The sequence below is a fragment of the Cytobacillus spartinae genome, assembly GCF_042865285.1.
GTDB lineage: Bacteria > Bacillota > Bacilli > Bacillales > Cytobacillaceae > Robertmurraya_A > Robertmurraya_A spartinae.
In genome coordinates this window covers 173,014-230,684 of sequence record NZ_JBIACK010000005.1, presented here as the reverse complement: position 1 = coordinate 230,684, position 57,671 = coordinate 173,014, and the positions used below count along the sequence as shown (strand labels likewise).

Sequence of the window (57,671 nt, the reverse complement as noted above, 5' to 3'; positions counted from 1 at the left end):
CCAGATTTTTCTCGTACCGACAAAGGCAATCCCGTACATAACGCCCCCTAGTCCATTACTGATAACAGATAGTAATGTGGCATGGTCGTTCGTTGCGTGCATCCAGCCGAACACTACGGAAGTTAGAACTACGGCTAACCATGGCCTTTTAAGAAACTTTATTAATACACTGAGTAGAATAATTCGGTATATTAACTCCTCGTATCCTGCCGCAAACCATGTGAGACCTGTGTAGAAAGCAAATGTTTTTAAATCAAAACCAATACTCTCTACTTCGATTAAGCCAGATACTAGGCTGATTATAAATATTCCAACCATTGCAAATCCAGTAATAGCTAGCCCAACTCCAATATCTCCTCTTGTATTTCGGTCGGGAGTAAATGGGGAGAGTAGGCCTTTTAGGTTCATTTTTCTCATGAAAGGTCTCCAACTATATTTAATTTTTTTCTCTATTTCCCATTATACATTGAACCTTAAATACAATGGAAATTTTAAACAGTACTTTTGACTTACTCAAAACAAAATAGTAGTTAAACCTGCCTACATAGTGTAAAATAAATAGTACAAAAGTTATACAAAAACATGACAAATAAGGAGGGGTTTATATGTTTTTAGCTATAGAAGATGAAAAAACAGCCCAAGACATCTTAAACCAGTACATAAACGTCGTATCGGTCATTTCTTCGATGCTACCCAATATCGCTGTTGGAATCACCAATACGGAGGAGTGGCTTGTTTACTATCCTAGTCGAAAAATTGACCTTGGCGTTAAACGAGGCACAAAAATTAATCCTCAAGAACCACTAGCAGATTGTATTAAGAATAACAAGGTCATTAAACAAGAAGTGCCACCTGAATTTTTTGGTTTTCCGTTTACAGGATTAGCAAATCCCATCATGCTTGATGGAAAAGTGATAGGGGCGATTGCCATTCAGCTACAAGAACAAAATGAGCGTGAACTAAGAAGAATATCTGACCAAATCGTTACCTCAATCATTCATACAAATGATAACGTTAACAAAGTTGAAAAAGGTGCAGAAGGATTGTCTGATATCAGCAATCAGCTTTTACGGCAGTCCATTCATGCTGCTGAAGAAATGAAGAAGACGGATGAGGTCACAAAACTCATTAAAAAAATTGCGGACCAAACGAACCTATTAGGGTTAAATGCTTCTATAGAAGCGGCTAGAGCAGGTGATATGGGTAGAGGATTTAATATTGTAGCGAAAGAGATTCGAAAACTATCGAGTGAGACAGTTGCCTCTACTGAAAAAATCCGTGAGACGATGACGAATCTACAAGCATCCATGAAGGAAATGGCCGCTTCCATTGAAAAGGTCGTAGCTGTCGGTAAAGATCAAGAGGCTTCCACCCAACAGATCGCTACATTCGTTGATGAAATTGAAAAAATGAGTAAAGAATTAAACAAGTACGCTGCTGAACTATAAGAAGCAAATATACTGATACTAATAGACGAATAGGTTCTTTAGATGAACCGTAACCCACTCTACTTTTTTAAAAAGAGAGCTTTCTCATGTGTTCAGGTAAAATACAGTAAGCCGTTAACCTTTGAGGAAACGGCTTATTTATTGTTAACCTTTTTCACTATATACGATCTCTTTAATCGTTCCTATTATTGACCCTTACCCCCTAGGTGGTTCTCCCTGCAAAACATTGGGTAGGTTCTACTTTCCGTTTTTTATATTAGGATGGCTTACCAGTTTCACCGCTGTACGGAAATAATCCGTTCCAGAATAAATCCATTATTTTTAAGGCAGTTTCTTCAATTGTTGGAAACAGTCGTGTTTGATCTGGGTTACGATAATTGCCGACCTTAAGTAAAGACATATAACTATGGACAGCAAATTTAGCATTGATTTCTGGAATCTCTTTATTATTCATTGCGTCCGTAAATGCATTTTCTAATGCATCAAACATTTTTGATTCAGCATGTTGCATGGCCTGAAGTTGTTTTTCACTCAATGAGCTCTTAGCTTCTCGCAAAAAGCCATCTAAGTCTATATCAAAAGTTGCTCTTAAATGAGCCTCTGTCACACGATGAAGCCGTTCACGTAAAGGCTCAGGTTCTAGAAGCATTTGCAACATGTATTCGCGTATTTGAGTCATAAGATGAGTCATCGCTTCTGTAAATAAAGCAGCTTTGCTTTCAAAATAATAGTAGATTGTTGCTTTTGTCACATTACATCTTTTGGCTACATCATCTAAAGAGACATTTTTAAATCCTTCGCTTAAAAATAACTGTATGGCAGCATGAAGGATGACTTCATTTGTAGGTTTACTTTTTTCACTTAAGCGAGGCCTTCCGAGTGAGCGTTTTTTCTTCTCTTTCAAGCTTGTCCTCTCCTTATGTTTGAATCGTATTTATTATAGCACAGAAATAAACATTGATAATTAACTGACCAGTATATATAATTTAAGAACAAATGGATAATCTCTCTAGGAGGAGAAACATATGAATTTTTTTAAGTTGGGTAAGGTTGTTGCTGGCTCTAGAAGTCGTTGGTTGACTTTGATTGTATGGGTATCTATTGTAGGTTTGTTATCCATTATGTGGCCACAAGTTAATAATGAAGAGACAAATTCTAGTCAACTACTTCCAGATTCAGCGATGTCTGTGGAGGCTGAGAGGATCTCCGAAGAACAGTTTCCAAATGAAAACGGAGTACCCTTATTAGTGGTATGGTACCGTGATGGTGGGTTAAAGACAGAAGATTATAGTTACATACAAGCTTTCTTTCAGGATTTAAAAGAAAATCCTCTTCCTTCTCAATCCATGGTTCCTGACTTTGGTAATGCTCCGCCACAAGCATTACTGAAGATAGCATCCGAAGATGGCGAAGCACTCTCTACACCGATTTTTTACAAAACCGAGGCTTCGGTTGATGAATTACAAGAATCCCTGGATGTGTTAAATAAGAAGATCACTACTCTTGTCGGGGAAGATTTGTTTTCTAAAGAACTGTCAGAGGATGGTTTGCATGTTCGGTTTACAGGACCAGTCGCTATTCAAACAGACGCAACAGCATTGTTCAGCCAAGCAGATGTGACCTTATTAATCGCAACGGTCTTATTGGTCTTATTTTTATTAGTCATTCTTTATCGTTCAATCATCTTAGCATTAGTACCTTTAATCGGTGTAGGATTTGCATATGGAATCATTAGCCCGTTGCTAGGATTTTTAGCAAGTAAAGGATGGATTGTGGTTGATGCTCAGGCTATCTCTATTATGACCGTCTTGCTTTTCGGAGCTGGAACCGATTACTGTCTTTTTCTAGTGTCAAGGTATCGCGACGAACTGCAACTTGAAGCGAATAAATACAAAGCCCTTCACTTAGCAATTTCCAATTCCGGTGGGGCCATTCTCATGAGTGCTTTAACCACAGCACTGGGTCTCTTTACTCTAGGGTTAGCACACTATGCTTCTTATGATCGATTTGCTGTTCCGTTTAGCGTGGCTATTATTATTATGGGAATTGCCGTTTTAACCTTGTTACCAGCCCTTCTAGCCATGCTTGGTCGAGTAGCATTTTTCCCATTTATTCCAAGAACGGAGTCCATGTACAAAGAGCTTGAATTAAAAAGAGGGAAACCCGTTCGAAGACCTAACTATCGCAGTGCTTTTAGCAGAGCAGCAGGCCGTGTTGTGACACATAAACCGTGGACGATTATATCAATCACTGTCGTATTTCTTTGTGTGCTAGCCGTCTTCGTTCCTAAAATTGAATATACGTATGGGGTGTTTGAATCGTTCCCAGAGGATATGCCGTCCCGAGAAGGAAATACTTTATTATCTGAGCACTACCCTGTTGGAGAAATTGCGCCTGTACAATTGCTTGTGGATACAGACGGACAAGACGTTTCCGTTCAGGAACTTCTTACTTCATTACCTTATGTAGAAAGTGTAAGTGATCCAGTATCTGGGGAATTAAATAAAGATATTATGGAATATAGGATTGTATTTTCAATAAATCCTTTCTCAGATGAAGCAATTTCTGCTATTCCTGAGTTAAAAGAGCAAGTAGTAACTGTATTAACTCAAACAGGTATCGCTCAAGCAGAAGAACAAGTTTGGTTAGGTGGAGAAACCGCGACGTTATATGATACTGAACAGATTACTAGTCGTGATCAAAATGTGATTATTCCTGTTGTGTTGGCCATTATTGCTTTACTACTAGTCGTCTATTTGCGATCGATTCCAGCAATGCTCTATTTATTATTTACTGTCGGACTATCATTCTTATCCGCACTTGGTCTAGGCTGGCTTGTCATTCATTACATCTATGGTGCAGAAGCCATGCAAGGCCTAATCCCTCTTTACGCATTTGTTTTCCTTGTTGCTCTCGGAGGGGATTATAACTTGTTTATGATTTCGAGCATTTGGAAAAACCGAAGGAAGATGCCTTTAAAACAGGCCATCGCAGAAGGAGTTGAAGAAACAAGTAGTGTGATTACATCTGCAGGTCTTATTCTTGCAGGAACGTTCGCCGTATTAGCTGTACTCCCTCTTCAAGTGCTAGTTCAATTTGGAACAGTGACAGCTATTGGAATTGTGCTAGACACCTTTATTGTAAGACCACTTCTTGTACCTGCGATTACAACGGTGCTTGGAAAGTACTCTTTCTGGCCAGGGGAGCTTTGGAAAAAAACAGATATAGAGAAGGAAGAGGCTTAATCTCTGAAATGAAGGGTAAGGGAAATGTTCGCGAAGAGAACATTTCCCTTTTTTATATCAATCACTTACGAGCTAGTTTTACCGGTTTTAGTAACTGATTAATACTGTTTCTATTAATGTTTCATACGCACAACATCATTTACCTAGGAATATGATAAGTTGATGAACTTTCCAAATGAGGGGTGCAGTATGAATAAACATCATAATACTCTTTATATTGTTCAACCCGGTGATTATTTACATTCCATAGCCAGGAAGTTTAACACCACTATAGAACGTATTGCTCTTATGAATAAGCTTGACAGCCAAGTGTTATATATCGGTCAAACACTTTTAATCCCGAATCAACCAAGCGTGGGAGAAGCAAGACAACTTCAATATAAGCCTGTAACAGCCTATACTGCAACACGCCCTATTAATGTAAATGGTGTTAACATTAATGCTGGATTGTATCCTGTACTAAATTTCAAGCCTGAAGGAGCTACTTATCCTTTTATTTATGTGCCCATCGCTGAGTTTAGTAGAGTTGGGGCAAATGTTGTGTGGGACCCCGTAAATCAAGTAATTAACGTTACGTCTGATTATGATGAATTGAAAAGTAGAGTGGAATCCCTCACGGCCGAAAACCAATACTTAAAGACCCTAATCAACAACACTCAGTTGGCTGAACAAGGGAATACAGCTGGCAATATTATGAACACTGGTTTCTTGGGAAAAGAGAATGAGTGGATATATTTTAATAAGCGTCAAGGTCAAGAAGTATACGGAGCTTTAATGAAAAAGCAAACAGATTTAACGATGGAGACACTGCTAGCAAGCTATGAAGATCCATCTTATATAAATATATTAAATGGATGGGTTTATTTTAGAAGTGGCTGGAATAATGGAAGGATTTTCAAAATAAGAACGGACGGAACAGAACTGACACAAATAAATGATGATAGTTCAACGAATATTTTGGTAAGAGGTGACTGGGTATACTACGTAAACCAGTCGGATGGTGCAAAAATATATAAGATTCGAGTAAATGGCACTGAAAGAACAAAGCTAAATGAAGATCAATCTTCTACCATTAACCTTATCGGCAATTATATTTATTATCAAAATGTATCTAATCAGCAAAAGCCATATCGGGTAAACATTGATGGAACAGAAAGAACGAAATTAAACGATACAGGTGTATATAGCATGCTCATTCAAGGGGATTGGATATACTTTAGAAATCCAGCCGATGAAAGTCGAATTTACAGGATGAAAATCGACGGATCTTCTATAATGAGATTGAGTGATGTTCCTGCTTCTAATTTAAATGTATCAAATGGTTGGATTTACTATACTACGGTTAGTGTACCTGGTGGTGATCTCTATAAAATGAGGCTTGATGGATCAGAGAAGACCTATTTGAATGAAGAGTTTGTAACGAATATCATTATTTTTGAAGACTGGATTTACTACACTAGAACCGAAAAAATGATTTATCGAATAAAAACAGATGGGACACAAAAGCAAACGTTATATTAATTTATCATGAAAAGAAGGATCCAGGGATCCTTCTTTTGTACGTCTTCAGTCCTGTTGTCCTTCCTCTCGGTACGGGGCATTTAATAACTAAATGCAACATAACCTAATAGATCAATAAGCATAGATGCAAAAGCTAGCAAATTTCCCTCTTAAAATAAAAAACGATCCCATTAACACCGGTTAATTCCCATCCTTCTTTACCCAGAGAGTTCAACTTTTCAGTCATGGCTGTATTGAAATCATTTCCGTCCTTCAATTGAATTTGTATGCTTTCCACTTTGTATTCAAATTGCTTCATTAAATAACCTCCTCGTATTTTTTTATAGCCAACTATTAATCATACGAGTCATTTTAAAAATAGTTTCTTTTGAGCATCCTACTCCTTAGTTCCATAATCCTTTTAAAGAATTACAGCCGTTTAATCGAATTTATAGTAAATTATTCGATTACATACTTCATAACCTTCCATTTTATTAGGCTATAATATGGTTTTTTTTGAGCAAACTAACACAAAGGAGCTAAGATATGGACATCGTAAATCAAGTTACTCATCTACAATTACTAAATCAGTTTTGGCTTATTTTAATATTTCTGATTCCGATGGTGTTAGTTTCCCGCACAGTTGTAGCAGGTACAAGGTTTTCACCTATTCTAATTATCGTTATTTTTGGGTTAACGATGGGCTACCTACTTGTATTAAGCGGCGTTGCGTCTCCTGGCCTTCCGGAATTCGCATTTGTTGGTTTAATGGCTAATACTACCATAATTGCACTAACAGCAACCTTCTTTGTAGGAGGACAAGAATTAAGAAAAATCCTCGGAAACAAAGAATTGACTGAGGATGAGTTTGTGATTCCTTCAAGTGAAGAAACAATCCTCGGTACATCAAGAACACAATTAATTTTTATCATTCGTTCTTTCTTTATTTTATTTGGGATTGAAGGACTGACTCGAATTATATTGAATACAGGTTCTTCAACCATCCCAGCAAACTACTACCCCCTCATTGCCTATATTGGGATAATCGGTGCAATCATTTTTATTGACAATAAAGCGACTATTAAAGATAAGCGCGTCTACTTACAAAAAGGTGTAGTGGAGATGCTTTTACTCGTTGCAGTATTATTCCTGTCCTATCATATTTCTGTATGGATTAGTTCCATCATCTCACTGCCACAAATCTTTTTTGCGATGATGATTGCAGCAGGATTAGGAGCCCTTTTCTTTGAGTGGACATTTGGTCCAACTGTACGAGCTTTATTATTTGCCGGTATTCCAATTGTTCTAGCAGGTAACTTTATGGTTGGTGGATCTCGTATTGGGGAGGCATTTTCTATCGAGGGAATGAATTCGGTTATTTTCTATGGATTTTTTGGACAACTATTTTGGATGTTTGGTGGCATTGCATTACTAATGTTTTTTGCAAAAACAGCAAATACAAGAAATCTTGCACCTGGGATGGCTGGGTCGTTATCACACTCTGGTTTAACAGGGGCATGTACAGCAGGAGACTTTGGAAAAATTGCTGCTAATCGTGCACCCATTATGATCAATATCCCCTTCTTTGGACATATTTTTGTATTTTCTATTCTTGCCATTAGTGCTGACCGAGGAAGCTTATGGATCTTGCCTTCATTACTATTAGGTGCTTTAGGAGTCGCATTGACCATCTGGTCTCTTCGTAATCTGCGAAAAGCCAATGGTAATGATAAAAAAGAAGTAAATGCGCTCATTCAATTTTCATTTGGCTGGCAAATTTACGCTGTTTTCGGAGGTTTAGTGTTGTTAAGTTTAAGTGATATGCCTTTTAATTATTCAGCTATGGCTCAATCTAGTGCTATATCTCACTTCGGATTATTTGCCGCCATTCAAGGTGGCATGTTTGGTACAAATGCAGCCTTATTGATCCCATTTATTTTCTCCATGCCATTTTTAGTTCACCCTGTTGTGTTCTATATGTTTGGGAAAGCCATGGAGAACGGTGGCGAGATGCCAGTGAAACCCGTTTATTCCCTTGCAGGCATTGGGGTTATAGGTGTGGCAGCCTCTCTATTCTTTCTATAAAAGAAACAAGGGGGACAGGTTCTCTGTCCCTGCATTTTTATTCACCGAATTCAATAACCGAATAATCAGTGCCCTTAGGTAAAGTTTTTATCACTAATGATAACTTAGAATATCTTTGATCGTTTGAGATCAGAACCATACTATCTCCGTCATAATTAATCCAAAAAACGCTTTGATCCTCGTTAAGCATAATAATAGGTGTTTCTATATATTCATTTTTTCCCCATATATTCTAAAACTTTCTTTCACCCGTTCTGAATACATCTTCTTCAAGAGATACACAAGCAAAGTTATTCATACTTCCATTCGCATATGCATAGGGAAAAATCACATTAAATTGGTCCATATTTTCAACCTTTACCTTAATGAAAAAGTCATTCTCTCCCCACTTAAACTCCGTATATTCAATGGAATTCAACTTACACTCATCTTCAATTTCTTTTTGATGAAAATCGAAGCATTCAAAAAAGAGAATATGGGAAATTGATCTAGTTCTCTCATCCAAGCTGATACAAACGCTTCTACATCCTTTTCATCTTTTCGTTCTACAAAAGAGACATCATAGAGATAAGATATCTCACCATCAATGGCAAATGGAAAATAACCACCGCTTTCTGGTTCATCAGAAACATAACTTTGAGGGAAAATCCCAATGTCGATTTTAATAGGATACACCTCCAGATTGAGTACAGTTTTAACTATTCTTATTAATATACCTCCGTTTGAAGTAAAGCCCTCGTTTAGCCTACAAAGTATGCTAAGCCTTGTTCTCTCTTAACCAACTTACGATATTATCAAGCAATTTTTCTAAATCCCCACTTAAAGTAGATGAAGGTAAATGACCAATAATTACATTCGCATTTTCGTCTATGCTCTTTGCTTCCATCTCTTTAACATAACCAGGTGAAAATAGATTTAAAGCCATATAATATCGTTGGTGTGGCTCTATAATCTTTAAGTGCTTCTCAAAATTCCCTCTTTTTCTAGTGCGATCGTTTTCCTTGCGATCCCTCAGATTTTCTTGGTTCGTATGTAAATAAAAATACTTATCTGGAAAGCCTATTCTACCTGCTCCTATTTCCCTCAGATAAAACTCATACAAAAAATCTAAACTTTGATTAAACAAGTTAAAATCAAAACACCAGTTGTAACTTAATGGTTGAAACAAATCACCATCAAGAATGACTGTATCGTATTCTTTACTTTTTTCTTGTGCTATTTGCCAACGCTCCACCTGACGTTCTAAATACCACGTTTTTGTTTCTTTTTTAGGTCGCTCGTATAAAAGATTAACCTCTGGAATGATATATGTATTCGTCTTTCTTGCAATTTCAATAGCCGTAGTCGTTTTCCCTACTGCACTTGCTCCTTCCAAACAAATAATGGACATAACATCCCTCCTGTCTTCTTAGGATAGTCGTTTCTATTCTTCTAGTAAACTGCCGATTTCGGTAACAGAAATAAGGATAAATCAATGGGGATTTTCAAAGGTGCCAGGCACTTGTCGACAAATTGGCTATCAAAAGGAGGAAAAGTAGAATCACAAATCTACCTTTCCTTACTAATTACAGATCTTTTATCTTGTTCCTAATCGAACGCCTGTTGTAACACAACCAGATACGAATGGATTATCCGTAAATGTCACTTCACCTTCAACAATTAATGGAACTCTTATCGTTAAATTTCTACTTACAGGATCTAATTCAGTTTCCAGTTTACATGCGCCACAGTCAATGAAAGAATCTACAAGTATGCGACTACTTAAATTGTAGATTAGGGTAAGACAAACTGGTTGAGTTAAGTTTTCTAAAATACAAGGCATTTGATTTGCACCTCCTTCTCTCCTAACTAGTAATAGGAAATGCGAAAAGGACAAGTTTGTGCGAGCCAATATACTAGAACAACTCAAAATATGTGATTGTCTCCTGTGCTAAAACAATTTTCCAACGACTTAGAATAGAATACTTTTCATCGATCTTCTTTAGCCATGGATCCCCTATTTTTTTCTGTTCAGGTGTTCTTACTCTACTTTTCTTATACTGTAGCTTTAATGTCTGCTCCTGTATGGACACAAGAAGCACAAAAGCTTTCTGTAGTAAATTTTGAAGTATTTTATAGTAACAAAAAAAGAAGGTCCTTGATGGCCTTCTTTTTTCAATCATTAAAGTTCTGCAACAGGAACTTTCACTTTATTGGTCGATTTTACTGTTGACCTTTGCCATAACCACGTTAAAGCTACACCTAAAAATACAATGACCGTCGCAAAATAGTAAGGATAGTTAATATCTATATCAAACAATAACCCTCCAATAATCGGTCCACTTATATTAGCTAAACTAGTAAACATCGAGTTCATTCCACCAACGAACCCTTGTTCATTACCAGCAATATTGGAAAGATAGGAAGTAACCGCTGGTCGGAATAAATCAAATCCAACAAACACGATAAAGGTAACTAGTAAAATGGAAAAATAAGAATGAACCACCGTCATTAAGAAAACCAGTACGGCTGATAATAACAAACTGTATCGAATGAGTTTAATTTCACCCCAAATTCGGATTAGCTTATCAAATAAAATAACCTGTGATATTGCTCCAAAAATCGCACCACCTGTGATGACAATGGCTATATCCGAAGGTTTAAATTGAAACTTGTGGTCCACAAACAAACTAAAGAATGACTCAAAAGCCGCTAATCCAAATGAAGCTACAAAAATTAAGATAAACGCAAAGGAATACTTTGGCGCCAACATCCGCTTATAGTTGATCTTGCTTTCTAATCCTTGATCCTGATTTTCTTTTGACCGTTCTGGCTCAGTTAACAGGATAATGGAAAGGATTGCAGCAAATACACCAAGTCCACCTGCAAACAGGAATGGGACTCGTGTTCCGAATTCAGCTAAAAATCCACCGATTCCTGGGCCAATGATAAAACCAGTACTGATGGCCGCTGACATATAACCAAGTGCTTTCGGGCGAGTATCTGAATTGGTGATATCCGCAATAAAAGCCGTAACAGCTGGCATAATGAAGGCAGCACTAATTCCACCTAAAATACGAGAAATAAACAGAACTTCAATTTCCTTTCCGATTCCAAATAAAAATTCTGATAGACCAAAAATAAATAGACCGATTACGATCATAATTTTCCTACCGAATTTATCCGCTGCTTTCCCTGCCATAGGCGAAACAATCAGTTGAGCGAAAGCAAAAGCTGCTGTTAAATAACCAACCGTTGTCCCCGTAATCCCTAATTCATTCATCAGCGTTGGTAAGACAGGAATGACGAGACCAATCCCTAAAAAAGCAATAAACAAATTCAACAGCAATAATCCCAAGGTGACTTTATATGACTTCATTTTCTTTTTCTCCTTAACAAAACTTAACTTTAAAAACGGTGTGATTTCCGTTTCTTTACAATCATATGCTAATGTATATAGTAACTATATAGTCAATGGTGGAGCTGTAAAAAAATGAATAAAAAAGAAAAGAAGTATTTAACAACAGGTGAATTTGCGAAACTTTGTAAGGTAAACAAGCAGACCCTTTTTTATTACGATCAAATCGGTCTATTGTCCCCGGTCATGAAAAACGAAAAAGGGTACCGGTTATATTCCATTCACCAGATTGAACTCTTTTTCGTGATTGATTTGTTAAAGGATATTGGGATGTCCCTGAACGATATCCAACAATATATGCAAAACAAGTCACCCGAAAACTTTTTGACACTTATGTATCAAAAAAGAGAAGAGATTAAGAAAAAGCGTCAGGAGATTGAAGCGAAGGAGAAAATGATTGAGGCTAAAATAGCACTAATGGAAGAAGCGCAACACCTTGATTTTCAAACCGTTACGCTGAAAAATTTGCCTGAAGCTGCCCTTTATTTAAGTAGAAATATTGAAAACGTTAGTAATGAAGAATTTGTAGAGGTCGTTTCAGATTTTATCAATGAGTTGAACGTCCACCATCTAGACACCGGATATCCAATCGGTGTCATCACGAAACGCGAACATGTATTAAAGGGAGAATACTCCAACTATAGTTATTTATATATAGAACAACCAACTCCTAAAGCTGGACATCCCTATTTTACTGCCGTAAAAGGGGTGTTTCTAATTGGCTATCATGTTGGAGATGAGAAAACCATTCATAACACATATAAGCGTCTACTTTCAGAGATGGAACGTCGAAACATGGTCTTAGGGGATTACGTCTACGAAGAGTATATCTATGACACGGTGGTAAAAGACAACAAGGAACACTATGTTACTAAAATTATGCTGCAATGCATTCCAAAGTAGTCAGTGTGGCGGTCAGTCCCCATAACGGTAGTATTAGTACTCCATTTACTCCCTTTAATACCAGAGTGTTAGAAAAAGCCGATGTTCCTAGTTGGAGGTCGGCTTTTTCACTTTTTCACAGCTGCTAATAAATGTCTACTATTGCACCGTCAGTTTATCAAGCAGGCTCTCTCTTATAGCAAAAATTATCGTTGTACTGTGCAGCAACTAGATTTGTTGTTTTCATTTTTCATGTTCACCATATACCCCCGTTAAGAGCAATTTTCACAATCTTGAACTGAATGTGCTACGCTTACATATCGAAGTAGTTTTCCTACTTGTATAAAGCTAGCTCATCTATTATTCTGATGACGTAAGTTGCTGCAGTTCCGATGAAATGATGGACACGTTCAGAAGTTATATAGGTTGGAATAATTTTGGGCTCTGCGTCGGACTCAAAGTATTCTAATAAAAAATTCCTCCACCCCTGTACATCTTCGCTTTTAATAAGATTCCCTAGTTCAAATGGGGTGGACTCAGTTAACAGCTCCCAAACAGTATTCTTCCATGGAACCGTTCTATAAAGTTCGAAATCTATTTGATTTTGTTCATTTTGATAGAAATCCCACTGTTCTCTTCTCGATAAATTTGTAGGAATTTGTTTCCGAAATTCCCTGCTCACTGTTGCTGTCCAGTGGATATCCGCCAAAATATGAGAGATATAGCCTGCCAGAAACTCCGTTCTTTTTTGATCATTTGGGATCACGTAGGTTTGTAGGAATCTTCCCATACGTTCAAACACGATTTCATCCGTTATTTCACCTTTCAAAGAAAGAAAATTCAGATGCGTTACGTCCTTAATTTCGTTCCCCATGTCTTTCCTGATATATATACAATCTGGAGAAATACTACCGAGCAAGAATTCCGGTGATAAAGGCTTTTGTGTTAATTCACTTATTTCTACCGATATTGCAAAATGAACCATTGAATATGGCATTAAATAACCCTCTTTTAAATTTATTTTTAATGGTACGTATTTTCCTTATTTTCGAAAATGTCAATGATGACCGATTATCATATTTCATCGGTACAAACTTATTCGATAATTTCCATTCTTAATCCTTCTTAAGCTATAAGACCATAATTTAAGCAAGATTCTTCACAAAGTCTTCGAAATAAGAATTTTTGTTCTAATGAGCAGTATAAAGTCTACTACATTAAGAATGGGAATCCCTGTCCACCATCATTTTCGGAATATGGTGAAAAGTGTACTCCGGAAGAGGCGCAATACGCTATTGATAATTTAGAATAAGATAAAATAGCCCCTACTCCAAGAAGAGTATGGGGCTATCTTATTTATTCCCATTCAGGATGGGTAAACACTTAATTTGACTTATGAAATAATTCATTAACTTCTCTTCTAACAGCACTATTAAATACTACCTCAATAACTTTAAGTAAAAGAGTCTGACCCTAGATCCCCACTAGTAAAGGATCTTGTCTTGTTGCGGTGGCTGTTCTAACCAGTGATTTTCAATCATTAGTTTTTCCGCTTTGCCACCTAACTTTGTAGTATCTGTAAATAAATCCATATACAAGGTCTTTAAGTCATTCCTCATGCTTGTCGCCAATGAACTAGCATAATCAGAAATGCCAGCAGCTGTTAATACGCTTAGTTCATACATCATTAACCTGTCCGAAAACGGTGGATGGGATGAACTATACACTTGTGTTTCAGACGGCATAGGTGCTGGCAAATGACTCCCTGTTAAATACTCTGTTAGTTTATTAATTATTTTCTCTGATAATTGTCCGGCATTCATCATGAATTCTCTTACTTCTTGCATGTCCGCAGTTTGTCCATAAGCCTTAGAAATGGAATTTCCAATCACATTCGCCTCGATATTCGCAAACAAGTGTGAGATCTCAATTGAATTTAAGTACCTCTGGTCTCCGAAAAGATTTTTACCATTTAGGTAATCTTTATCTTCAATAAAATCTGCTCTTTTAGGTGGTTCAATAAAAGGCGGTCTCGTATACACGCCTTTCTCTAAAAGAACATCACTCACTTCATCAAAAACATTCGTTGCTTGTAATAAACAATGATGATAAAGCTCTCTTATGTCTTTTCTTGTGGACATTGTATACATTAACCCACAGGCTGCAACCATAACTCTAGACATATTCTTTATGTACATTAAAGCAAAAGAATCTGGGAACAGTCTAGGGGCACTAACATCTACGTCCTGCTGACTAAAGCCGGTTGGTACTGGTATATTTTCAGATTGTAGCTTTTGTTTACACTTTTCTTTTAATTCTATCGCTATTTTGTATGTATGATCTAAAACCTTTGAAACCTCATCATCTTCTGCCTTCGCTTTAAAAAATTCTAGTACACAAATATTATGTGTGTGATTAATATAGGCATCCCATAATGAACCCATTTCTGATGAGGTTAGTTTTACATTTTCCGGGGAACTCATCTTGAACAATCCCTCCACTGTTCGGATTTGCTCTTAAATTCCCCTTTTTATTAGAAAAAAATTCATTTTGCTTGTTTAAGAAGCAAGTTTTAAAGCTCACAGGCTATATAAAGGCAGATTGTATCTTGATAAGATTTATAAACCCAATTTTAAATCCCTTTTTTCAAGAACGTACTCTTCATTAGAATTTTTGATCACGATATCAAAATTACGGGTGTAAGGATGCATAAACAGTTCATATTGAATTCTTCGTTCCTCATGAGATTTTCTTAAATAATTGATATCGGTCCCTCTTTCCGAGACATCACGGACACTTCTTCTCCGTAACTCTGTGTCCCCATCTGTATAGAAGTAGATTTTCAAATCATATAAGTCCGGGTTCGTAAAAGCAACGGTCATGCCTTCTACAATAGTAATGCTACTTTGAGATGAAAATAACTCACTCTTTGAGTAATGCGTGCCCATCGTATAAAAGTCCAATCCTTCTCTTATCATCTGAACGTCTCTTTCTAAGGCGAAAACATTGTGCGCGGCAGGATGACAAGCAGTCATTTTATCGCGGTGTTGCTCATGTTGATATTCATAATCAATAACTGCGTACTTTCTAAGATGAGAGCCTATAATATAAGGGTCCGTATTCAAATAGCTCACACCATCATGTCCAAGATAGGTTAAAAGATTCTGGGTAAACGTTGTCTTCCCCGCTGCACCGTGCCCTGAAATCCCGATGATGATTTTTTCATTTTTATTTTTTATCCAATTTGCTACTTCATGTAAAACTCTTTCCATACTTTTCCTCCACTGCGATTTTTCCTTTGGAACTCTTTTAACTTATCTGTCCTATTCAATCGGATCACAAAGATCCACCTTATTTTCACTTTCAGACCACTCAGAGTAGATCTCTAATGTCCACTTTTCCGGTAATCTCTTATAGCCATTCTCGTTGATCCACTCGTGTAAATGAGTGTATACGTTAAAGATTTTAGAACGATGGCCATTAAAATCAAGAACTGCAACCTTTTGTGAAGGAATTTGTAGACCTACCATCTCTTCAGGGATATCTTCAAACTTATGAACTTCAAAACAAACCCAGTAACCATCGTATTCTTCACTTGTCTCTTTCGCTTTAAATGCACCAATTAGCTTAACTGGTTCAACCAATTGCTTGATTTCACTTTTGCGTTGTTCGAGTACTATGGCAGCTTTCGGAATCTCTTTCGCATATTCCGTTCCATCTTTACAAACAACACGATATCCCACCAGTTTCTTTTCCTTTAACTCTCTTACACCATTGATTTCTTTTTCCAACGGTCACCTCTCCTTTTATGTAAAACTGCCTTATATAACTTTTATAGAAAATGATTAAGGGGATATTTCAAGAAAGTAGTCCCTGATCTCTGTGGGTAACTCCTCCACTGCAAGAATCTTTAGCTTTTTGATTCCTTGTGTACCTGGTGAAGTCATAACAAGGTAGGATTTTTCATCATATTCAAAAAGAGCAAATTGACGAACACTGTTCGCTGATGTGTCCAAACTCTTCATATATTCATAATCTTCTTCCTTAAAATTTGCCTCGTATCCCTCTAACATTAAACCTTGAGCATCTTCAAAATTGTCCGCAAAGGAAATGGATTGATACAAGTCTATTGAATTCTTAGGTTTAAAGAGATAAAGATAATAATTCACAGATATAAAAATCACGAAAACGATGAATCCCAACAGCAATCTTTTTCCGATGGATATGTTTTTGAAACTCCCCATTGTTCCACCTCACTTTTTCCCTTATTCTACCACACGATCCCTATCCAGAAATTAAAAAAGAGCGCTAAAACTGCGCCCCTACATCGACTGATTCTACCTTTAAAAAAAGCTATACAACCCTTCCTCAAAGTACAAAAATTCATCTTCTGTGATCGGATCTGCTCCATAAGCTTTAAAAAATATCTGCTTATCAGTCTCATTTTCAAAGATAACTTCTTTCGGCCGAATCGCTAGAGCAAGATCATATCTCGGGTCACCAAAGGCTCCGCCGCTCCAGTCAATGATACCGACAATCTTATCTCCATTGACCAGGACGTTGTCTACGGTAAAATCACCATGAATAAGTGTTTGTGCAACTGGGTTTGGTCTATTATTCTTCAGGGTTTCTAACAATTCAGGAGAACCGTCGTCGCTCCCATATTTCAAATGATCCACTTCTGCTTTATGTAACTGGACACTTAACCAATTTACGTTTTGATCAAAGATTTTAGGAACTGGACTCCTGTGTAGTGCTCTTGCTATTTTCCCAAACTCGACTATAAGTTTCTCCCTATGTTCCGTTTCTGCTATCGCCTGCCTTAACGGGATTCCCTCGATATAACTCATTAACACCCAGGTCTCATTCTCTGTTATGTAGGAATCATAGAACTTTGGAGTAGGCAAAGCGGTTTCCTCCAAGGCCTGTAAAATTTCAGCCTCATTTTTTAACCAGTGCTTATATCTAGGATGGTTCGCTCGTTTGATTACGTATCGGCCATTATTGCTTTCTAGTACCACAACATTAGAGGTCCAGCCTTGCTTAGGAGACCAAGCATGATGGATTTTACCTATGCGCTCTTGAAACAGCTGAGGAATCTCGTTAAGCTGAATTGTCATCTCTTTCCCCTCCTATGAAAAAGGATAGACCACATATGCAGTCTATCCTTTAAGGGACAGTGGGACAGGTTCGCTGTCCCACTACATGCTGGGACGCGGAACCTGTCCCCTTGTCCCTTTAATTAAACACTTTCTCTTTAAACTGAGCTAATTTTTCTAATGAAGATTTATCCACATCACGGTGTAAGCTATTTCCGTGTGAATCCATCGTTACAACCGCTGTAAAACCTTCTACTTTTAAGTGCCACATTGCTTCTGGAATACCGAATTGCATTAAGTCTACGCCTTCCACTGATTTGATACAGTCTGCGTAGTATTGTGCTGCTCCACCGATTGCGTTCAAGTACACGCCACCAAACTCTTCTAGAGCTGCAAGGGTTTTAGGACCCATTCCACCTTTACCAATTACCGCGCGAATTCCAAACTTCTTCATGATATCGCCTTGGTAAGGCTCCTCACGAATACTTGTTGTTGGACCTGCTGCTTTCACATGCCATTTACCGTCTTCGTCCTTCAGCATAACTGGACCACAGTGGTAAATGATTTGACCATTTAGATCAATTGGAGCATCGTTATCAGATAAATATTTATGAATTGCGTCACGGCCAGTGTACATCATTCCGTTAATACGAACAACGTCACCAACTTTTAACGCACGGATTTGCTCTTCTGTAATTGGAGCTTGAAGCTCAACTACATTTGTTTCTTCAACAGAAGCAGCTGTTTCTTTTTCCGCTTCAGTCGCACCGAAATCAACTTCTTCACCTTCTTGGTACATCCACTCGTTGATATCACCTGTTTCAGGGTTCACTGCCACACCTAGGCGACGGAATGCCCAACAGTTGTAAGCAACAGATACGAAGAAGCTTGCTGGAATACGGTTCATTACGCCAACTTTACAACCTAGTAGAGTCGTTTCTCCACCGAATCCCATTGTTCCAATTCCAAGCTCGTTCGCATTTGCCATTACATACTCTTCAAGCTTACGAAGATCCTCATGTGGATTTACATCGTCATTTGAACGGAAAAGCTGTTCTTTTGCTAAGTCATAACCAGAAGAACGGTCTCCCCCGATCCCTACCCCGATAAATCCAGCACTACAGCCTTGTCCTTGCGCTTGGTATACAGAGTGCATAATACACTTACGGATCCCATCTAAGTCACGGCCAGCACGACCTAATCCATCAAGCTCACAAGGTAAGCTATATTGGATGTTTTTATTTTCACAACCGCCACCTTTTAAAATCAGGCGCGCATCGATATAATCTTTTTCCCATTGCTCAAATTTGATGACTGGTAGACCAAGTCCAAGGTTGTCACCGCTATTATCCCCCGTTAGCGAGTCAACTGAGTTTGGACGAAGCTTTCCGTCTTTTGTTGCTTGAGCAATTGCATTATAAATCGCTTGCTTCATTTCAATTTGGTTTGCCCCAACAGGCGTTTTAATCTTGAACGTCGGTAAACCCGTATCCTGACAGATTGGTGATACATTGTCATCTGCCATTTTAATGTTGTTTGTAATCGTTGCTAAACTCATCGCAGAACGAGTTCCAGCGTTTTCACGCTCTTTAGCCGCTTTAATCGCGCGACGAACGTCTTTAGGAAGTTTCGTAGATGTTTCAACAATCAGCTTGTACATGCTTTCTTGAAATTTTTCAATATTCATGTTCATTCCCCTTTCCCCTTGCTCCCCTAAATTACATATGCTTGTTTTTCTAAATTAAATACAATTTCCACTAAACATTATACTCCTAACGCGATTTTATTTAAAGATAAAGGTGTTACCGGTTTCATTAACAAATAATAACTTTTTTATTGGATGTCGAGATTTTTGTGAAGTTTTTCGAATTTTTTTACTATATAATAATGCTACGTGACTTTACATGAATTGAGTGATCATATGAAAAAGATACATTATAGCTGGATTATATTAATCATTGCGTTTTTTTCGATTATAGTTGCGGGAATCATTCGTTCTTCTTCAGGGGTTTTCCTAATCCCGTTTGAAGAGGAGTTCGGCTGGGATCGCTCGATGATTTCGTTAGCCTTTGCCATCAGTCTTTTCTTGTATGGATTCTCAGGGCCTTTTATGGCCGCACTCATTGAATCCTACGGGTTAAAGAAAATGATGATTGGTGCGATGTCCACCTTGCTTCTAGGGATTTCCCTTACATACGTGATGCAAGATACTTGGCAGCTCATCTTGATTTGGGGAATTATCATTGGACTCGGCTCAGGGTTATTTTTAACCGTCTTAAGCCCTTATGTTGCCAATCGATGGTTTGAAAAAAGAAGAGGACTTGCGATTGGAATATTGACAGCAAGTACCGCGACAGGACAGTTGATTCTCCTCCCTGTTCTAGCGTACATCATTGAAAACTATTCATGGCGTTTGGCAATTAGTTTAATATTAGTTCTTGCGGTTATGATGTTTGTGATAATCGTGCTGTTCATGAGGAATACGCCGAAAGAGGCTGGAGTTCTTCCATACGGACTTGAAAAAGAAGAGGAAGTTCCCAGTGAACCTGCGAAAAGGAACCCCGTAGTCGTTGCTTTCAGCGTCTTAATGGAAGCTGTTAAGGTAAAAGGATTCTGGCTGTTAGCAGGAAGCTTCTTTATATGTGGACTCTCGACAAGTGGTTTAATCGGCACTCATTTTGTTTCCTATTGTCTAAGCTTCGGAATCCCGATGGTAACCGCTGCTGCTCTTCTCTCGCTTATGGGGGTTTTTGATCTTATCGGGACGACTCTATCGGGATGGCTATCCGACCGCTTTGATAACAGATGGTTGCTCTTTTGGTACTACAGCCTAAGAGGAGCTTCCTTAATGTTACTTCCTTTCGCCTTAAATGAGGGATCGATGGTCCTTTTAGTCATCTTCTCTCTGTTTTACGGACTTGATTGGATTGCGACCGTTCCCCCAACCGTTAATATCTCACGGCAAATCTTCGGGGTTGCGAAAAGTGGGATTGTATATGGATGGATTTTTGCTTCCCATCAGGTCGGCTCTGCCGTTGCCGCATTCGGTGGAGGAGTCATTTTTAAATTCTTCAACTCGTACACCTGGGCGTTCTTTATGGCAGGAGTTTTCTGTGTACTAGCTAGCTTAATAGTAATGGTGATTAAGAAACCACAAGCTGAAGTGTCTGTTCAGAAAGAAGCATTAGAAGCATAATTAAAAAAAGCCATCGATTTCTTCGATGGCTTTGAAATACGCGAATCTTTAATCCTATCTCTTTTTTTGACGAAAAAGGTCAACGGATTTATATCCTTGTGACAATATATCGACCATTTGATTTTGGCGTTTTTCCCGTGTTGACTGTTGCTTAGCAGAAAATATATAACGAGCCCAATCTTTTTGATAGCCTGGTGTTAGTTCTCTATAAAATTCGAGTTCATTTGGGTGATCCGCTAAAAGTATTTCAACATCTTTTACATTATCCTCGTAATCAGCAACACACTGGCTTGCAGCTGATGACTTCTGGGCTTTCTTTTTCTCTCGCTTTAATCCCACGACTGTAAATACATCGTCCATGCTTACCATACGAGAAAACTTGATATCGCTATTCTCTACATATCCATCCTCTCCAAGTTTCATCGCAGGAAAGATATCATCTCTGTGAACAAACGTGTCATATTTTTTGTTCCCTTTTTTCGGATAGGCAAAAAATAAGTATCCTTTTTCAAGTAATTGTTGCTCACTAACAATCCTCTGTGTGAAGGTCGCCATCTCTTCCACTGTTTTTATAAAGATGAAAATAGCATCATGCTCACCAGATAATTTCATACTATAACCATCGAATACATGATAGTCACTTGGCTGGTTAAGTACCGCCAAATTTTTATATTTATTCAAATTTAGTTTATTTATAATCGTCATAACCTTCTCCTTTGTTCCTTTAGGTCCATCCCATTATTCATTATAGCCCCTTTTTGAAAAAGAAGACCTTAACATATCCTAATGCATTAACGATGCTCTTAAATTACTAATACCGTTTTCCAAATACCCCTTTAAACATGTTAACATATATACCCAGCCTTCTTTTTGTCCTAGCATTTTCTTTACTAGATCAGGGTCACCTTCATTAAAGCCAGATTCGTTCACTTCAATCCTAGTACTTCCATTTTCCAATTCTGTAAGTGAAATTGTAACAACGGTTTCCTGGTCAGCTTCTGCCCCCCAAGAAAACACGATTTTTTTATTTTCATCGACTTCTATTACATGTATAATCCCTTCTGCACCGTACTCATCATATCTTAATGTAATTGACTTTCCTTGTTCCCATCTTTCGGAACTTGATGAAAACCAAAAGTTGCAGATTTTAATAGGGTCTACGATCGCTTCAAAAACTTCATTTACTGGCTTATGTATGTTAAGCTTTGTCGTTACTTGAGTTTCCAAATGTATTCAACTCTCTTTCTTATCATCTATACACTCTATATAATCCTCTAATTTCTTCAAAAAGAAAATGCCATCCTTCTTGGAAGAATAGCCACATTTACTTTTATCAGAATTCTTGTTAGAAAACCCCATTTTCATTAGGAGAATTTTCAGGTATTGGTTGACCTATATCCCATGCTTCTACAATTTGATTATCTTGAAAACGGAAAATATGGACAACCGCTGCTCCTAGGTCCTCTGAATGTTGTTTAATATGTGAGTGAACTACAACAAGATCTCTCTCTTCAATAGTACGCTTAACTTCCAATGTTTTTTCAGGATTATTGCGTTCACTCTCTTCCATTGCTAACATCAGAGATTCTGCATCTCCACGAAAGAAAGGATTATGGTGTAAAAAACTAGGGCCTACATAAAGGTGGTAAGCTTCCCTGACCTCACCTGATGCAACCAGTTGTAGGAAAGACACTGCTTTTTCTTTGTTAGAATGCTGGTTTGAATTCATTAAGTAACTCCTTTTGGATCTTATTTATACATCCTTGCTAAATTTTCTTTTCTATTATTTCTCCATTTGTCTTAGAACACCTTTTATTAATCTTGCACACTTGGGTAAATATCTGAATTTCGTGTGTAATGTTCTATTTATAAAATATTTTCCTAATGAAATAAAAAACAAATGGAGATAGTATAAGCGACACAACTAAGGGGGGAGCTTATGCTTATCTTATTGAATTTACTTGCTATCGTCATAATTTTATTAATCCCTTATCTATTATCTGCTGATCGTAAAAAGATAAAATATCAATCCATTGCTTATATGTTAATTTCACAGGTATTAATTACATTGTTTATGTTTAAAACGACAATTGGAAAAACCATCATTAATTTTATTTCTTCGATATTCACGGCGTTAATTAACTTTGGATTAGAAGGTGTAAGCTTTGTTTTCGGCGGGATTACAGAATCACCTTTTGTCTTTTTTTTCAATGTCCTACTGATTATTATCTTTTTCTCTGCGATTCTTGGTATTTTAAACTTTTTCGGAATATTACCTTGGATTATTCGAATTATTGGAGCAGGAGTATCAGCAATAACTCGCCTTCCTAGACTAGAGAGTTTTAACGCTTCCGCTTCCATGGTATTTGGACAGAGTGAAGTATTCCTAGCGATAAAAGATCATTTGAATGACTTGGAAAAATCAAGGCTATATACGATTTCTGCCAGTGCAATGAGTAGTGTTTCCGCTTCTATTATGGGGTCGTATATGACCATGGTTCCACCACAGTATGTACTAGCAGCTGTTCCCCTTAATATGTTCAGTGGACTGATTATTGCTACCATTCTTATGCCATCTGATGTAAAAAAAGAGGATGATACGATCCAACTAAAAAATGTTCAGCAGCGTGGAAACTTTTTTGAGGTTCTGTCTGACTCTATACTTGACGGGGCTAAAATAGCCGTCATCGTTGCCGCCATGTTGATTGGATATATCGCCTTAATGGCTGCAGTGAATGGGATTATCTCTAATGTTGGGAATGCCGTGGGCTTTAATACTTCCCTACAAGAATTACTAGGATTCCTCTTTGCACCGTTTGCGATCTTGTTAGGTATACCGATTGGCGAATCCGTTCAAGCTGGTGCAATAATGGGTACTAAGCTTGTCTTAAATGAATTTGTTGCAATGACCCAATTACAGGGAGTGTTGCCGAATTTATCTGAGAGGACGATCGGAATTGTATCCACCTTTTTAATTTCCTTTGCTAACTTCAGCAGTATCGGTATTATTGCTGGGTCGGTAAAGGCACTTAATGACAGGCAGGCCAAAGTGATTTCAGAGTTTGGATTTAAATTGTTATTAGGCGCAACGTTAGCCTCTCTTCTTTCCGCTGCTATGGTTGGTCTATTTTTATAAAAATGGTATTTAGGAGGCTACCACCAAGCCTCTTTTTTGATTTTAGGTAACCATTGAATATGCGCCATTTATAACAGATGTATTAGGGAACAAGGATAAAGGTTCCTACAAGTGTATTCAATTTCTCCCCTTCCAAGTTTACCTTACCTCCATAAAGGACTACTCTCTTGTGTAAATTTCACATTTTTTCCATTTGTTCATATTCCATTCATATTCGTGATTTATTTTAGTTACAGAAAGGTTGATAAAATAAATTACTTTTTTTGGAGGAATATCATGTTTTATGAATTATCATTACTAATTACAGTTGTTTTATGGCTTTTTGTTTGGCTATTTTTAAAGAATGAGAACAAACGAGTTTATTTTTTGTTTATCGGTTTTACTGTTATTGGGTTCATTTCATTTTTACTCTTAGAACCGTTAAGATGGCAATTATATCCGGCATTTCTAGCAGGTCTATTATTAGTTTTTCTTGCTAAAGGAAAGCCGTCTAAAAAGAAAAAAATTACAGCCTCTGTGTTTACGATTTTGCTAGTAACGATCTCAATGGTCTTAGTGACAGTAATGCCTAAGTTGTCTTTACCAGGAACAACAGGAGAATATTCAGTCGGAGTTAAAACGTTCCATCTGATTGATGAGGAACGAGAAGAACTTGCAACAAAGGAATCTGGAGATAAAAGAGAGTTTGTCGTAGACGTTTGGTATCCGATTGAAAAACCAAATGGTGTAAAAGAAGAAGAATACCCAACTGAGCTAGGAATGGTTTTTTCTAGTTTGATGAAGATGCCTGACGCAGTGTTTGCCTATTCGAAGTACGGAAATACGGAGATTTACAGAGAACAGCCTATTTCTGAGAAAGAAAACAACTATCCCGTTGTCATTTTCTCTCATGGGGATTTAGCTACCCGCTTTCAAAGCATGTTCCAAGTAAGAGAATTAACTAGTCAGGGGTACATCGTAATAGGGATCAATCATACACATAATGCATCCTTTACAACGTTTCCAAATGGGAAAGTAGTGGAAGGGAAAGATTTTTTAACAAATGATCTTGGAAATGAAGAGCATTATAACCGTCTCTTAGATGCTCGTATCGGTGATTTCTCCTATGTGATTGATACCCTAAAAGATTGGAATACAAATGATACGATTTTGAAAAACAGGATTAACGAAGAAAATATCGGAGTCATGGGTCATTCGTTAGGTGGTTCAGCCATTACAGGAGCACTAGTAAAAGACGACCGAATAAAAGCTGGATTTAATATGGATGGAAGAGTGTATGAGAATATTAAAACACTTGATTTCAAAAAACCATTTATGCACATGATTAACGATGCTATTCATACTCAAAAAACTACACAAGCAGATATAGACGGAATGGGAGATGTAAAAACAACCCTTGAAGATATGAACGAACATCAAGAGCTATTTATTCATTCTTTCAACGAGACATTTGATAGTCAATCAAACGACGCATACAAAATCGAACTAAGGGGTTCCAATCATTATTCATTCGCCGACCTCTTTCTAATGATAAAATTGCTTGCCCCAGAACTAGACGTCACAAAAGGTCATACAATCATCAATGATGCAACCATTGCCTTTTTTGATAAGTATTTAAAAGGAAAAGATGTTGATATCAAATTAGAATTGGGTAAATACGAAGAAATAAAAATGGAGGCAAAATAAAGGGTTGGTTCAAGAAGATTTCCATCGTTTTATATGAACATCGCGGTAGTTTCAACAAATCCCTATAATTCCTCTTTGTATTCTCCTATAATAGTAGTATGTAAGAATTTGGAGGATACAAAGATGGATATCTTAAAAAAAATTGAAGAACTAGATTTTGCCTATTTAGAATCATTTACTACAAGAAAGGAAACACCCTGGGGTTCACTCTTTTACGACCAAAGGCAGCCCTTATATTATGATGCAAACCATGCGCACATTAGAGAAATTCCAGAGAATCCAAAAGAAGTAATCACAGAAGTCATTTCCTTCTATCAATCTCTAGAAATCATTCCGCGGTTTTATATTTATGATACGGCATCACAAGGCGAGCTAATTAACGCTTTAAAAGATGAAGGATTTGGATATGAAGAGCTTCAAAGTCCTGTACAACTATGGACAGGTGAAATGGCTAGTGTTCAAAGTCGAGAGGATTTAACCGTCGAAGTATTAACACTTGAGAATTTACAAGAGGCAATTGATATAGAATGTTCCATTGAAGAACTAGGTGGTTCATCTCGCGAAAACTTATTAAAAATCGAATTTGAAAACCCTGCCTATGTTCATTATCTGTTAAGAAAAGATGGGAAAGCTTGTTCAACTGCTTGTATTTTTCACTTCGGCAAACAAGCAAGGATGGAAAGTGTTGCAACCTTAAAGGAATATAGAGGTCAAGGAATCATTGGCACATTAATTCACCATATCCAAAAGGAAGTTGCTAAAAAGGATTTAGAACATTTTTGGGTATTCCCCATCAATGAGCGTGTTGAAAAGGTATATGCGCGATACGGCTTTAACACAGTTACAACGATTACAACGGGTCACGCCTTCTTAGGTGGGAAAAGCATTACAGAAATACAGCAAGGTTAGATAAAATCATGGTTATAGACTAAAAAAGAGAGGATAGATGAACGAACGGGACTAGCATGCCTGTATTCATCTATCTTTTTTGTACAGTAAAGGAGCTCATTTACTTTTTATGTAAAGCCCCCAACATTTTAAGTGGAAGCTAACCAATTGTAAATTCTGCCGTCAAATAGTATTTATCATAGTCACCAGATTTTCTAAAATCTAGTATATCTTTCACGATACGGTACTCTCCAGTATCCAGACTCCCATAAAGCCAATCCCAATCAACTGTCCATTCCCTTACATCTGAAGGATCTAAGCCATAGCCAATATCATTAAATCCGTAGTTACCATCGAGGACAATGGGGACTTGGTACCATCTACCTTCGATTTTCTTTTCCAATAAATAATATTCACCATAGATACATTGTTTGTCAGAATTATTCTCAAATATTACAGTTAAACCAGTAGAGGAGACCGTTCCTTGCTTTACATTGATCATTACTCCATTAAGGTTGTTAACGGTTTCATGTAATGTAGGTTCCCAGTCAGCTCCTTTCGAGCTATTACTTGAACTTCCGCATCCTGATAAAATTATTAAGCTCATTGCTATACATAAAAGCAAACGAAAATATCTTTCCATAAAGAATCCCCCTTTTAATATAAGACGTAAAATGCCCAGGTGAGTTTCTATTATGATGCTAAACTTTTCTAATACGACAAGAAAAACATAAGAGGGTTATTCAAGAGGTATGGAATTTGCTACATTATAGAATAATGGGCTGTTATTTTTTTTAGGGCTTCAATAGTAGAGTAAGGGATACTGCCATTTTGGTGATTGGTAATAGTCCATCAACATTTAACTGCTGCTAAAGTAGTAACCTCTTATCGATATATGTGTCCTACTAATTAAGGCAACACGTTTGTACGCTACTAACCATTAAAAAATGCGTTAGTCTCTTCCAAGACAAACGCACCCTTTACGTTTTATCGTTACTACCTTTTTTCCATAACAGCGAAATAATTCTCTTCATTGTCAGCAAAGTTAAATACCTTGCCCGATGGCATTTCTACAATATCGCCAACTTTAATGCTTTTACTGGATAATTCGTTATACAAGCGTTCTAGATTTTCCGTAAAGAACATTAATGAAGGTGTACCTAGGTTTAAACCAGGGGACATTTTTGCAACCCATTCTTTATTATGAAGAATAATGCTAGTTTCTGCATCTCTACTAGGCGCTATTTCAATCCATCTCATCCCTAGCCCATTGTCTTCCTCGGAGACTACGTGAAAACCTACTTTTTCTGTCCAAAAATTTACTGCCTCATCTTGGTTATTTACATACAACATAATTTGTCCGACCCTATTAATCATACACTTCTCTCCTTCACATTTACTCTATCTTAGATGATTCTCTATCTTATAGAAAATTCCTTCTGATAATCAATTAGGAATGACTGTGTAGTTTAGTTAAAATACCCTATCATAAATGAATCCTATTATAAATAATTGGGAGGCGAGACTTTCTTAATAAAAAGGATTCCATCAAGTTGCTCACATGGAATAATCAATGTTTGCATCATTCCAGAATCTAAAATAACCGTTGGACTATATAACCACTTGTTTAGTCTGTTGGATGACAATTGAGAGAAATCAAGAAATGACACAGGAGTTGAAGTATGATTCATATAATCTTCGAGGCTTTTCTTGGGTGGAGTATTTAATTTTTGAGAGGTTTTCTTATCAAAAGTAACATCTCCTTCATACATATAAAAACCGAGGTGATAGGATTGATCCTCCAATTCAGGGCTCATTAAGGATCCCATCGGTTTATAAGAACTTTTAATATTTTTATAAATATGGTTATTATGAGCCCATACTATTACTTTTTCATTCGGATACAAATCATTGCAAATCCATGTTAAGTTATCTGCCATAATTTGATCTCGTATCTTAAGAAAATTACTCCTCTTAGTTGTGATATGGTTAAAAAAATGCCGCTTATTCTCTAACACCTTTTGAATTACTGCAAATTCTTTGTCCATATTTTTGTTAATAAAGCCTTCTCTTAAGTTGTTCAAGGTATTTTGTAAATAATCAATTACGTCTTCTATCTCTTTACTTGCTTCAAGGAATTCGTTTAATACTTTTCTAGGAATTCGTTTGCTTACTGCTCTATACGAACCAATGCATTCGTACCAGAAGGATGCTCCTTCCTCTACCTTTTTTAGACCCTGTAAAAAATCTGTTGGAAAGTCCATGTTTACTTTTTCTAAGTATTCATGGAATAAGCTCTGTTTTACAGAAGGCTGAAAGTCAAACCCAATTAAGTTAAGATCATAATTTTCTTTAACTAATTCAAATAGAGATAACGTTTCCTTCGATTTCCACAAAGAAAATACGGATTTCTCCATAATTTCAACAATAGAAAGTTCCTTTTTAAGATAGTTAGAACTATAGCCTTCACTTAATCCGCTTTCAAAAGCAATTACTTTGAATCCCATCTTATAATACAAGAAATGGATTAATCTTGATTTTAACAAACTATGCTCAGCGACCCCGTGTCCATTTTCGCCAAGCCAGACGATCCTCTTGTTATTTAGGACTTCTATAAGGAAGTCAAACTCATGGTCCTCACATTTATTTAAAGACTCTATTCCATAAGAATGTTGCTTTACCCATTCCGTGGACTCAATATATTTTTTATTTTTAGTTGAGAAAATTGGCATAGGTACCTCCTTGAAAAAACTATATATATATTTCTATTGGAGCGTGACTTTTCCTTCTTTTGTAAAAAAAGAAGAGATTATCTTCTTGTTGCAAGTAATCCCACTCTAATAAGGAAGATACTATCCTTTATTGAGCACTCCCTGAAGATCTGCATCTACTATTCTTACGTTTCCATTCTAATGCTCTTCGTTCCAAGGCTTGTACAAAGTCATTTTTACCATCACTATACCCTTCAATGTCTCTAGGGTACTGCCTGGCAAGTCGCTCCTTTAAGTTTCCATATTCTATTCTAGCTTCTTGATGGGATTTCAGATAATCTCGAACGGCTAGGTGTCGTTCAATTTCAAGTGTATGATCTTCTTGGAACATATGTATCTGATGTGTCCTGTTCTCTCCGCCCCTTCTAAAATACCTTCTGCCTTTAATCCCAAATTCTCCAAGAGGCTCATACCCTATTTCCATCATCTTTTGATTGTACTGATCAATATTGTCTATATTTTTAACAACTGGCAACATATCAATGACTGGCTTTGCTTTTAAGTTTGGAACGGCCGTACTACCAATATGATGAATCTCTAGAACTTCATCTTGTAATATTTCTTTAATTTTTTGGCTTCAATTTTAAATAATCGAACCCAGTTTTCATCATAATCGGATATCATAATATTCATTGCACGGTTCACCAAAATCGATTCCCCTCTTCACTACTTTTTCAAAAGCGCTTCGATTAGTAAAGAATACAGTAGTTTAATCAACCATTCTTACCTAATACTATTCAATGACAAATTGCAACCGACGAAATCCTAAGTCAAAACCATAAATTGCTGGGGATACAGTGATTTCATATTCGCCTTCTTGATACCCGCTTAAATGTATTCTGTATTCTACTCGTTGATTTGATTTTAATAGTAAAGTTCTTGCTTCACTTTCTTCGTTCAAGTCTATATGCTCTGTTTTTCCATTAAGAGAAACTACGTCTTGGTCCGTCTCATAATCTAAGCCGTAATTATATTCGAGCCAAGATAGAAATTGTAACTCAACATCTTCTTGACCAAAATTTTCAAGGCTAAAAATAAATTCTCTTTTCCCATTAACCATCCCGTTATCTACTAATTCCGTTGAGATTTTCGGTGGAGTCTGTGGTTTATTATAATGGTTAATTATTAACATACAAATAAGTCCGATTATACAAGTTAATGACAACAAACCTAAAAACTTTTTCATAGTCCCATCCCTTTTTCTCCCATTTTACCATTTACTTGTTCAGGTATCATATTGAGAAATTCCAAAAAAAGGATGAACCCTTTACGGTCCATCCTTTCTCCATATTATTAAGCTTCAAGCTGTTGTGTTGGCTCTGAATAAACTGTAGTATCTAATTCACCTGTAGCTTTACTAGTTAGTATACCAGCTGTCATACTTCCGCTTACGTTAACCGCTGTACGTCCCATATCAATAAGTGGTTCTACTGAAATCAATAGACCAGCTAGTGCGACTGGTAAGTCCATCGCAGATAAAACTAGGATGGCTGCGAACGTTGCTCCCCCACCAACTCCTGCTACACCAAATGAGCTGATAGTTACAATTAGAATTAATGTTGCTAAGAATCCAGGGTTTAATGGATTAATTCCTACCGTTGGAGCAATCATGACTGCAAGCATCGCTGGATAAACACCGGCACACCCATTTTGACCAATGGATAACCCGAATGAACCAGCGAAGTTGGCCACTCCCTCTGAAACTCCTAAATCCTTTGTTTGCGTTTTAATATTTAGAGGTAGTGCCCCTGCACTTGTTCTAGAAGTAAAAGCAAACGTTAGAACTGGGATTGCTTTCTTAACATAAGTTACTGGATTTAAACCAGAAAGTGTAATCAGGATTAAATGAATAATGAATACAATTGCCAGTGCAACATACGAAGCTACCACGAATTTTCCTAGTTTCATAATCGCGGTGTAATCGCTTGTAGCGGTCACCCTCGTCATTAACGCTAATACCCCATAAGGAGTTAATCTTAAGATTAATGTGACCACACGCATCACAATGCTATAGAAGGCATCTACGATTTTTGAAAATAGCTCTGCATGCTCAGGATTCTTTCTTCTAACACCTAGGAAAGCTAACCCAATAAAAGCCGCAAAGATAACTACCGCAATCGTTGATGTCGGTCTTGCACCTGTGAAATCTAAAAATGGATTTGCAGGTAATAAATCTAACATTTGTTGTGGTAACGTACGATTTTCAACCTCTGTAGATCTTTGTTCTAAATATTCACCGCGTGAAGTTTCTGCATCACCCTGTGGAATTTCCACTGCTTCTAGATTAAATGCAAGTGTAACAGCAATAGCAACTGCTGCAGCAATCGCCGTCGTTCCTACTAAAATACTAATAATTAATCCACTAATTTTTCCAATGTTATTGGAGAGCTTCATTTTCGTGAAAGCTGCAATAATGGAAATAAACACAAGTGGCATAACGATCATTTGGAGCAGTTTCACATACCCTACCCCTACGATATTAAACCATTCCACAGATCCCTTGATAATATCGGAACCAGCGCCATAAACAAGTTGTAAAACAAAACCAAAAACAATACCAATCCCTAACGCACTAAAAACACGCTTAGAAAATGATACATGCTTCTTTTGCATAAAGAATAATAGTGAGACTAATAAAATCATAATGGCAATATTCACAACTAATAAGACCGTATTCATTTGGCAAATTCCCCCTTTACATATAGTGTAAAACTAATATAGTACCATTATTCCGATAAGTCAAGTATGAATTAGTATCTAAAAAGATTTCCGACCGAACGCGATAGGAAAAGGAACTATATTGCTACATTATATACACCCAATACTTCGGAAATGCGCATAAAAAAACCGCAGTTCACAATTGAAAGCGGTTTGTACTCTGTAATAAATTTTTAAAGAAGAAGTCAGCAACAGTCTACACGAAACTAGTACTCCATTCTACTCTCTAGCAAACCTGCACCGTTTAATTATATAAACTATAGAAAAAAATTTATTCCAAGTTAAACTTCTTTTTCTTTAATAAATAGTTTTCGGCTTTCATAACTAGATCTCTTCTTTTTATTTCTTCTTCTAGTAATTCAATGAATTCTGTATCTAACTTTAGCTTCATTGCTTTCATATAACTATCAAGTAATATCCTCTCTGGTACATGGCGCACTGTTATTCTCCTTCCAAAAAAAGTAACTACTAACTAGTTCCCCAATTCACTTAAATTAAACATATTTAGCACTCTGAGCTAAATTTTATTTAGGTTTCCTAAACTTTGCGAAGAATAAATGTCTTTTGAGTTTTGTTTAATAAAATAGTTACGTTAAAGAGATACTAATTGCAATAGATTAACACGTTTTTGACACTATTCAAAGGTTTTATCTAATAAATACGCAACTTTTTTCCATATATTTCATACGTAATTTGTTATGATTGATTTTTTCTATAGAAGAACATAAAATTATAATTGGACAAAAGATATTACGCTTTTGTCTATATGAGGATGGTTTTCTTGGATATCAAAAAGGTTCAAACAGACCTGGCAAGTTATATTGGTAGATCACTCCGTGAAAATTTCGGCAAAGGGCCAGAGTCCGTTTTTGTTTCCATAAATCAAGGCTATATAACAGTCTATTTACGAAATTTTACTTCTCCTACCGAAAATATTTTGTTAAGTAAAGATCAGGATGGAATGGTTCAAAAGACTAGGGATATGTTGATGCAAACATTAATTCCTGAGTTTAAAGCATATATTAGAGTACTGACAGAATTGGATGTTAGGGAATTCTACTATGATTGGAATTTACATAATAGAAGTGGCATGTTTGTTTGTATTGCCTCTCCCCCTGAACAAATAATAGACAACCAATTTCATGGAAAAAGCGAATTTAATAACGAGATTATTTCTGTCAGTATACAGGCACAAAAAGCACCCGAAGAAATAACTTCTTACTTGTTAAACAATAGGACATTAGTTGCTATACGCAATGGAATATTGGTCTCTATTGAAAAAGAATTAATTCGTTTGGGGAGCTCTGAAACATTAAAGCTGGCAAAAAGAAATCTCGAAAAACGATTATTACATAATAATGATCATTTTGAAAAGATACTTAATACAAAGATTAAGGACATTTTTGTAGATTGGGACTTCACTTTAGATAAAAGTGTCATCACATTCATATTATCTCCAAAACTATGAAGGTAGAAGTGAGTTAGACGACTTAAAAGAGCTAAACACAAGCCAAGATGGGTTTATTCCATCTTGGCTTTTTTTTATAAAAAGGGAGCGAAAAGTTAGATGTCAGAAAAGAGAAATAGACAGGAAGAAGCCTTTCGGGACTTAGTTGAGCACTCCCCAGATGCTGTTTTTATTGTAAAAAATGAGAAAATATTATTCATTAATAAGATAGGGATTAGTCTATTAGGCGGGAGAATCCCAGAGGATATATTTTCCAATACCTTATTTGATTTCGTTCATCCCGATTATCATCAAATCGCAAAACAAAGCATAGCAACTGTGAATAATGGTGAGTTAGTGGATTTTCTGGAATATACATTTATTAAACTAGATGGAGAAAATATTCATGTTGAGGTTAGAGCTATGCCTACATTCTTCCAAGAACAATCTGCTCAATATATGATTTTACGGGATATAACTGATAGAAAAAGAACACGAGAGCACCTAATTGATTCCGAGAAGTTATCTGTTGCAAGTCAGTTAGCAGCTGGGATTCATCACGAGGTTAGAAACCCATTAACGACAATCAAAGGGTTTTTGCGATTGATGGAAGCAGAGTTACCGTATTCAGATTACTTTAAAATAATCGAAGATGAAGTTCAGAGAATCGAGTTTGTTCTAAGTGAACTTCTGGTACTCGCTAAACCACATAATGTAAAGTTAAAGCATGAAAACTTAAGATTATTACTCGACGATGTTAAGGCTATGTTTAATGCTCAAGCCAGTAGCAACAACGTTCAAATTGAATTCATTTACGATTTTGATAATGTCATACTAAAATGTGATAAAAATCAAATCAAACAGGTTTTTATAAACTTTTTAAAAAATGCTGTTGAAGCAATGCCGGACGGTGGAATGGTTACAGTGGAATGCCAACCATATACGGATAAAAAAGTTAAAATGCTTATTAAGGATACAGGTACAGGAATGCCTCAAAAAATATTAAAGAAAATTGGACAACCCTTCTTTACAACTAAAGAATCTGGGACTGGCCTAGGAGTTATGCTCTCAAAACAAATCATTAAGAATCATAACGGAAGTTTTAATTATTGGAGTGATTCTAACGGTACAATCGTAGAAATTATTTTGCCCATTAGTTTAATATCATTGAAGATGGAGTAAGATTTCCGTGTAAAAAAATTGATATGGAAATGCCTGATATGAGGGTACCATCCTCATTTAGGTGTGTTAACTAGTGGCTGATACGAAAGTTTTAAAAAACCGCTTGGCAAAGGTGAAGTGCCAGGCGGTTCACTATTTTTATGAGAAAATACTCTTTATACTTTCAATTAAATTTCTAAAGAAATCAGCAACAGCTTGCATGAATCCCGGATCCCCAATCGTTTCTTCAATTCGTTTTTGAATATCTTTTGATAGATCCTCAAGCTGAGATTTAACATTATCAAAGTTGATGTTCAAGTCACGCATTTTTTCAAATAAATCAATTAAAAGCTGGCGGTCTTCGTCACTTAATTGAATCTCAAGTGCCTTTAACTGCTCATCAATAATTTGAATCATCTCTTCTTGAGTTTGTGGACTTTGTTCAGCAATTTGTTTCTTAATTTCGGTTAAAAGTTCACTTACTTTTTCCTCATCAATTTTCTTCGCTAAATCGGTCGCCAATCCTAACTCCTCGTTCGCCACTTCTGTACGTTCTTTACTAAGCTCTGATCCTTCACCCTCATCATACGCTTTATAAATTCCGACTAGGGCAGAGTGTCCGCTTACTTTTACAGGAGAAGCAACATCTACAATCGCATCGGTAACCCCCGCTGTTAAAAGGGCATTGGCATACATATCGCTCGTTACCTCTGTAATATTGTCCGGAGTAACGATATTAATTTCGACCCCTTGCGCTTCATCTGTTCTCGTAATTTTCGCACTAGAGTACATATTGGAGTTTTTGTCTCCATCTATGTAGTACACAAGATCTTCACCTGTCACGGTAATCTCTGTAACCTTTGTTCTATCCTTAACTTCTAGTAATTTTCGAGTCTCTTCTTGTTGTGCTTCAGATAAAGCATCTCCATATACAACAATCGGTAAGCCGTATTTTTCATTTATACTTTCTTCGTCTTTGTTATTGCTGTCAGCAAACGCTTGATTTCCCATTCCAAATGAAAAGGCAAGTACTGGGACCACAACTGCACACTTTAAAAAATGCTTTAAAGCCATTTCGGATTCTCCTTTTTCTGTTCTGTTTCGAAAGTAGTCTAACAGATTAGCTGGTTTTGGCAAAGTGAAATTTTTAGACAAGGTTCTTTATAAAAATTGTCCACCTTAATAGACGTTTTTATCGTATGTTTAGTTTCATTTTGTGTTTTTTGTCTTATTTCATACTTTTGTTGAGGAGGGCTATTATCCGAAGTCGAGCTTTATCAGCCAATAATTCCATTTATCATCCTAAAATTTTCTCCTAATCTGTTTATCAGCCAAACTTGAGGCTCTACTGTCCAAATTTGAACTCGTATTGTCCATATTTGAAATTCTATCATCCAAATAGGTGAAACCCTTGATTGTAAGTCACACTAGGTTTTTGAATCGTATTGAATCCTACCAACCAAACAGGTAAAGCCCTCACGTAAAAGCCACCCTATCACACTAGATATATTTGAATCATATTAAATTTTTTCTACCAACCAAACAGGTAGAACCCCTGAATACGAGGTCTTATGTTCAAAAATACGGCTGTATATACTGACTAACGATATACTTTAAACTCGGCACATAAGGTTTCTCAAATCCAAATGAAAATAACTTTTTCGTTTCGATGAATCTAGCATGCTTCTCTTCCGTACCCATCACAACCGAGATTAGTCTCCTATCCCCTTGCTTAGCCGTTCCAGCAAAACAGTACCCTGCTTGATCCGTAAATCCCGTTTTCAATCCGTCTACTCCTTCAAACCACAAATCAGCATTCCCCGAGTGTAACATCTCATTTGTTGTAAAAACATGAGAACCATCATATTGCAGCTGGTACATGGAAAGCTTTGTAGTATCTAACACCTCCGGAAAATCGTACAACAAGTGATAAGCTAATTCCGCCACATCTGAAGCTGTCATGACGGATTCTTCGTTTAGAAGATTGGGTAATCCCGTAGCATTTACAAAGTGTGTGTATTTCGACAACCCTAACTCTTTCGCCTGTTCATTCATTAACACTGTAAACTGCTCTTCACTTCCCGCAATTTTCTCTGCTAAAGCTACCGCTGCATTATTGGCAGAAGCAATCACCATGGATTGAAACAAGTCTCTCACTTTTATGGTCGTACCTAATGTAACTTCTATTTTCACTCCGGTACTTTGTAAATAGTTCTCCGTAATGTTCACTTCATCATCCCAGTCCAGCTTGCCTTCCTTAATATGTTTCAGAACGATATACTCGGTCATCATTTTCGACATGCTGGCAGCTGATAATGGGATATTCTCATTTTTCTTATGTAAAACCTTTCTCGTATCCGCGTCAATTAGGATGTATGACTTAGCCTGAATTGATGGCCCTTTTACATAAAAAATAGAATAATACCCTGTAACGACAATGGCTAGCAAAATAACACATACAATAAAGAGTTTTGTTAGTATTCTCATGGCTTCCTCCTACAACTTGGAATCTTTTACAAAAGCTTATCTAATAGATTTCAAAATAGTAGAAAGAAAAGGTAAAGAATTTCTAAAGAAAGCGAAAATTATGCTTAAACATCACGAAGCCGTGCTAGTTTTACGGAAAAAATGGTCTTTTCTAGATTACTCTTTACTTCTATCGATCCGCCGTGTAACTCAATCATCCCCTTGGCAATTGCGAGTCCAAGCCCTGAGCTATGATCACTTTCGCTCCGAGACTTTTCTACTCGGTAAAAACGCTCAAAAATAAAAGGCAGGTCCATACTTGGGATTTGTTCTCCATAGTTGATGAAATCAATGATGACAAATTCATCTTCTTCTCGCGCGTTAATATCGATATATTTGCCCTCTGCTCCATATTTAATGGCATTGGTAATTAGGTTTTCAAACACTCTCGCAAGCTTGTCTCCATCTGCTGCAACCATAAGCTTGTTATTGGAAGTATACTGTCTACACTCCATGGCCGCTTCTTCAAACTGAAGTTTAAACTGAACCGCTAATTGTCCAATCATCTCCGTTATGTTGATGGGTGTCATTAATAGCCGGACGCCCCCATTTTGAACACGAGTATACTCAAACAAATCATCAATCAGCTTATTTAGTCGAGTCGATTTTTCATAAGCTGTTTGTACATAATACCTTAGCTCTGTTTCATCCTTGTACTTGTCTTGTTCAATTAGTCCTAAAAAGCCAATAATACTAGTTAAGGGCGTTCTCAGATCATGGGACACATTTGTTATCAGATCTTTTTTCGCCTGCTCTGCTAGACGCTCTTCCTCCATCGACTTCTGAAGTTTTAGAACAATCTCATTTACATTTTTAGCTAGTGTATTAAGCTCCTGTATCTCATCATGCTTTAATTGGTACTCGAAGTTCCCCTCTGAAACAAAGGAGATTTCTTTGACCAATTTTTCCAATGACTGCTGAAAATATCCTCTCTTTTCCCTTCTATAAAACATGATGACATAGAGTACGAAAAGGATGATATTTACGATCACAGCAATGACTGGGCCGTACACCTGTTGGAGATGTATAAACTTGTAAAATCCAATAATCTCTATGATCTCCTGAAAAAGACCGGACAGGGTGGTCGAACCATAGATAAAATTCATAAGGATTTCATATGCAAGAAAGCTCGTCACCAAGGCCAATCCTAGTGACAGTAGCAGAATCATGACCATGCGCCATTTCGGGATTGTTTTTAGTAGCTTGACCAAATTAATGGATGTCAATTTTATACCCCACTCCCCAAACGGTCTGAATAATCTTTTCTCCGCCTGTTGCTTCCTCTAGCTTCTCTCTCAAGTTGCTAATATGGACCATGACTGTTTTATTTGAACCGATGAAGTTCTCTTTCCATACCTTTTCAAAAATTTCTTCTGAACTGAACACTCTCCCCTTATGGGATGCTAGTAAAAATAAAATATCGAATTCTACGGAGGTTAATTTGATAAACCGACCTTCAACCTCCACCGTGTGGTTTTGTTTATTAATTTTAAGAGAATGAACCTGGATCGTGTCAACTTGAGTGTCTTCTTGGTTGATAGAAGCTCTTCGCAAAAGCGCCTTAATTCGAACGGTCAGTTCTAGAGGGTTAAACGGCTTAACCATATAGTCATCAGCACCCGTCATAATGCCAATGATTTTATCCATATCCTCACTTTTCGCACTCAGCATTAAAATAGGGAGATGACTTGTCTTCCGAATCTCCTTACATACCTCTAAGCCATCCAGCTTTGGCATCATCACATCGAGCACCATCAAGTCAATTCTTTGCTCCCTGACCATCGCGATAGCCTGCTCTCCATCGGAAGCTTTAAAAAGAGAAAACCCCTCATTTATCAAATAAATTTCAATAAGCTCTAGTATCTTTTGATCATCATCAACAATTAAAATATTCTTTGACATCTCATAACCTTCCATCTTCTTTTAGTAGAATACAGGAAGATTTTAACACAATTTGGTAGACTTGAATGTATTTTATGGATGGGGGAAGTTAAGTAGTTGGTATTGGGGACTGGTGGCATTTTACGGGTAAATGACACCTTTTATTGCATCTTAGTGTCTTATATTATTGGGATGCTCCTTTATAGAGCAACCAATCTCCTCCTTGGTATCTTATATTTTGGGGTTGCTCCTTTATAGAGCACCTAATCGCCTTTTGGGTATCTTATATTTTTGAGGTTGCTCCTTTATGGAGCAACTAATCGCCTCCCAACTCTATTTCTCCCCATACAAAAATAAAGACCGCCCAAAAGACGATCTCCACCTAATCTCTAACGCTATACTCAATCAACCAACAATCTCTATATTCACCTTCATGATACTCATTTTTCGGCATCAATTTAATCTTCCTAAACCCACATTTCTCATAGCACCGAATCGCTCGCTCATTCCACGATTGAGGATCCATCACTACTCTATTTGCCTGCTTTTCTTTTACTAAAAAATCAACCATTGAACGTACAAGCAGCGTTCCAATCCCTTTATTCCAATAATCTATTTCCCCTATGAATTGGTCCATTCCGTAAATCTTTTGAGAGCGATCGTCATAACCGTACAAATCGCGACCTTCCTCATCAACCTCATAGTATTGTATGTAGCCAATCCCGACATCTTCGTATTTGATTAAGCACCGTACCGTCCCATCATTTCGACCATAGAATTTCTCGTTTACCTTCTCCAGGTCAAAAGGATTGTCTCTGCCCTCATAGTATTCAAGCACCGCAGGATCGGAAAGCCATTTTGCTAACAACACATTGTCCCCTGACTCCAACCGTCGGACAATCAGTTTATCTTTTTGATACTCCACACTCTCTCCCCCATTTAAGAAACGCGCAAGCGCCCTGCTAAACACCAATCTAAATCAAAAAATTTATACTTTAACTAGTAAAAAGAGCGCAAAAACCAACTAGATTTTTACACTCTCATCATTCACTATTCTCGATTTCCGAATTCTCGACATTTTGACTCTAAGTCATCTATCATCTCAATTAGGCGGTCAATATCATCTAATTCCGTAGTTTCTGGCTCAATTGCATCCAACACATCCAGAAACATGTTTAGACGCTGTTTTAAAAACGTAACTTGTGAATTTTTATCTGTGATCGGGCTACCCAAAGCTTTCTCTCCTTTCGACTCTCGATACCATCCTACAAAATATTGGCTAGTTCCGCAATTATTTTCTAGTTTTCAGTTTAAGTATGCCCAATTTATCATGCTCCTTTGCGAAAAAAGAGTAGAAATCCCATTTCTGATTTCTACCCATAAAAGGTTATTTAATTTTTTTGTGCATTTAATGCACTATCTTCTAATTCCTTGTCGCTGCTCTCTGTAGCTTGTCCAGCAGCAGATTCAGGTTTTGCTCTTTCCATTAAATAAACCAACCCATTACCTGTTGTGTTCTTCGTCTCTTGGATGACTTCTTGAAGCTTGCTGGATGCAATCTTAAACTGCTCCACAGCTTGCTTCTTGATGTCATCTTGATTGCTACTGATGTCCTGAACTTTTTCCTTGGTCACCTTTGTAAGTTCCTTAGCTGATTTCGTTAATTTCGACCGATAGCGCTTGTCCATTAATAAAATCGAGCCACCAATAATTCCTCCGACAATAAGTCCTTTTAAAAAGTGATTGTTCTCCTGCACTCTAGTTTCCTCCATGCTTTACCTCCTCTTTTTTTAACAGAATTGAACTGTGCGACTTTCCGATTTGCAGTGCAAATATAATAAAGTAATTGTTTATCCTATTCCCTAAATAAAAACTAATAAACAAAAATTCCGTCTTTTTCTAAACAGATTGACAGATAAAGCGCTAAAATTTGATAATGACAAAGGATTCAATTTTACGAGGAGTTTTTTATATGAAAATCAATGCGATTAAACCTATTACTCCAAGCTATGATCCATGGGAAGCTTACATGGATATGGATGAACATGGAAAGCTTACTTTATCAAATATAGAGTTTACAACCACTACTCTTTGTAACATGCGTTGTGAGCATTGTGCGGTTGGGTATACACTCCAGCCGAAAGACCCTGATGCATTGCCGATCGATTTGCTATTAAAAAGACTAGATGAAATTTCAACACTACGCTCCATCAGTATTACCGGTGGAGAACCGATGCTTTCTAAAAAGTCCGTTGAGAATTATGTTCTGCCGCTATTTGAATACGCGCACTCTAGAGGGGTTCGCACACAGCTTAATTCAAATCTAACCATTGAACTAGAGCGTTATAAAAAAATCGCTCCCTATCTAGATGTGCTTCACATTTCTCATAACTGGGGAACGGTTGAGGACTTTGTTGAAGGCGGCTTTGCGATGATGGAACGAAAACCAACTAGAGAGCAGCGGGCAGAGCTTTTTTATCGAATGATAGAAAACAGCAAAGTATTAGTAGAAATGGGCGTTATGGTTTCAGCTGAGACGATGCTAAACAAACGAACTCTTCCCTATTTGGAACATATTCATCAACAAATTGTAGAGGAAATGAAGTGCCAAAGACACGAGGTGCACCCGATGTATCCGTCAGATTTCGCTTCAAACCTTGAAGTTCTTAGTCTGGAAGAGATTCGTTCAGCCATCCATCAAATCCTAGATTTCAGAAATGAACATACATGGATGCTGTTTGGAACGGTCCCTTTCTATCCTTGTAACGCTAAGGAAGAGGACTTGCAACTTCTGAAACGTCTTTACTCAGCAAAAAATGTAACGGTCCGTAATGATCCGGACGGGCGCTCACGACTTAACGTAAACATTTTTACAGGAGATGTCATCGTCACAGACTTTGGTGACACCCCTCCACTTGGAAATATTAAAGAAGATACATTACCTAATGTTTTCGAAAAATGGATGAACACCGACCTTGCAACAAGCTTAAACTGCCATTGTCCTTCTATTCGTTGTTTAGGCCCGAACGTACTCGTCAAAAACAGTTATTATGAAGAGATAGATTTTAAAAACCGAACAACAAATATATCATTATGATCAAACGGAGGACACCCATCATCGTGTCCTCTTTTTTCTATCATGATAAAAATCCACGCTTGTCCTCTAGTATCTGCCCCTTCCATTCTGAAACCCTTTCATAAGCTAATAGAGAGTATACATGAAAGAGGTGAAATGTTTGCTTTTTAATTCTTTTAGAAAAATTACACCTACAAATGGGTTCGATGCTAACAATCGTAGTAATGCTCGACAAAATGATTACGCCTGGGCGATGGATGAGTTAGGAGAGTTCCTTTATGTAGGAACGGGTCGGAATATACCTAATTTAGCTTTTGACGCTCTAGGATTACCTATCCCTGATGCTTTTGAACCGAATAATGATTATCGGGCAGAGATTTGGCGTGTTAAAAAAGACGGAAGTACCGATTGGGAACTTGATTTTAAAACAGCGGAAAGATCATTTGGGTTTCGTTACATGATTCAATTTCCAAGAGTCTCAAGCAATAGTCAGGCTAGTGGTACTCCAGCCTTATACGCAGCAGCAACCTCGAGTGACGGGGAAAAAGCTGTTATTTATCGAAAAAGAAGTAATACGGATAGCTGGACTGAATTCGCTAGATTAGCCGGAGAAACTTCCCGTTCGATGGTCGAGCATAACGGTCGTTTATATGTGGCTACTGTTCCATTGGCAAGTACAAATGATGTACCTCAGCTATTCAGATTAAATATTGCGCGTACTGGGTTTGATCCTGTGTCCCTCCCATCCGATATAACAGGTGAAATTGTAAGTATGATTAGTTTCAATGGCCATCTTTATATTGGACTAGCTAAAACAGGTGGGTTCGACATTTGGAGAACAAATGGTGCTGACCCTTCTTCCGGTTGGAGACTCGTGGTTGATCGAGGTGCTGGCGATGCGATTAACATTATTCCTTTTGAAATGGATGAATTTGATGATTGTATCTATGTAGGCACTGGTATGGTCCCCTTCTTACCATTGCTATCAGAATCAACTGTCATTACAAAGGGGTTTGATATTGTTCGCATTGATAAGGAAGACAATTGGGAAATTGTTGTCGGTGGGTTACCTAGTGAACGAACAAACCCAACAACCGGGAATAGAAATCTATCCCTTTACCCTTCAGGTTTTGGCAATCCGTTTAACGCTTATTGTTGGCAGGTTCGAAAATTCGGAGATACGCTTTATGCAGGATCGTTTGACTGGTCTGTCGTTATCCCACCAGCATTACAATCTTTATTGGAAGAAATTATGGACGATGAGGATCCATCCGTTACAGAGAATCTAATGGAGAGTTTTATTACGACGATCCTAAATACGTCGAGTGCCATTCCTAACCTGTTATTTGGATTTGGTCTCTGGAAATCGCGAAACGGAAGGCTTTGGACACCTGTTTCTGTTAATGGGTTTAACAATCCTAGAAACTATGGTGTTCGTAACTTATTCGCTTCTTCGGATGGAAAGCTCTATTTAGGAACTGCTAACCCATTTCAAGGCTGTGAGGTTTGGGTGAAAGATAAGAATCATGATCACAACTTATTTGATATTCACAGATGGTCAATCGATAAACTGAAGGACCTTTTGTCTGAGCTGAAAAAATAACGTAAAAAAAGCGCCAATTTAATTTGGCGCTTTCCTTTTTATCTCGGTCTTTCTGATGCAACAAATCCAAACGAAACGTGGTCTTGAACAGGAATCCAAGCTCCAATTCCTTGTGAGGTTACGTTTTTGACGATAATCATTTTCTTATTTCCTTTTAACATCAGGTAGACTTCCCCGTATGTTACTTTTCCTTTTTCATTAACAGCTGGCGCATATCCGTATAAGTACCCTAATCTTTTCGGAGGGATATTATAGATTTGATCTTTCTTTGTCCCTGCTCCGATAATCGTTTGAAACGCAAGTGGGAGGCCTGTCTTTTCTGATGCTTTTAATAGCATCATTTTTTGAACATCATCGGCATCTTGAACCTTTGCAGTTAACCCACCTTTCACAACCTTCTGCGCTTCCTGAACATAGTGGATTTGATAATTCGCCTTTCCGCCACGGTTATCAAAGTAATTTGTGTTAATTTTTTGATATTCCCAATTAGGTGACGTTTCAGCAGATTCATAATTCAATGGCCACTGCCCTAAATAGATAATCGCCCTGTATCCAATCGCAAACGGCGTACTGTTGACGCTTGTCTCATTGAGCATTCTGATTAAATCAGGGTTCTCTATTTTTACCTTTGATGAGTTAATAAGCTCTTCTGTAAACTCACTTGGTTGTAGTGTGGGCATATCGTTTGTTGGATTCGGATAAGTGTTTTCCTTCGTTATATTCAAAACTGAATTAGGTATTTTTACCGTTTGCTTTGCTTGTTCTTTCTTCGGCTCTTGCTTTTCAGCAGCATGTACAGATGGTAAGGATAAAAGCATGAAAAGTAACCCAGCAACAAGAGCAGATAAGTATTTTTTCATGATGTGGAACTCCTTTCAATCAAACAATCTTTATTGGTTTGTCATTAGTTTTTTCGGAGTTCACAAATATTATCCACTTTTTAAAGATTTAACTGAGGATTTACCCTTGCTTTTCTAACAATTTATTTAAAAGCTTCTCAAAGTAAGGGAAAAAGAACTGTATGATTGGTCCAATTAAAAACGTAACAATGATGGTTCCAAGCCCGATTGGACCTTTCACGATAAAAGCAAGTGTTAAGGCAATCGCCTCCCCAATCGTTTTGGCCACCATCAAATTTACCTTTAGACGAAACTGAATGGCTAGCATTAAATTATCAATCGGGATGAGCGGAAACTTTGGTTGTAAATAGATCGAGATTCCAATCCCAATCATCAGCATTCCAACGAGCAGCAAAACGAGTTGGTAACCGAATACTTCAGCTTCTAAATTTCTATAAACAATAAGTAGCCAAAAATCAATTAAGAATCCTACGAGAGTAATCGTAATAATCGCTAAGAAATCAGGCCTTTTCTTCAGCAAGTATCCGTTAACAAAAATTAAAATAAGGCCTACAATAATGACCCAAGTACCCACGGTAAAACCGATTGTGTTTGAGAGACCCACGTTCAATGCATCCCAGGAGCCAGCCCCTAAATCAGCTTTGATCGTGAGCGCTACCCCATTGGTTAAAATGAGGAGACCTACTATAAAGAAGAGTATTTTATAAATGAGTCTCATCCTTTTGTTCACCTCTTTTTGTAACATATTTGTAATACTCTGAATATTTACAAATTTCAATTTATATTTTATAATTATCCTACACTCACTTAAAGGAGGGTTGAAGATCATTCGCTTTATTCTTTAAATAAGGAGGTTTGTTAGTTTATCTTAAATGTTAGCTCTCATGTCAAATTTCAGTTTAGTTATTCTATATTGAAGAGAGGCGGTCGATAAACTTTACAAAGTAAAAAGCGTTTGAATAAAGTCTTCCCCTTGGTTAAAATATTCATTAACAACAATACTTATGATGACAGTAAAAGGACTCGTTCGCAAAAAAGTATGCGAAGAGTCCTTTGTTTTTTGCTAAGATTATAAAAGGTAAAACCCAATCCCCATAATTAAATAAGCTGCAAGCAAAGTGGCCCCTTCAAACCAGTTGGACTCCCCATCATTTGCAATCACCACCACTAGTAAGACCGCTGTCACCATTGCGATTAGCTCTGGCATCGTAAATACTAATGGCATTGCAGTCGGGAAAAAAAGTGAAATTAGGACTAATAAAGGTGCAACGAACATCGCAACCTGGAGTGTTGACCCAATCGCAATCTCAACCGCTACATCCATTTTATTTTTGTAAGCCATAATAATCGCGGATGCATGTTCTGCCGCATTTCCAACGATCGCAACAATAATAACCCCAATAAACAACTCTGTCCAACCAAAGGACTCCGCAACTACTTCAAAGGTATGTACAAGATTTTCGGACACATATGCAACAGCTAAAGTTGCAAGAAATAGAATCGTTATGGCCTTCTTTTTTCCCCACTCAGGCTCCTCTTCATGTTGCTCCTCATCTTGGTGTGTACTTTGGTAAACACCTCTGTGAGTAACCAGTTTAAAAAATAATGCGGCCAAATACAATGTAATGAGGATTACTGAGATTCCAACACTTAGAGAAAGTGTTTTACTTTCGTTCATCGTGGTTGCAAACACTTCTGGAATGACGAATGCCACAATGACCCCAAATACTAATAACCCTGAATTATGCCTAGCATCATATACATTGTACTTTTGACGTTTATACTTTAAACCGCCGACAAAAAAGGATAGACCTGCCACTAATAAAAGGTTCCCTAGCACGGATCCCGTTAGAGAGGCAAGCACAACCCCGATTAGCCCCGCTTTTAAGGCAAAAATAGATATAATCAGTTCAACCGCATTTCCAAAGGTTGCGTTTAACAGCCCACCGATTCTTGGGCCCGTTACAATTGCCAAACTCTCCGTTGCTCTTCCCATATAGCTAGCAAGGGCAATAATCGTAACACAGTAAATGATAAACAACATGACACTTGGCCATTGCATGAGAGATCCAATCACAGATAGAGGCACACCAATGGATACAAGAATCATAAATATTCTGTTCATAATACACTCCCCTTCCCTCTAAAAGTAAGGGTTGCCTATGGTAAGTCGTTCTAATCTGCTTTACTATAATAATTTTAACCTTCTACTATCTCAAACGTTTCTTCAACCTCAATGCTGCCAATGACGGATTGCACCATCGAGCAATTTTTCTTCGTTAATTCCATTGCTTTGTTTAACTTATTTTCATCCAGATCTTTCCCTTTGATTGTAAAATGAAGATGAATTCTCTCTACCCGGTTTGCGATTTCTTCATTTCTTTCTACATCCGCTTTAATATGTATATCCTCTATCGTAAATCTCATTTTTTCTAAAATGGTTCTTAATACGCCTCCGCTACAAACTGCGATTGAAGAAACAAGCAATTGATACGGGCGAAATCCATATTCCTCATTCCCAGCTATGTTTAATCGACCATTTGCTGTTTCTGTATAAAAACCAACATCTTTCATCTTAAATTCCATTTTCATCACCACTTGTTTTAATTTTCCAAACTACCTCATTAGATTACACCATTTGACCCTTTTTCAAAAGTGAATTGGATTCTTTTCCTTGCAAAGACTTGCGATCGTCAGTTACCATCAATGAGGGAATGACAAATTTACATGGAGTTATAATTTTATGAATACACAAGTATCTTATCGTTTTTGGATTTTAGTTGGAATTGTTGCTATATCAGGGTTTTCTCAAGGAATGCTTTTACCCCTTATTGCCATTATCTTTGAACAAGACGGGGTATCTTCATCTTTAAATGGGTTGCATGCAACCGGGCTCTACATAGGGGTATTATTAGCGTCCCCATTTATGGAAGGTCCACTAAGGAGATTCGGTTATAAGCCCATTATTATTATCGGTGGTTTAGCCGTTATCCTCTCTCTAGCACTGTTTCCGGTATGGAAGTCGTTTTGGTTTTGGTTTTTACTACGCCTACTAATCGGGATAGGCGACCATATGTTGCATTTCGGAACACAAACGTGGATCACATCCTTTTCGCCAGAGAATAAACGAGGCCGAAATATTTCTCTATATGGACTATTTTTTGGATTAGGATTTGCCGTTGGTCCGATGATGACCAGGCTGATAGAATTTAATGAAGCATTACCCTTCATCGTATCAAGTGTCATCAGCTTTATCGCTTGGGTTACAATCTTTCTCTTAAAAAATGAACATCCTGAAAAAGATTTTGAGACTAGCTCCTTTTTCGGGACGTTTAAAAGGTTTGGACGCGTTTGGAAGTATGCTTGGGTGGCGTTTCTCCCCCCATTTGGCTATGGCTTTTTAGAAGCCTCTTTAAATGGAAATTTCCCAGTGTATGCCTTAAGGATTGGGATTGATATCAAGGCAGTCTCCATCATCTTGCCGGCCTTTGCGATAGGGAGTATTATTTTTCAATTGCCACTTGGAGTATTAAGTGATCGATATGGAAGAAGAAATATTTTAATGTTCGTCCTATTCTCAGGATTTTTATCCTTTTCAGCAGCCGGTCTCCTACAAGAATCGGTCACGGCACTAACGATCTGCTTCTTTATTGCTGGAATGCTTGTAGGCTCAACCTTCTCACTTGGAATTACGTACATGACTGACCTGCTTCCAAAACAGCTCCTACCTGCAGGGAATTTAATGTGTGGAATATTCTTTAGCTTCGGCAGCATTAGCGGACCATTCATTGGTGGTTTAGCGATTCAATACTTAAAAGGAGTTAGCTTCTTTTATGTCATCAGCGCCATGCTATTAATCATCTTCTTCGCCATATTCTCTTTCAGAATGGAAAAAGACTGGCGTTCTACAGAAGCGAACTCTGCTTAAGAAACCGAAAAACTCATGTTGAACACTTCGAGTGCTTAGCATGAGTTTTTTCACTTTCGGTGGTTTAAAGAATAAAATAGAATGAAACGGACACCTATACATGTTTCGGTAATTTATTTTTAAAAACTTTTCCAAAAGCCTTCTCGAAAACCTACTTATATGGTAAAATTAGAATAAATATAATTTAATACTTTTTTTAACCTGTTTGTTCTGCTGTCGCCTTAATGGTGGCAGCTTTCGTCGTTTTATTAGGGAATTGATTGTGATTATTTTTCTCAATTAGACCTACTGAAAACTGTTATCAATGAGAATGATCACTCATGAAAATGTGAAAAAGTATTACAAAATAGATTAATCTTTGGGAGTGAGAGATATGAACGCAGAAGTGAAAGCTTATTCAAATGAACCGAATGTTCGAACCACAGAAGAAAGTTTTATTGAGAAAGTTAAACCTCATCTAGAATTAATCGCAGCGATTACAAGTGGAGTTTTAATAGCTGCTGGTTGGATCTTAGAAAAAATTGATTTAGGAACGGCTTCCATTATTGCCTTTATCTTCGCTTTTTTAATCGGTGGGTTTGCAAAAGCGAAGGAAGGTATTGAAGAAACGATTGAGAATAAAGAGCTAAATGTAGAAATGCTTATGATCTTCGCTGCCATCGGTTCAGCCATCATCGGGTACTGGACAGAAGGAGCCATCTTGATTTTCATCTTCGCCATCAGCGGTGCTTTGGAAACTTACACCATGAATAAGAGCCATAAAGAAATATCTGCCTTAATGGAGCTCCAGCCTGAGGAAGCGTTACGAGTAACAAACGGCACTCAAGAGCTCGTGCATGTTTCAGACTTAAAAATTGGTGACCATATCCTCGTTAAGCCGGGAGAAAGAGTTCCTTCAGACGGACGTATTATCAAGGGGAACACAGCCCTAGATGAGGCGGCTATTACAGGTGAATCCATCCCTGTTAGCAAAGGGCTTCAAGACGATGTTTTCGCAGGAACAGTGAATATTAACGGTTCTATTACTGTTGAGATAACGAAACCAAGTAGCGAAACACTTTTCCAAAAGATTATTCAACTTGTTCAATCCGCACAAAGTGAAAAGTCCCCTTCTCAGCTTTTCATTGAAAAATTTGAAGGGACTTATGTAAAAGTGGTATTATCAGCCGTTGTATTAATGATGTTCCTGCCACACTTTTTACTAGGCTGGAGCTGGACGGAAACCTTTTACCGCGCGATGATTTTACTAGTCGTTGCCTCCCCTTGTGCTCTTGTTGCATCAATTATGCCGGCAACGTTATCAGCCATATCTAACGGGGCCCGACACGGAATTCTTTTTAAAGGTGGCGTTCATCTAGAAAATCTAAGCCACCTAAAAGCCATTGCCTTTGATAAAACAGGAACATTGACTAAAGGAAAGCCTGAAGTGACAGATGTCTTGGTGAAAGATGGTATGAGTAAAGAAGAAATCCTTCTTAAAACAGCAGCGATTGAAAGTCATTCAAATCATCCATTAGCACAGGCAATTGTCCGCTACACGAACGAACATATTAACCAAGAGCTTATTCATCCAGAGAGCATTGAAGACGTGTCTGGTTGGGGAGTGAAAGCTTCTTTTAGCAATGAAGAGTGGAAGATTGGTAAAGCTGACTTCGTTGGGAAAAGTGAAGCAGAAAGCTTTATGGGCGGTTCAAGTATCCAGTTGGCTTCAGAAGGAAAGACCGTTGTGTTCATTCAAAGAAATGAGGTAATCGTGGGTCTTATTGCACTAAAGGATATCGTTCGTGAGGAAACGAAGCTTGCGATTGATAAGCTGAGAGAAAAAGGAATATACACCATTATGCTAACAGGTGACAGTCAAAATACAGCGGACGCCATCGCTGGTGAGGGTCATTTAGATGATTATATCGCAGAGTGTTTGCCTGAGAATAAAGTGGAAGAGTTAAAGAAGCTTAAAGAGCGTTTTGGAAATGTTGCAATGGTTGGCGACGGGATTAATGACGCACCAGCATTAGCAACAGCGAACGTTGGGATCGCAATGGGAGAAGGATCTGACGTAGCACTTGAAACAGCAGATATTGTCTTAATGAAAAACGATCTCCCTCGTATCGCTGAGGCAATCCAGCTTTCAGAACGAATGAATCGAATTATTAAGCAAAATGTCATCTTCTCCATTACGGTGATTATATTTTTAATCTCATCAAACTTCCTACAAGTTTTAGACCTCCCATATGGAGTCATTGGGCATGAAGGAAGTACAATATTAGTTATTTTGAATAGTCTTCGACTGTTAAAGTCATAAAGAAATCCGGGTGTGTTCAATCGAACACCCCGGATTTTTCTGTATGTTAGTGATACCCGTTAGACCCGTTTGCCGAGCTTGAGGTTTTATGTTTTGGGCTGCTCTTGCCCTTTTGTTTTGTATTTTTTCCACCTTGTTTGTTTTCCTTCGCCATATGATGTCAGCCTCCTTTACTTTTCTGTTACTCCCCTTCATTATTGTTTCAAGAGAGTCCCGATTTCAGTAAGGAAAGTTTTTGAAAGTCGCGGGCTAACACCTTTCTTCATCCAGCTTGTTGATTACAGCATTGATTTCTCCACCTAAAATAATGATAATACCCGTTAAGTAAAACCATATCATTAGAACAATGATGGCCCCGATACTTCCATAGGTTGCGGTGTAGTTTCCAAAGTTACTGACATAATACGAAAAAGCAAGTGAAACGAGTGCCCATCCTACGGTTGCAAAAATAGCGCCAGGAAAGGTTTTTGTGCATTTTTGCTTTTTATTAGGAGCTAACCAATACAACCCAACAAACACGATAAACAAAATGAACGAACTCAACAACCACCTTAACGTGTTCCAAACCGTTAAAAACTGATTAGAAAACCCAAACTCCGTAAATAAGAATAAGCCGATTTGCTTCCCGAACACTGGTAGCAGCAAAGCAACGATAAAGACAAAAATCATTGCGAATGTTAGTAAGACAGCCATACCTCTAGCGATTAAGAATGGCCTACTTTCTTTTACTTCATTAGCCTGGTTTAAAGCTCGAATAATCGCATTCAATCCATTTGAAGCAGACCAAATGGTTGCGATGATCCCGAACGATAATAGTTTACCATTATGCTGACTCATGATTTGATTCAGATTAGATTCGATTAAGTGCATCGTTTGACCAGGTGCAAAATCACGAACAAACCCTAGTAAGTCAGCTTGAGTAATGGGTAAATACGGTAGGAGTGTAACTAAGAAGATGAGCAATGGGAAAAGGGACAGTAAAAAGAAATAAGCAAGTTGAGCCGCCAAACCGAAAACATCATCTTCTCCTACTCTTTTCCATAGTTGTTGTCCAAAATATGAAACCTTCCCCAATCCATCACCGCCTCTTTTATGTATGTGCATATTGCACGATCTAATAAAGTTCTTTCAAACGTTAACTAAGCAAGATACCCAACTAACTCATTCTATGAAAAGTTATCCAAGCTCATGCTCGTCTTTTGTAAAAGCCTCTTTTGTATCTTTTACGATTCCTGTTACAGCCGGAGTGACTTCTCTCAGTTCTTCTACCTTTTCTGCAATAAAGGAAACATCGTCGCTTACTTGCTCAATTGTATTTCGCAGCTGAGAGCTCGCTTCTTTTACTTGTTCAACTATTTCATTAGGATGCTTCATTAAATAAGAAATATCACTTGTTGTTTTTTTACAGCCTTCCACAACAGACTTTCTCGTTTCGCGGTCCAGTAGACTTATGGCTCCTCCTGCAAGAGCACCTAATAAGACTCCCTGCCAAAACTTTTTCGTACTCATCTCTATAACCTCTCCTTCAATCCATCTGATTTTATATTTTCTAATAGCTGTTCACAGCCCTCTTTTACCATCTGAAAAACTTCTTCAAAGTTCCCTGTGTAATAAGGATCTGGAACATCTCTTGTTCCAACTGTTTTTGCATGATCAAGCAATAATGAGATCTTTGCCTTCGGATTTGCTGCCTTTAGTTTTTCAATGTCTCTTTGGTTGTTAACATCCATGGCAATAATATAATCGAACTCTTCTAAATCCCTTGTTTTGACTTGCCTAGCAGTCAACCCTTCAGTACTGATTTGATTTTTCTTTAAAATGTTTTTTGTACCTTCATGAGGCGGTTTTCCAATGTGCCAATTGCCTGTCCCAGCAGAATCGGTCATGATCTTATGTTCTAATCCTTCCCTCTTCACTAAATAACGAAACATGGCCTCGGCCATCGGTGAGCGACAAATATTCCCAAGGCATACAAAAAGAACTTTAATCATATGTACTCCTCCTCTTCCTACATTTTCCTCGATATCGATAGCAACTTGCAAGCATTCTCTATATAATAACTGTGGCATTTTTTCGATTGGAAGGCTGGATTTCTATTTGACTTTTTATAAGGGACATGGAAAGATAAATGATAAAGTATAAAACTTATCAATTCCTGAGGTGCTAGAGGGATAGAAAGGATGGACGCCATGAACCTGTCTGAAAAATCTGTTGAAAACGTAGAATACATGATCGAGAAAATAAAAGAGAAGCTTAAAGTACTAAATCTAGGTGCGATTAAACCCTCTCATTTCGACGAGAATATGTACGAAGAATTAAAAGATATCTATGAATTAGTGATGAAAAAGAACTCTTTCAGCCCTAATGAGATGCAAGCTTTAGTTGAGGAGCTTGGAAATTTACGCAAACAATAAAACCTACATAAACCTGTGTTTACAGCAAAAGTCCACTCTATGAGTACTGCACCCCAAAAGTTAGATTTACTCTAACCTCTGTGGTGCAGTACCATGGTGGACTTTTTTCAAGTTCTTAATCGTTGACTACCTCAGTAATTAACAATGTATAATTGCTCGCAAGTGAAATTTCTTCACCTGTATCTAAATATCTAATGTATGGTCTATGCAAATTGCCGATAATCTTGGTAATGATGGCTTTTCGACCGTTATTCATTAACACTCTTGTTCCTGGTATATAATACGGAACTTCCTGAACAAAGAGCTTCACAAGATCCGGACTAAAGACCGTTCCGCTTTTTGTCATGATGAACTCTAATACTTCATGTGGCGGAAGCCCTTCTTTAGATAACGTATTTTCGTAGAGATTCGTAATCGCACATAGTTGCGCAAATTCATGGATTTCGCCTTCTCTCATCCCTCTAGGCTTTCCTTTTCCATCTACTGCTTCATGATGCTGAAACGCGACATGAGCTGATAACAAACTGACTTCTCGCACTTTTCTTAAATACTCAAATCCAGCAAACATATGGTCTTCTTCATTTTTCGTTAAAACCTTCCCAATATCATGAAGAAGAGTCCCTAATGCCAAGTCTTTCAACTGAATTTGAGAGATATTTAATTTTTTCGCAATTTGCAAGGAAAGCAGTGTAACATTCACCGCATGAGCATACTCTCTTAAATCCTCTTCTAGTGAGGATGTTGGGATAAGGACAATTGCTTTTCGCTTGCTTACTTCATTTACTAATCGAATCACTAACTTTTGAAGATCTCTAATAGGAATTTCCTTATTCTGTGCCACTGTTTTAAAGGCATTCTGCACAATTTCAGTAGCATCGATCCACGTTGGAACTTCGACCATTTCCTCCATCGATATCCCAAAAGATATCGCGTCTTCTACAAATAAATAGCGAATGTCTAAGTCCATTAGTTTTTTCAAATAAATAGGATGTATCGTTCTTCCGGCAGCAAGTAATACTCTTCTATGTTTATCGAAGACCGGCTTAGCTAGCTGCATGAGTTTAGGATTATATTCATCTATGCTAATTAATCTCATTGGCCGCTCCTCTTTTTGCTTGGTTAATTCTAGTATACAGATAGAAGAAGGAGGTTGTCACTTAGCAATTTACTAAAAACTAGGAGCTGTAAAGGAGCTATAGATATTAAGGCTTAGTAGGACTTTGAGTTTCTACTATTCGGCTGGTGCAATTTCAAATTTGGACAATATAGTTAAAAGTTTGGACAGTTAGACGTTGAGTTTGGACAATAACTAGAAATTGTCAATTTCAATGGTTGGTAAAGATGACAAATGGATGATAAACTTTTATTTTAGCTAATAGCCTAATTAAACCTTTCCTATAAAAATCTATTTTTTATAAAAATGAAAGGATTTTTGCTAAAAAACACTCAAAAAAATGCTCTAATTTTACAAACACGGCCTTTTAAAATGTTATTTTCCATTGAAATCACCCATAAAACATCATTTCAGGCGTGAAATGCCATAGCCCCATTCACCCATCCAACAAAAAAGGTAAGATTCCTAAGAATCCTACCTACTTACTATCTCTCTCCTTGATTGGTTAAAATAACCGCTCCGTCCTTTGTAATCGCGATCGTATGCTCAAATTGGGCAGAGTATTTTCCATCAATCGTTCTTGCTGTCCATCCATTGTTATCCATCTTCGTACGGAACTCGCCGACATTTACCATTGGCTCGATGGTGAACACCATTCCCTCTTTTATGCGAGCCCCTCTTCCAGGCAATCCATAGTGAGGAACATCTGGCTTTTCATGGATGCTTGCACCAATCCCGTGCCCGATAAAATCACGAACAACCGAGAAACCTTCTGCTTCTACATATGATTGAATCGCATGACCGATATCCCCAATTCGGTTGCCAATTTTCGCCGCTTCAATTCCTTTATAGAGAGACTCTTTCGTTACTTCAACAAGCTTCTTTGTCTCCTCAGAAACCTCTCCGACCATGTACGTCCATGCTGAATCTGCAAGACCGCCATTTAAGTTAACGACCATATCCACCGTTACAATATCGCCATCCTTTAATGGTTCTTTGCGAGGGAATCCATGGCATACTTCATCGTTAATACTTGCGCATGTAGCATATTCGTAGCCCTTATACCCTTTTTGTTCAGGTGTGGCACCGTTCTTTTCTAAAAATTGATCAACAAACTGATCAATTTCCCATGTTGTTACTCCAGGCTTAATTAGCTTTGCAATTTCTTTATGGCAAGCAGCTAACAATTCGCCAGCTTTTCTCATCTTCTCAATCTCACGTTCAGATTTTAAAACAATCACGTTGTCTTCCCGCCCTTCAAACAATTATATAACCTTATATATATTTATATCTCCTCCTTAATATTAGCGTTACAATTATTGAAATTCAAAGGTATTGTCCGTTTCTCCACCTTCAACACGGAAGATTTTTGCCGAATTCACTCACTTTTTGGTCAATCAAACGTTTGATTGATATCTTCACAAATATAACGTTTCCAAGGGGCGCAACCCATTTTCCTTTTTCAAAAAATGTCGAAAAAGAAAAGCAGACCGCCTTTACCTAGACAGCCTGCTAATTGCATTATTTAATTCGTTACTACTTCATTCTCACTGGAAACCCGTACAATTTTATCAAAATGCTTAAGAGCTAATAACTCTTCATCCACGACCGCATTTAACTGCCATGTCTCATTTAAAAACACACGAGCAATCAGCTCTTTTCGTTCTCCACCGATTTCAGCATCTTTTAAAGCAATAATGCTTTCATAAATTTTAGTCATTAGCTTTGCCACTCGCTTGCTGTGATAGGTTTGAACATCTCTATTTCCCTTTGACAGAAAAACAAGCTGCTCTTTTAGTTGCTCCAGGCCTTTTAAAATAGGAGCCGTATATGGCTGCAGTTTTTCAGGAAGAGCGTTTAATTCTTTTTGGATGTGTTGTAAAAATAACTCATGAGCTTTAAATTTTTCAATAAGACGTAATACTTCAAGGCCCAATATATTTGCTGTCCCTTCCCAGACCGTTAACACCTGAGCATCTCGAAGCAATCTTGGCATCACAAAGTCCTCGATATAGCCGTTACCACCATGCATTTCAATCGATTCATGACAAAAATGAACCGCTTGCTCTGCTGATTCCATTTTCAACAACGCGATTAACAGACGATTCATAGCCTCATCTTCTTTGGACACCTTTTCAGGATTTGAAGATACTTGATCAAATAGTGAGATCAGTGAAAAGACTGCACTCGTTTCCACCTCTTGCTTTACTGCTAGTTTAACCAGTGATTCTTTTACCATCGGGAAATCGATTAAATAGCTGCCAAATGTATTTCGGGTAGATGCATAATTTCTAGCTTCTAAATAGGCTCTTTGCATAATTCCAACCGAGGCAATCGCATTACATATACGAGAAAGGTTTAGCGCCTCCATCATGTAGTAAAAACCTTTTGTGGCATCTCCCACTAAATAGGCTTCTGCCCCATGGAATACCACTTCAGCAGACGGAACTGCTTTTACCCCAAGCTTATCTTTTAATCTTCTAATCTCTAGATGATTTAGCTCTTTGTTTTCTTTACGCCAAGGGACTAAAAACAAACTCAGCCCCTTCGTTCCAGCAGGAGCCCCTTCCCTTCTTGCTAACACCATTGCAACTCCACATTGACCAGCATTCGAGGCAAAGTACTTTTCGCCATAGATTCTATACTGACCATCCTCTAAAACGGCTTTTACCTCATTTGCACCCACGTCAGAACCGCCTTGGCGCTCCGTTAAAAATGTCGCCCCCTCAAACAGCTCGACCTCTCCTGTAGATAAAACATGCGGTAAAAACTTGCTCTTTAACTCCTCATCCGCATAATGATCAATCAAATAAGCAGTGGCCATCGTTAACGTAACAGGACAATAAAAGCCCGGTTCAGTGTGAGATAATAAATACCCTTGCGCATAAGAGTACATATAGTTCCCTTTTCTATTTAGCTCAGGAATAGGCTTATGAACATACCCCACTATTCCAGCATTGTACGTTTGCTCTACCGTTTTTTTATACCCTTCATTTACCCAAACATGAGAAATGTCGTTCCCCATACGGTCATACTTTATCAATCGCGGCTGTCCTTCACGATCTGTATGGACCGCTCTCTCATCAATCTCATTTGCACATAATTCACCAAAAGCTGTTAGCTCTTTATCTGCCCAATCCAAAAAATCTAGATCTAAGTATTTTTCTAAAATAAATCTTAAGTTAGGATCTTCTTTGTAAAAATTCATGTATTCTCCTCCTATACGGACTGCTCTTCCTTTCTAAGCACCTGCTTTAAAATTTTCCCTGTCACATTTCGCGGCAATTCATTGATGACTTCATAAAGCT

The 57,671-nt window shown here is 37.6% G+C and carries 60 protein-coding genes (2 of these 60 only partly in view); 17 read left to right on the top strand and 43 right to left on the bottom strand.

Going from position 1 to position 57,671, the window contains the following annotated elements:
* A protein-coding gene (locus tag ACFYKX_RS13020) for a CPBP family intramembrane glutamic endopeptidase (RefSeq protein ID WP_389361478.1) crosses the window boundary here: on the bottom strand, nucleotides 1-417 show its 5' portion. 270 nt of this gene lie to the left of the window's left edge; 417 of the gene's 687 nt are visible here — the first part of the coding sequence; it begins with the start codon at nucleotides 415-417; the stop codon falls past the left edge of the window.
* A 188-nt stretch (nucleotides 418-605) separates the two neighbouring features.
* Here ACFYKX_RS13020 and ACFYKX_RS13015 point away from each other — a divergent pair, with 188 nt between their 5' ends.
* Complete coding sequence (locus tag ACFYKX_RS13015; RefSeq protein ID WP_389361477.1) at nucleotides 606-1,448, top strand: methyl-accepting chemotaxis protein; 843 nt, start codon at nucleotides 606-608, stop codon at nucleotides 1,446-1,448.
* 256 nt (nucleotides 1,449-1,704) lie between these two features.
* On the opposite strand, the gene ACFYKX_RS13010 is transcribed toward ACFYKX_RS13015, so the two are convergent.
* Nucleotides 1,705-2,352, bottom strand: coding sequence for a TetR/AcrR family transcriptional regulator (locus ACFYKX_RS13010; RefSeq protein ID WP_389361476.1), 648 nt, complete (start codon nucleotides 2,350-2,352; stop codon nucleotides 1,705-1,707).
* Between the two features lie 121 nt (nucleotides 2,353-2,473).
* On the opposite strand from ACFYKX_RS13010, the gene ACFYKX_RS13005 reads away from it, so the two are divergent.
* Together ACFYKX_RS13005 and ACFYKX_RS13000 are read left to right on the top strand one after the other, a co-directional pair.
* Nucleotides 2,474-4,693, top strand: coding sequence for an MMPL family transporter (locus ACFYKX_RS13005; RefSeq protein ID WP_389361475.1), 2,220 nt, complete (start codon nucleotides 2,474-2,476; stop codon nucleotides 4,691-4,693).
* 189 nt (nucleotides 4,694-4,882) lie between these two features.
* Nucleotides 4,883-6,214 carry a DUF5050 domain-containing protein gene (locus ACFYKX_RS13000; protein ID WP_389361474.1) on the top strand — a complete coding sequence of 444 codons (1,332 nt, stop codon included), beginning with the start codon at nucleotides 4,883-4,885 and terminating at the stop codon, nucleotides 6,212-6,214.
* Nucleotides 6,215-6,347: 133 nt separating this feature from the next.
* Here ACFYKX_RS13000 and ACFYKX_RS12995 read toward each other — a convergent pair whose 3' ends face one another.
* On the bottom strand, nucleotides 6,348-6,512 hold the full coding sequence (locus tag ACFYKX_RS12995) for a hypothetical protein (RefSeq protein WP_389361473.1): 165 nt from the start codon (nucleotides 6,510-6,512) through the stop codon (nucleotides 6,348-6,350).
* Between the two features lie 227 nt (nucleotides 6,513-6,739).
* Here ACFYKX_RS12995 and ACFYKX_RS12990 point away from each other — a divergent pair, with 227 nt between their 5' ends.
* Nucleotides 6,740-8,278 carry a hypothetical protein gene (locus ACFYKX_RS12990; RefSeq protein ID WP_389361472.1) on the top strand — a complete coding sequence of 513 codons (1,539 nt, stop codon included), beginning with the start codon at nucleotides 6,740-6,742 and terminating at the stop codon, nucleotides 8,276-8,278.
* A gap of 232 nt (nucleotides 8,279-8,510) precedes the next feature.
* On the opposite strand, the gene ACFYKX_RS12985 is transcribed toward ACFYKX_RS12990, so the two are convergent.
* The 5 genes from ACFYKX_RS12985 to norA all read right to left on the bottom strand — a co-directional run bounded on the left by ACFYKX_RS12985 (nucleotide 8,511) and on the right by norA (nucleotide 11,636).
* Nucleotides 8,511-8,696 (bottom strand): hypothetical protein, encoded by a 186-nt coding sequence (locus ACFYKX_RS12985; protein ID WP_389361471.1) that lies wholly within the window; start codon nucleotides 8,694-8,696, stop codon nucleotides 8,511-8,513.
* Complete coding sequence (locus ACFYKX_RS12980; RefSeq protein ID WP_389361470.1) at nucleotides 8,693-8,953, bottom strand: hypothetical protein; 261 nt, start codon at nucleotides 8,951-8,953, stop codon at nucleotides 8,693-8,695. The genes ACFYKX_RS12985 and ACFYKX_RS12980 overlap by 4 nt, the downstream gene beginning before the upstream one ends.
* Before the next feature lie 82 nt (nucleotides 8,954-9,035).
* Nucleotides 9,036-9,668 carry a chloramphenicol acetyltransferase gene (locus ACFYKX_RS12975; protein ID WP_389361469.1) on the bottom strand — a complete coding sequence of 211 codons (633 nt, stop codon included), beginning with the start codon at nucleotides 9,666-9,668 and terminating at the stop codon, nucleotides 9,036-9,038.
* 186 nt (nucleotides 9,669-9,854) lie between these two features.
* Entirely contained in the window at nucleotides 9,855-10,100 is a 246-nt protein-coding gene (locus ACFYKX_RS12970) for a hypothetical protein (RefSeq protein WP_389361468.1), read from the bottom strand.
* A 339-nt stretch (nucleotides 10,101-10,439) separates the two neighbouring features.
* Nucleotides 10,440-11,636, bottom strand: coding sequence for a multidrug efflux MFS transporter NorA (norA, locus tag ACFYKX_RS12965; protein ID WP_389361467.1), 1,197 nt, complete (start codon nucleotides 11,634-11,636; stop codon nucleotides 10,440-10,442).
* A gap of 114 nt (nucleotides 11,637-11,750) precedes the next feature.
* Between norA and ACFYKX_RS12960 the strand changes: the two genes are divergently transcribed.
* Nucleotides 11,751-12,578 carry a MerR family transcriptional regulator gene (locus tag ACFYKX_RS12960; protein WP_389361466.1) on the top strand — a complete coding sequence of 276 codons (828 nt, stop codon included), beginning with the start codon at nucleotides 11,751-11,753 and terminating at the stop codon, nucleotides 12,576-12,578.
* Nucleotides 12,579-12,891: 313 nt separating this feature from the next.
* Here the strand turns inward: ACFYKX_RS12960 and ACFYKX_RS12955 are convergent, their stop codons facing one another.
* Entirely contained in the window at nucleotides 12,892-13,554 is a 663-nt protein-coding gene (locus ACFYKX_RS12955) for a zinc dependent phospholipase C family protein (protein WP_389361465.1), read from the bottom strand.
* A 219-nt stretch (nucleotides 13,555-13,773) separates the two neighbouring features.
* Between ACFYKX_RS12955 and ACFYKX_RS12950 the strand changes: the two genes are divergently transcribed.
* Complete coding sequence (locus ACFYKX_RS12950; protein WP_389361523.1) at nucleotides 13,774-13,869, top strand: Ltp family lipoprotein; 96 nt, start codon at nucleotides 13,774-13,776, stop codon at nucleotides 13,867-13,869.
* 172 nt (nucleotides 13,870-14,041) lie between these two features.
* Here ACFYKX_RS12950 and ACFYKX_RS12945 read toward each other — a convergent pair whose 3' ends face one another.
* The 6 genes from ACFYKX_RS12945 to ACFYKX_RS12920 form a co-directional block, all read right to left on the bottom strand.
* Complete coding sequence (locus ACFYKX_RS12945; RefSeq protein ID WP_389361464.1) at nucleotides 14,042-15,040, bottom strand: DUF3231 family protein; 999 nt, start codon at nucleotides 15,038-15,040, stop codon at nucleotides 14,042-14,044.
* A gap of 135 nt (nucleotides 15,041-15,175) precedes the next feature.
* A complete protein-coding gene (locus ACFYKX_RS12940) occupies nucleotides 15,176-15,829 on the bottom strand; it encodes a uridine kinase family protein (protein WP_389361463.1) in 654 nt (217 codons plus the stop codon).
* A gap of 51 nt (nucleotides 15,830-15,880) precedes the next feature.
* Nucleotides 15,881-16,348, bottom strand: a complete 468-nt coding sequence (locus ACFYKX_RS12935; protein ID WP_389361462.1) for a GyrI-like domain-containing protein — start codon at nucleotides 16,346-16,348, stop codon at nucleotides 15,881-15,883.
* 54 nt (nucleotides 16,349-16,402) lie between these two features.
* Nucleotides 16,403-16,801 (bottom strand): hypothetical protein, encoded by a 399-nt coding sequence (locus tag ACFYKX_RS12930; RefSeq protein WP_389361461.1) that lies wholly within the window; start codon nucleotides 16,799-16,801, stop codon nucleotides 16,403-16,405.
* Between the two features lie 99 nt (nucleotides 16,802-16,900).
* Nucleotides 16,901-17,677, bottom strand: coding sequence for a phosphotransferase family protein (locus ACFYKX_RS12925; RefSeq protein ID WP_389361460.1), 777 nt, complete (start codon nucleotides 17,675-17,677; stop codon nucleotides 16,901-16,903).
* Between the two features lie 118 nt (nucleotides 17,678-17,795).
* A complete protein-coding gene (locus ACFYKX_RS12920) occupies nucleotides 17,796-19,343 on the bottom strand; it encodes a fumarate hydratase (protein ID WP_389361459.1) in 1,548 nt (515 codons plus the stop codon).
* A gap of 234 nt (nucleotides 19,344-19,577) precedes the next feature.
* Between ACFYKX_RS12920 and ACFYKX_RS12915 the strand changes: the two genes are divergently transcribed.
* Nucleotides 19,578-20,852: an MFS transporter gene (locus ACFYKX_RS12915; RefSeq protein ID WP_389361458.1), complete on the top strand. Its 1,275-nt coding sequence runs from the start codon at nucleotides 19,578-19,580 to the stop codon at nucleotides 20,850-20,852.
* Nucleotides 20,853-20,906: 54 nt separating this feature from the next.
* Here ACFYKX_RS12915 and ACFYKX_RS12910 read toward each other — a convergent pair whose 3' ends face one another.
* The 3 genes from ACFYKX_RS12910 to ACFYKX_RS12900 form a co-directional block, all read right to left on the bottom strand.
* Entirely contained in the window at nucleotides 20,907-21,557 is a 651-nt protein-coding gene (locus ACFYKX_RS12910) for a YdeI/OmpD-associated family protein (protein ID WP_389361457.1), read from the bottom strand.
* A gap of 78 nt (nucleotides 21,558-21,635) precedes the next feature.
* A complete protein-coding gene (locus ACFYKX_RS12905) occupies nucleotides 21,636-22,079 on the bottom strand; it encodes an SRPBCC family protein (RefSeq protein WP_389361456.1) in 444 nt (147 codons plus the stop codon).
* A 118-nt stretch (nucleotides 22,080-22,197) separates the two neighbouring features.
* Nucleotides 22,198-22,581: a nuclear transport factor 2 family protein gene (locus ACFYKX_RS12900; protein WP_389361455.1), complete on the bottom strand. Its 384-nt coding sequence runs from the start codon at nucleotides 22,579-22,581 to the stop codon at nucleotides 22,198-22,200.
* 210 nt (nucleotides 22,582-22,791) lie between these two features.
* On the opposite strand from ACFYKX_RS12900, the gene ACFYKX_RS12895 reads away from it, so the two are divergent.
* The 3 genes from ACFYKX_RS12895 to ACFYKX_RS12885 all read left to right on the top strand — a co-directional run bounded on the left by ACFYKX_RS12895 (nucleotide 22,792) and on the right by ACFYKX_RS12885 (nucleotide 26,583).
* On the top strand, nucleotides 22,792-23,988 hold the full coding sequence (locus ACFYKX_RS12895) for a NupC/NupG family nucleoside CNT transporter (protein WP_389361454.1): 1,197 nt from the start codon (nucleotides 22,792-22,794) through the stop codon (nucleotides 23,986-23,988).
* 276 nt (nucleotides 23,989-24,264) lie between these two features.
* A complete protein-coding gene (locus tag ACFYKX_RS12890; RefSeq protein WP_389361453.1) occupies nucleotides 24,265-25,674 on the top strand; it encodes an alpha/beta hydrolase family protein in 1,410 nt (469 codons plus the stop codon).
* A gap of 123 nt (nucleotides 25,675-25,797) precedes the next feature.
* Entirely contained in the window at nucleotides 25,798-26,583 is a 786-nt protein-coding gene (locus ACFYKX_RS12885; RefSeq protein ID WP_389361452.1) for a GNAT family N-acetyltransferase, read from the top strand.
* A gap of 139 nt (nucleotides 26,584-26,722) precedes the next feature.
* Here ACFYKX_RS12885 and ACFYKX_RS12880 read toward each other — a convergent pair whose 3' ends face one another.
* From ACFYKX_RS12880 to sda, 7 genes are all read right to left on the bottom strand, one after another.
* A complete protein-coding gene (locus ACFYKX_RS12880; RefSeq protein WP_389361451.1) occupies nucleotides 26,723-27,205 on the bottom strand; it encodes an immunoglobulin-like domain-containing protein in 483 nt (160 codons plus the stop codon).
* Between the two features lie 353 nt (nucleotides 27,206-27,558).
* A complete protein-coding gene (locus tag ACFYKX_RS12875) occupies nucleotides 27,559-27,939 on the bottom strand; it encodes a VOC family protein (RefSeq protein ID WP_389361450.1) in 381 nt (126 codons plus the stop codon).
* A 125-nt stretch (nucleotides 27,940-28,064) separates the two neighbouring features.
* Nucleotides 28,065-29,294: an erythromycin esterase family protein gene (locus ACFYKX_RS12870; RefSeq protein ID WP_389361449.1), complete on the bottom strand. Its 1,230-nt coding sequence runs from the start codon at nucleotides 29,292-29,294 to the stop codon at nucleotides 28,065-28,067.
* Between the two features lie 127 nt (nucleotides 29,295-29,421).
* Nucleotides 29,422-29,859, bottom strand: coding sequence for a GrpB family protein (locus ACFYKX_RS12865; protein WP_389361522.1), 438 nt, complete (start codon nucleotides 29,857-29,859; stop codon nucleotides 29,422-29,424).
* A 207-nt stretch (nucleotides 29,860-30,066) separates the two neighbouring features.
* The gene (locus ACFYKX_RS12860) at nucleotides 30,067-30,465 is read right to left on the bottom strand and encodes a hypothetical protein (protein ID WP_389361448.1); all 399 of its coding nucleotides are present in this window, start codon (nucleotides 30,463-30,465) and stop codon (nucleotides 30,067-30,069) included.
* Nucleotides 30,466-30,626: 161 nt separating this feature from the next.
* Complete coding sequence (locus tag ACFYKX_RS12855) at nucleotides 30,627-32,012, bottom strand: L-cystine transporter (RefSeq protein ID WP_389361447.1); 1,386 nt, start codon at nucleotides 32,010-32,012, stop codon at nucleotides 30,627-30,629.
* Between the two features lie 310 nt (nucleotides 32,013-32,322).
* Nucleotides 32,323-32,490: a sporulation histidine kinase inhibitor Sda gene (gene sda / locus ACFYKX_RS12850; protein WP_389361446.1), complete on the bottom strand. Its 168-nt coding sequence runs from the start codon at nucleotides 32,488-32,490 to the stop codon at nucleotides 32,323-32,325.
* 342 nt (nucleotides 32,491-32,832) lie between these two features.
* On the opposite strand from sda, the gene ACFYKX_RS12845 reads away from it, so the two are divergent.
* Both ACFYKX_RS12845 and ACFYKX_RS12840 read left to right on the top strand, forming a co-directional pair.
* Nucleotides 32,833-33,519 (top strand): Na-translocating system protein MpsC family protein, encoded by a 687-nt coding sequence (locus ACFYKX_RS12845; RefSeq protein WP_389361445.1) that lies wholly within the window; start codon nucleotides 32,833-32,835, stop codon nucleotides 33,517-33,519.
* Between the two features lie 99 nt (nucleotides 33,520-33,618).
* Nucleotides 33,619-34,680: an ATP-binding protein gene (locus ACFYKX_RS12840; protein WP_389361444.1), complete on the top strand. Its 1,062-nt coding sequence runs from the start codon at nucleotides 33,619-33,621 to the stop codon at nucleotides 34,678-34,680.
* Nucleotides 34,681-34,818: 138 nt separating this feature from the next.
* Here the strand turns inward: ACFYKX_RS12840 and ACFYKX_RS12835 are convergent, their stop codons facing one another.
* The 7 genes from ACFYKX_RS12835 to ACFYKX_RS12805 all read right to left on the bottom strand — a co-directional run bounded on the left by ACFYKX_RS12835 (nucleotide 34,819) and on the right by ACFYKX_RS12805 (nucleotide 40,838).
* A complete protein-coding gene (locus ACFYKX_RS12835; protein WP_389361443.1) occupies nucleotides 34,819-35,733 on the bottom strand; it encodes a DUF1002 domain-containing protein in 915 nt (304 codons plus the stop codon).
* A 501-nt stretch (nucleotides 35,734-36,234) separates the two neighbouring features.
* Nucleotides 36,235-37,146 (bottom strand): D-alanyl-D-alanine carboxypeptidase family protein, encoded by a 912-nt coding sequence (locus ACFYKX_RS12830; protein ID WP_389361442.1) that lies wholly within the window; start codon nucleotides 37,144-37,146, stop codon nucleotides 36,235-36,237.
* A 104-nt stretch (nucleotides 37,147-37,250) separates the two neighbouring features.
* A complete protein-coding gene (locus tag ACFYKX_RS12825; RefSeq protein ID WP_389361521.1) occupies nucleotides 37,251-38,360 on the bottom strand; it encodes a sensor histidine kinase in 1,110 nt (369 codons plus the stop codon).
* Between the two features lie 37 nt (nucleotides 38,361-38,397).
* Nucleotides 38,398-39,087 carry a response regulator transcription factor gene (locus ACFYKX_RS12820; RefSeq protein WP_389361441.1) on the bottom strand — a complete coding sequence of 230 codons (690 nt, stop codon included), beginning with the start codon at nucleotides 39,085-39,087 and terminating at the stop codon, nucleotides 38,398-38,400.
* Nucleotides 39,088-39,448: 361 nt separating this feature from the next.
* Nucleotides 39,449-39,991 (bottom strand): GNAT family N-acetyltransferase, encoded by a 543-nt coding sequence (locus ACFYKX_RS12815; RefSeq protein WP_389361440.1) that lies wholly within the window; start codon nucleotides 39,989-39,991, stop codon nucleotides 39,449-39,451.
* Nucleotides 39,992-40,116: 125 nt separating this feature from the next.
* Nucleotides 40,117-40,299 carry an SE1561 family protein gene (locus ACFYKX_RS12810; protein ID WP_389361439.1) on the bottom strand — a complete coding sequence of 61 codons (183 nt, stop codon included), beginning with the start codon at nucleotides 40,297-40,299 and terminating at the stop codon, nucleotides 40,117-40,119.
* A 158-nt stretch (nucleotides 40,300-40,457) separates the two neighbouring features.
* Nucleotides 40,458-40,838, bottom strand: a complete 381-nt coding sequence (locus tag ACFYKX_RS12805; RefSeq protein ID WP_389361438.1) for a hypothetical protein — start codon at nucleotides 40,836-40,838, stop codon at nucleotides 40,458-40,460.
* Nucleotides 40,839-41,038: 200 nt separating this feature from the next.
* On the opposite strand from ACFYKX_RS12805, the gene yfkAB reads away from it, so the two are divergent.
* Both yfkAB and ACFYKX_RS12795 read left to right on the top strand, forming a co-directional pair.
* Nucleotides 41,039-42,163, top strand: a complete 1,125-nt coding sequence (yfkAB, locus tag ACFYKX_RS12800; protein WP_389361437.1) for a radical SAM/CxCxxxxC motif protein YfkAB — start codon at nucleotides 41,039-41,041, stop codon at nucleotides 42,161-42,163.
* Nucleotides 42,164-42,302: 139 nt separating this feature from the next.
* On the top strand, nucleotides 42,303-43,745 hold the full coding sequence (locus ACFYKX_RS12795; RefSeq protein WP_389361436.1) for a hypothetical protein: 1,443 nt from the start codon (nucleotides 42,303-42,305) through the stop codon (nucleotides 43,743-43,745).
* A 38-nt stretch (nucleotides 43,746-43,783) separates the two neighbouring features.
* Here ACFYKX_RS12795 and ACFYKX_RS12790 read toward each other — a convergent pair whose 3' ends face one another.
* The 4 genes from ACFYKX_RS12790 to ACFYKX_RS12775 all read right to left on the bottom strand — a co-directional run bounded on the left by ACFYKX_RS12790 (nucleotide 43,784) and on the right by ACFYKX_RS12775 (nucleotide 47,191).
* Complete coding sequence (locus ACFYKX_RS12790) at nucleotides 43,784-44,605, bottom strand: YfkD famly protein (RefSeq protein WP_389361435.1); 822 nt, start codon at nucleotides 44,603-44,605, stop codon at nucleotides 43,784-43,786.
* 100 nt (nucleotides 44,606-44,705) lie between these two features.
* Nucleotides 44,706-45,323 carry a YczE/YyaS/YitT family protein gene (locus ACFYKX_RS12785; RefSeq protein WP_389361434.1) on the bottom strand — a complete coding sequence of 206 codons (618 nt, stop codon included), beginning with the start codon at nucleotides 45,321-45,323 and terminating at the stop codon, nucleotides 44,706-44,708.
* 351 nt (nucleotides 45,324-45,674) lie between these two features.
* Complete coding sequence (gene cax / locus ACFYKX_RS12780) at nucleotides 45,675-46,730, bottom strand: calcium/proton exchanger (RefSeq protein ID WP_389361433.1); 1,056 nt, start codon at nucleotides 46,728-46,730, stop codon at nucleotides 45,675-45,677.
* Nucleotides 46,731-46,804: 74 nt separating this feature from the next.
* On the bottom strand, nucleotides 46,805-47,191 hold the full coding sequence (locus tag ACFYKX_RS12775) for an OsmC family protein (protein ID WP_389361432.1): 387 nt from the start codon (nucleotides 47,189-47,191) through the stop codon (nucleotides 46,805-46,807).
* Nucleotides 47,192-47,348: 157 nt separating this feature from the next.
* On the opposite strand from ACFYKX_RS12775, the gene ACFYKX_RS12770 reads away from it, so the two are divergent.
* Together ACFYKX_RS12770 and ACFYKX_RS12765 are read left to right on the top strand one after the other, a co-directional pair.
* Nucleotides 47,349-48,533: an MFS transporter gene (locus ACFYKX_RS12770; RefSeq protein ID WP_389361431.1), complete on the top strand. Its 1,185-nt coding sequence runs from the start codon at nucleotides 47,349-47,351 to the stop codon at nucleotides 48,531-48,533.
* A gap of 373 nt (nucleotides 48,534-48,906) precedes the next feature.
* Complete coding sequence (locus ACFYKX_RS12765) at nucleotides 48,907-50,835, top strand: heavy metal translocating P-type ATPase (protein ID WP_389361430.1); 1,929 nt, start codon at nucleotides 48,907-48,909, stop codon at nucleotides 50,833-50,835.
* A 249-nt stretch (nucleotides 50,836-51,084) separates the two neighbouring features.
* On the opposite strand, the gene ACFYKX_RS12760 is transcribed toward ACFYKX_RS12765, so the two are convergent.
* From ACFYKX_RS12760 to ACFYKX_RS12750, 3 genes are all read right to left on the bottom strand, one after another.
* On the bottom strand, nucleotides 51,085-51,939 hold the full coding sequence (locus ACFYKX_RS12760; RefSeq protein ID WP_389361429.1) for a YihY/virulence factor BrkB family protein: 855 nt from the start codon (nucleotides 51,937-51,939) through the stop codon (nucleotides 51,085-51,087).
* Nucleotides 51,940-52,011: 72 nt separating this feature from the next.
* On the bottom strand, nucleotides 52,012-52,344 hold the full coding sequence (locus ACFYKX_RS12755; protein WP_389361428.1) for a YtxH domain-containing protein: 333 nt from the start codon (nucleotides 52,342-52,344) through the stop codon (nucleotides 52,012-52,014).
* Between the two features lie 2 nt (nucleotides 52,345-52,346).
* Nucleotides 52,347-52,826, bottom strand: coding sequence for a low molecular weight protein-tyrosine-phosphatase (locus tag ACFYKX_RS12750; RefSeq protein WP_389361427.1), 480 nt, complete (start codon nucleotides 52,824-52,826; stop codon nucleotides 52,347-52,349).
* Between the two features lie 198 nt (nucleotides 52,827-53,024).
* Here ACFYKX_RS12750 and ACFYKX_RS12745 point away from each other — a divergent pair, with 198 nt between their 5' ends.
* Nucleotides 53,025-53,249, top strand: coding sequence for a DUF1128 domain-containing protein (locus tag ACFYKX_RS12745; RefSeq protein WP_389361520.1), 225 nt, complete (start codon nucleotides 53,025-53,027; stop codon nucleotides 53,247-53,249).
* A 115-nt stretch (nucleotides 53,250-53,364) separates the two neighbouring features.
* Here ACFYKX_RS12745 and ACFYKX_RS12740 read toward each other — a convergent pair whose 3' ends face one another.
* The 4 genes from ACFYKX_RS12740 to ACFYKX_RS12725 form a co-directional block, all read right to left on the bottom strand.
* Nucleotides 53,365-54,345 carry an HD-GYP domain-containing protein gene (locus tag ACFYKX_RS12740; RefSeq protein WP_389361426.1) on the bottom strand — a complete coding sequence of 327 codons (981 nt, stop codon included), beginning with the start codon at nucleotides 54,343-54,345 and terminating at the stop codon, nucleotides 53,365-53,367.
* Between the two features lie 503 nt (nucleotides 54,346-54,848).
* Entirely contained in the window at nucleotides 54,849-55,604 is a 756-nt protein-coding gene (map, locus tag ACFYKX_RS12735) for a type I methionyl aminopeptidase (RefSeq protein ID WP_389361425.1), read from the bottom strand.
* Between the two features lie 284 nt (nucleotides 55,605-55,888).
* Nucleotides 55,889-57,571 carry an acyl-CoA dehydrogenase family protein gene (locus tag ACFYKX_RS12730; RefSeq protein WP_389361424.1) on the bottom strand — a complete coding sequence of 561 codons (1,683 nt, stop codon included), beginning with the start codon at nucleotides 57,569-57,571 and terminating at the stop codon, nucleotides 55,889-55,891.
* An 11-nt stretch (nucleotides 57,572-57,582) separates the two neighbouring features.
* A protein-coding gene (locus tag ACFYKX_RS12725; protein WP_389361423.1) for a class I adenylate-forming enzyme family protein crosses the window boundary here: on the bottom strand, nucleotides 57,583-57,671 show its 3' portion. The gene runs 1,432 nt beyond the window's last position; the window shows 89 of its 1,521 coding nt (coding positions 1,433-1,521); the start codon falls outside the window, past its right edge; the stop codon is at nucleotides 57,583-57,585.

Coding starts and splice junctions, on each gene's coding strand:
- ACFYKX_RS13015 (WP_389361477.1), top strand. CDS start 606: ATGTTTTTAGCTATAGAAGATGAAAAAACAGCCCAAGACATCTTAAAC.
- ACFYKX_RS13005 (WP_389361475.1), top strand. CDS start 2,474: ATGAATTTTTTTAAGTTGGGTAAGGTTGTTGCTGGCTCTAGAAGTCGT.
- ACFYKX_RS13000 (WP_389361474.1), top strand. CDS start 4,883: ATGAATAAACATCATAATACTCTTTATATTGTTCAACCCGGTGATTAT.
- ACFYKX_RS12995 (WP_389361473.1), bottom strand. CDS start 6,512: ATGAAGCAATTTGAATACAAAGTGGAAAGCATACAAATTCAATTGAAG.
- ACFYKX_RS12990 (WP_389361472.1), top strand. CDS start 6,740: ATGGACATCGTAAATCAAGTTACTCATCTACAATTACTAAATCAGTTT.
- ACFYKX_RS12975 (WP_389361469.1), bottom strand. CDS start 9,668: ATGTCCATTATTTGTTTGGAAGGAGCAAGTGCAGTAGGGAAAACGACT.
- ACFYKX_RS12970 (WP_389361468.1), bottom strand. CDS start 10,100: ATGCCTTGTATTTTAGAAAACTTAACTCAACCAGTTTGTCTTACCCTA.
- norA (WP_389361467.1), bottom strand. CDS start 11,636: ATGAAGTCATATAAAGTCACCTTGGGATTATTGCTGTTGAATTTGTTT.
- ACFYKX_RS12960 (WP_389361466.1), top strand. CDS start 11,751: ATGAATAAAAAAGAAAAGAAGTATTTAACAACAGGTGAATTTGCGAAA.
- ACFYKX_RS12955 (WP_389361465.1), bottom strand. CDS start 13,554: ATGCCATATTCAATGGTTCATTTTGCAATATCGGTAGAAATAAGTGAA.
- ACFYKX_RS12945 (WP_389361464.1), bottom strand. CDS start 15,040: ATGAGTTCCCCGGAAAATGTAAAACTAACCTCATCAGAAATGGGTTCA.
- ACFYKX_RS12940 (WP_389361463.1), bottom strand. CDS start 15,829: ATGGAAAGAGTTTTACATGAAGTAGCAAATTGGATAAAAAATAAAAAT.
- ACFYKX_RS12930 (WP_389361461.1), bottom strand. CDS start 16,801: ATGGGGAGTTTCAAAAACATATCCATCGGAAAAAGATTGCTGTTGGGA.
- ACFYKX_RS12925 (WP_389361460.1), bottom strand. CDS start 17,677: ATGACAATTCAGCTTAACGAGATTCCTCAGCTGTTTCAAGAGCGCATA.
- ACFYKX_RS12920 (WP_389361459.1), bottom strand. CDS start 19,343: ATGAATATTGAAAAATTTCAAGAAAGCATGTACAAGCTGATTGTTGAA.
- ACFYKX_RS12915 (WP_389361458.1), top strand. CDS start 19,578: ATGAAAAAGATACATTATAGCTGGATTATATTAATCATTGCGTTTTTT.
- ACFYKX_RS12910 (WP_389361457.1), bottom strand. CDS start 21,557: ATGACGATTATAAATAAACTAAATTTGAATAAATATAAAAATTTGGCG.
- ACFYKX_RS12900 (WP_389361455.1), bottom strand. CDS start 22,581: ATGAATTCAAACCAGCATTCTAACAAAGAAAAAGCAGTGTCTTTCCTA.
- ACFYKX_RS12895 (WP_389361454.1), top strand. CDS start 22,792: ATGCTTATCTTATTGAATTTACTTGCTATCGTCATAATTTTATTAATC.
- ACFYKX_RS12890 (WP_389361453.1), top strand. CDS start 24,265: ATGTTTTATGAATTATCATTACTAATTACAGTTGTTTTATGGCTTTTT.
- ACFYKX_RS12885 (WP_389361452.1), top strand. CDS start 25,798: ATGGATATCTTAAAAAAAATTGAAGAACTAGATTTTGCCTATTTAGAA.
- ACFYKX_RS12880 (WP_389361451.1), bottom strand. CDS start 27,205: ATGGAAAGATATTTTCGTTTGCTTTTATGTATAGCAATGAGCTTAATA.
- ACFYKX_RS12875 (WP_389361450.1), bottom strand. CDS start 27,939: ATGATTAATAGGGTCGGACAAATTATGTTGTATGTAAATAACCAAGAT.
- ACFYKX_RS12870 (WP_389361449.1), bottom strand. CDS start 29,294: ATGCCAATTTTCTCAACTAAAAATAAAAAATATATTGAGTCCACGGAA.
- ACFYKX_RS12860 (WP_389361448.1), bottom strand. CDS start 30,465: ATGTTAATAATTAACCATTATAATAAACCACAGACTCCACCGAAAATC.
- ACFYKX_RS12855 (WP_389361447.1), bottom strand. CDS start 32,012: ATGAATACGGTCTTATTAGTTGTGAATATTGCCATTATGATTTTATTA.
- ACFYKX_RS12840 (WP_389361444.1), top strand. CDS start 33,619: ATGTCAGAAAAGAGAAATAGACAGGAAGAAGCCTTTCGGGACTTAGTT.
- ACFYKX_RS12835 (WP_389361443.1), bottom strand. CDS start 35,733: ATGGCTTTAAAGCATTTTTTAAAGTGTGCAGTTGTGGTCCCAGTACTT.
- ACFYKX_RS12830 (WP_389361442.1), bottom strand. CDS start 37,146: ATGAGAATACTAACAAAACTCTTTATTGTATGTGTTATTTTGCTAGCC.
- ACFYKX_RS12825 (WP_389361521.1), bottom strand. CDS start 38,360: ATGGTCATGATTCTGCTACTGTCACTAGGATTGGCCTTGGTGACGAGC.
- ACFYKX_RS12820 (WP_389361441.1), bottom strand. CDS start 39,087: ATGTCAAAGAATATTTTAATTGTTGATGATGATCAAAAGATACTAGAG.
- ACFYKX_RS12805 (WP_389361438.1), bottom strand. CDS start 40,838: ATGGAGGAAACTAGAGTGCAGGAGAACAATCACTTTTTAAAAGGACTT.
- yfkAB (WP_389361437.1), top strand. CDS start 41,039: ATGAAAATCAATGCGATTAAACCTATTACTCCAAGCTATGATCCATGG.
- ACFYKX_RS12790 (WP_389361435.1), bottom strand. CDS start 44,605: ATGAAAAAATACTTATCTGCTCTTGTTGCTGGGTTACTTTTCATGCTT.
- ACFYKX_RS12785 (WP_389361434.1), bottom strand. CDS start 45,323: ATGAGACTCATTTATAAAATACTCTTCTTTATAGTAGGTCTCCTCATT.
- cax (WP_389361433.1), bottom strand. CDS start 46,730: ATGAACAGAATATTTATGATTCTTGTATCCATTGGTGTGCCTCTATCT.
- ACFYKX_RS12775 (WP_389361432.1), bottom strand. CDS start 47,191: ATGGAATTTAAGATGAAAGATGTTGGTTTTTATACAGAAACAGCAAAT.
- ACFYKX_RS12770 (WP_389361431.1), top strand. CDS start 47,349: ATGAATACACAAGTATCTTATCGTTTTTGGATTTTAGTTGGAATTGTT.
- ACFYKX_RS12765 (WP_389361430.1), top strand. CDS start 48,907: ATGAACGCAGAAGTGAAAGCTTATTCAAATGAACCGAATGTTCGAACC.
- ACFYKX_RS12760 (WP_389361429.1), bottom strand. CDS start 51,939: ATGCACATACATAAAAGAGGCGGTGATGGATTGGGGAAGGTTTCATAT.
- ACFYKX_RS12755 (WP_389361428.1), bottom strand. CDS start 52,344: ATGAGTACGAAAAAGTTTTGGCAGGGAGTCTTATTAGGTGCTCTTGCA.
- ACFYKX_RS12750 (WP_389361427.1), bottom strand. CDS start 52,826: ATGATTAAAGTTCTTTTTGTATGCCTTGGGAATATTTGTCGCTCACCG.
- ACFYKX_RS12745 (WP_389361520.1), top strand. CDS start 53,025: ATGAACCTGTCTGAAAAATCTGTTGAAAACGTAGAATACATGATCGAG.
- ACFYKX_RS12740 (WP_389361426.1), bottom strand. CDS start 54,345: ATGAGATTAATTAGCATAGATGAATATAATCCTAAACTCATGCAGCTA.
- ACFYKX_RS12730 (WP_389361424.1), bottom strand. CDS start 57,571: ATGAATTTTTACAAAGAAGATCCTAACTTAAGATTTATTTTAGAAAAA.